The sequence below is a fragment of the Streptomyces misionensis genome (genome assembly GCF_007896895.1).
Taxonomy (GTDB): Bacteria; Actinomycetota; Actinomycetes; order Streptomycetales; family Streptomycetaceae; genus Streptomyces; species Streptomyces misionensis_A.
The window spans coordinates 36,262-76,874 of sequence record NZ_VOGW01000103.1 but is presented as its reverse complement, the minus strand read 5'-3'; the positions used below and the strand labels follow the sequence as shown (position 1 = coordinate 76,874).

Genomic DNA, 40,613 nt, shown 5'->3' with positions numbered 1-40,613 from the left:
GAGTCTGATGGTGGAGGGCGTGGGTTGACCCTTGTACCGTGTGGAAAGTGGCGTGCTGCGGGGGCGGAGGGGGGCGGGGGCTTTCGATGGTTAGCGTGGAACGGGGAGGCGGGTGGAGGGAGGCGCGGGGCGGGAGGGGCGGCGGCGGAGCGGCGGCGGAGGGGGCCCAGGGGGGGGCGCGTCAGTTCGCAGACGCCGACCACGGCCAGGGCGAGCGCGGCGCCGGCGACGAGGGCGACGGACAGGGCTCGGACGGTGCGGCGCATGACAAGGGCTCCTCGGCGGACGGGCGGGCTGACGGTGGTACGGGCGGGGCCGGTACGGACGTCGGCCGGGGGCCGTACACGGCGGCGCCCGCGGCTGCGGGGCCGTGCCCCTCGCAGCCATCACAGCCCGCCCCGGCGCCCGGCGCGCGCGGCCGGGCCCCATTCGCGGGACACGGACGCCCGGCCGGGTGACGGGGCGGGACCGGCGCGGGTCCCGGGGCCGAAGGAGGTTTTCCGGCCCCTTCACCGGTCACTCGACAGGAACTGACCGGATCGTCCGCTTCGTACCCCACCGGGGAGGTCCTTCATGAGCACGAAGGTGTCCGACCACGTCCTGGAACGTCTGCGCGTCTGGGGAGTGGATCAGGTCTTCGGCTACCCGGGCGACGGCATCAACGGACTGCTCGCAGCCTGGGGCCGCGCCGAGGACCAGCCACGGTTCATCCAGTCCCGGCACGAGGAGATGTCGGCGTTCGAGGCGGTCGGGTACGCGAAGTTCAGCGGCCGCATCGGAGTGTGCACGGCGACGTCCGGGCCGGGTGCGATCCACCTGCTGAACGGCCTGTACGACGCGAAGCTCGACCATGTGCCGGTGCTGGCGATCGTCGGGCAGACCGACCGCAGCGCGATGGGCGGCTCCTATCAGCAGGAGGTCGACCTGCACACGCTGTACAAGGACGTCGCCTCGGAGTTCGTGGAGACGGTGACGGTGCCCGAGCAGCTGCCGAACGTGCTGGACCGGGCGATCCGTACTGCCTACGCGCGGCGCTGCCCGACCGCGCTGATCATCCCCGGTGACGTGCAGGAGCTGGACTACTCACCGCCGACGCACGCGTTCAAGATGGTGCCCTCCAGCCTCGGCGCGAGCGAGTGGACGGCGACCCCCTCGGACGACGCGGTGCGCCGGGCCGCGGACGTGCTCAACGCGGGGGACAAGGTGGCGATCCTGGTCGGTCAGGGCGCCGCGGGCGCGATCACCGAGGTGCGGGAGATCGCCGAGCTGCTCGGCGCGGGCGTCGCCAAGGCACTGCTCGGCAAGGACGTGCTCAGCGACGAGCTGCCGTACGTCACCGGGCCGATCGGGCTGCTGGGCAGCAGGCCCTCGTACGAGATGATGCGGGACTGCGACACGCTGCTGACCATCGGGTCGTCGTTCCCCTACACGCAGTTCATGCCGGAGTTCGGCAAGGCGCGCGCCGTGCAGATCGATCTCGATCCGCACATGATCGGTATGCGATACCCCTACGAGGTGAACCTGGTCGGCGACGCCAAGGCGACGCTGCGGCGGCTGATCCCGCTGTTGAAGAGCGACCGGGGCGGCCGGGAGTGGCAGGAGACGATCCGCGCCAACGTGCGGCGCTGGCACGAGACGATGGAGCGGCGCGCCGGGCTCGCGGCGGATCCGATCAACCCCGAGTACGTGGCGCGGGCCCTCGATCCGCTGCTGCCGGACGACGTGATCCTCACCTCCGACTCGGGTTCGGTGGCCAACTGGTACGCGCGGCACATCACCATGCGGCCGGGCATGCGCGGTTCGCTGTCCGGGACGCTCGCGACGATGGGGCCGGGGGTGCCGTACGCGATCGGCGCGAAGTTCGCGCATCCGGACCGGCCGGTGGTCGCGCTGGTCGGCGACGGCGCGATGCAGATGAACGGGCTGGCGGAGATGATCACCGCGGCGAAGTACCGGGACCGCTGGACGGACCCCCGGCTGGTGGTCGCGGTCTGGAACAACCAGGACCTGAACCAGGTGACGTGGGAGATGCGGGCCATGGAGGGCGCGCCGTCGTTCCTGCCGTCGCAGGAGATCCCGGACGTGCAGTACGCGGCGTTCGCGCGCACGCTGGGCCTGGAGGGCATCCGGGTGGAGAAGCCGGAAGCCGTCGAGGCGGGCTGGCGGGCGGCGCTGGAGGCGGACCGGCCGTGCGTGATCGAGTTCCTGACCGATCCCGCCGTACCGCCGATCCCGCCACACGCCAGCTGGGAGCAGATGCAGTCCACGGCCACGGCGGTCCTCAAGGGCGACGCGGACCGGGGGTCGGTGGTCAAGCAGGGGCTGAAGGCGAAGGTGCAGGAGTTCCTGCCGGGCCGGAGCAAGCAGTAGACACCGGGCGCGGTCCGCACGGGGCGGGCCCGGTGTCGGCGGGGCCGCACCGGGTACGCGGGTGCGGACTTTCTACCCCGGGAGGGAGACATGCAGCGAGGCAGTGACCGGCTGAACGTCCACCGGGACGACGAGATGAAGCACGAGCTGAAGGGGCTGCTGAGGTCCGGGCACCCGACGCGGGTCGAGGAATGGAACGACCCGGAGCCCGCCGCCGACGACGACCCGGAGGTCACGGGCGGCCCGGTGGGCGGCCTGGGCTCCCCGGCCTCCCTGGAGCGGGTGCGGCTGGAGCTGGCCCGCAGCCTGGGGCGCTCGGCCTTCCCGGCACGGGCGGGCGAGCTTGTCTCGGCCCTGCGCCGGGACAACGCCCCGGACCCGTTGGTGGACGCGGTGGCGGGGCTGCCGCGCGGCGAGCGGTTCCGCAATGTGCAGCAGTTGGCCGAGGCCCTGGTCGGCGGCGAATGAGGCGGGGCCGGTCGGCGCGGACCGCACCGGGCGCCACGGTGGACGTCGGTGACGTCACCACCCGGTTCCCCCGGTACGGGCCGCCGCCCGGCCGGTTCGCGCCGGGGCTCGCCGACTGGCCGACGCCACGCCTGTGAGGCGGGGTGCCCCCTGTTGACGGCGGCGGAGGCCGGCGTGCCCGTCGCGCGCGCTCGGCGGGCTGCCTGGCGGGCGTCGGCCTCGCGGCCGGCGGGTGCGTACCGCTGCCGTACGGCGAGGAACTGCCGCGCTGCCGCCGTGCGGGCAGAGCAAGGATGCGGCATCCCGGGCCGTCGAGGACGCCCGGGGGTGCCGGGAAAGGAATACGAGGATCATGCGTATCGCATTTCTGGTGGCGCCCGAGGGCGTCGAGCAGGTCGAGCTGACCGAGCCGTGGAAGGCGGCGTCGGACGCGGGGCACGAGCCGGTGCTGGTGTCGACCGAGGCCGGGAAGGTTCAAGGCTTCAACCATCTCGACAAGGCGGACACCTTCGACGTGGACGAGGTGGTCGGCGAGACCTCCGCGAACTCGTTCGGGGGGCTGGTGCTGCCGGGCGGAGTGGCCAACCCGGACTTCCTGCGGCTGGACGAGAAGGCCGTGGCGTTCGTGAAGGACTTCTTCGACCAGGGACGCCCGGTCGCGGCGATCTGCCACGCGCCGTGGACCCTGGTGGAGGCGGACGTCGTACGGGGCCGGGTGCTGACCTCGTGGCCGAGCCTGAAGACGGACATCCGCAACGCGGGCGGCACCTGGGTCGACGAACAGGTCAAGATCTGCGACCACGGCTCCAACCAGCTGGTGACCAGCCGTAAGCCGGACGATCTGAAGGCGTTCTGCAACGCGTTCCTGCATGTGTTCGCCGGCGAGGCCGGCTGAGACCTGCCGAGACGTCGCAGGCGGGAAAGGGCCGGCCCGGCGGGACGGCCCTTTCCGTCGCGCGGACCGGGTCAGGTGCCGGACGGTCCCGGGGTCACCGACTCGCCGCAATGGCGGTCCCGGGCGCCCTCGCGGGTGCGCCCCGCGCTCACCAGGCGGCGTGGGTTGCGGCGCAGATACTCGCCCTCCAGCTGCGCCATGCGCTCGTTGTGGGCCCGCAGCGCGTCGTTGGAGCCGTACAGGAGGGCGTCGTGACGCGTGCGGTGGATCGTCTCCAGCTCCTTCATGAGCTGCTGGTCGTCCAGTCGGCTGGGGTCGACTCCGGTCATGGTGGTGCCCCGCTCGTCGTGTCCGTTCATGGGGTCCGGGTACCCGCCAGGCGTGCACTGCCCCCAAGCGGTTTCCGGGAGGAATCCATGGAGCTCGCGTTCCTGAATCCACTGTACGAACAACCGGGGTCCTGGGCCTCGGCGTACGTGGACCTGTCCCGGCAGGACGAGGACACGGCCCACCGCCGGCATCTGACGGCGGAGGCGGTGGCGCGGCGGCTGCGGGAGCAGGGCGCCGACGAGCCCACCTGCCGGGCGGTGTACGAGGCCGTGGAGGACCTGCGGCACTCCTCCGAGCGGTACGGACGGGCGCTGTTCGCCCGGGACGGCGAGGTGGTCCTGGAGGTGCCGCTGACCCAGGGCCCGCCGGACGGCCTGGTGCACTGGGGCACGCTGCCGCGGGTGACCCCGCTGCTGGACCTGGCCGGGGAGGACCCGCTGTCACTGGTGGCGTACGTCGACCGCACCGGAGCCGACTTCGAGCTGCGCAGCGCGCTGCGGCAGGAGGAGGCCGGGGAGGTGGCGGGCCGGCAGTGGCCGGTGCACCGGTCGAAGGCGGCCGACTGGTCCGAGCGGCACTTCCAGCTGAAGGTGGAGAACACCTGGGAGCACAACGCGCGCGAGGTCGCCGGGGCGCTGGCCGACTGCCAGGCCGAGACGGGCGCCGACCTGCTGATCCTGTGCGGTGAGGAGCGGGAGTGCCGCGCGGTGCGCGAGCAGTTGCCCCGGCAGCTCGCGGACCGGGTGGCGCAGGCCTCGCACGGGCGGGGCAGCAGGCTGCTGGACCGCGAGGTGGAGGAGATCCGCGCCGCGCACGTACGGGACCGGGTGCTGGCGGAGGTGGACCGGTTCCGGGCGGCGCGCACGCCCGACGAGGAGCGGCGGGCGGCGGCCGTCGAGGGCGTGCCGCGGCTGATCGAGGCGGCGCGCGAGCACCGGCTGGCCGAGCTGCTGATCCGGCCGGAGGCCCCCGACACGCACCGCGAGGTGTGGATCGGCGAGGACCCCGACCAACTCGCCGCCCGCCGCACCGAGTTGCGCGACCTGGGCGAACAGGACTCCTGGCCGGCCCGCGCCGACGACGCGCTGGTGCGCGCGGCCGTGGTGACGGACGCGCCGGTCCTGTCGCTGACCCCGGTGCTGGAGGAGACCGGCGACGAGATCGCGACGGGCGGCCTGGGCGGGCTGCTGCGCTGGAGGTGAGCGCGGCGCCCGGCCCGGCGGACCGGCCGTGAGGGGGCGGCCCCGCTCAGGGCCCCGCTCAGGGCCCCGCTCAGGGCCCCGGCCATGCGTCCCGGGTGTGCCCGGTCCTACCGCGCCCGCTCCACCCTCCGTTCGTCCCACACCGGTTCCCGGGTCTCGCGGACGCGACCGTCGCTGCCGAAGACGAGGAAGCGATCGAAGGAGCGGGCGAACCAGCGGTCGTGGGTGACGGCGAGGACCGTGCCGTCGAAGGCCTCCAGGCCCTCCTGGAGGGCCTCGGCGGACTCCAGGTCGAGGTTGTCGGTGGGCTCGTCCAGCAACAGGGCGGTGACGCCCGCCAGTTCGAGCAGAAGGATCTGGAAGCGGGCCTGCTGGCCGCCGGAGAGGCGGTCGAAGGTCTGCTCGGCCTGCTGGGTCAGTTCGTAGCGGCGCAGCCGGGACATGGCCCGCCCCTGGTCCTGGGCGTGCTCCTGCCACAGGATGTCCAGCAGGGTGCGGCCCTGGAGTTCGGGGTGGGCGTGGGTCTGCGCGAAGTGGCCGGGCACCACGCGGGCGCCGAGCTTCCACTCCCCCGTGTGCGCGACGTCCTGGCCGGCCAGCAGCCGCAGGAAGTGGGACTTGCCGGAGCCGTTGGAGCCGAGGACGGCGACCCGCTCGCCGTAGAACACCTCCAGGTCGAAGGGTTTCATCAGCCCGGTCAGTTCGAGTCCGGCGCAGGTGACCGCCCGCACTCCGGTACGGCCGCCCTTCAGCCGCATGGTGATGTCCTGCTCGCGCGGCGGCTCCGGGGGCGGCCCGGCCTCCTCGAACTTGCGCAGCCGGGTCTGCGCGGCGGCGTAGCGGGACGCCATCTCGTGGCTGACGGCGGCGGCCTGACGGAGGTTCAGGACCAGCTTCTTGAGCTGGGCGTGCTTCTCGTCCCAGCGGCGGCGCAACTCCTCGAAGCGGGCGAAGCGTTCGCGGCGGGCCTCGTGATAGGTGCCGAAACCGCCGCCGTGCACCCAGGCGTCGGCGCCGGCCGGTCCCGGCTCCACGGAGACGATCTTCTCGGCGGCGCGGGCGAGGAGTTCGCGGTCGTGGGAGACGAACAGCACCGTCTTGCGGGTCTCCTTGAGCTGCTGCTCCAGCCAGCGCTTGCCGGGCACGTCGAGGTAGTTGTCCGGCTCGTCCAGCAGCAGCACCTCGTCGGTGCCGCGCAGCAGCGCCTCCAGCACCAGGCGTTTCTGCTCGCCGCCGGAGAGGGTGCGCACCTGCCGCCACTGCGCGCGCTCGTACGGCACCCCGAGCGCGGCGGTGGTGCACATGTCCCACAGGGTCTCGGCCTCGTAGCCGCGCACCTCGGCCCAGTCGGCCAGCGCCTGCGCGTAGGCGAGCTGGGCGGCCTCGTCGTCCACGGTCATGACGGCGTGCTCGGCCTCGTCCACCGCCTTCGCCGCCTCGCGGATACGGGGCGGGGCGACGGAGACCAGCAGGTCGCGCACGGTCGTCTCGTCGCGGACGGAGCCGACGAACTGGCGCATCACGCCGAGCCCGCCGCTGACGGTGACCGTCCCGCCGTGCGGCTTCAGCTCGCCGGAGATCAGCCGCAGCAGGGTGGTCTTGCCGGCGCCGTTCGGGCCGACCAGCGCGACGGCCGCGCCCTCCCCGACCCGGAAGGAGACATCGCCGAGCAGCGTCCTCCCGTCGGGGAGGTGGTACTCGAGGTGCGCGGCTTCCAGATGTCCCATGAGGCGGCATTCTCCGGGCCCGGGGCCGGTGGCGGCAAACCGTTATCGGGCCGCACGCCCTACCCGGCGGGACCGAGCGGCTCGCCGGTGGGTCCGGGGGCGCCCGGCGGCCGGAGCGTGGTGGCCTCCCAGGCCAGGGCGTGCCAGCCGGTGGCCGGGCTGCCCTCCAGGGTGACCATGCCGGTGTTGGCCAGCGGGCGGGCGGCGGCGAAGGCGATGTCGACGTTGACGGCGCGGGCGGCGGTCCACACGCGGATGGCGGCGCCGTGGCTGATCATCGCCACGGTGCCGGCGCCGCTGCGGTACGCCTCCTCGATCACGGCGTCGTAGCGGGCCAGCGCCTCCGCGCCGCTCTCCCCGCCGGGGACGCGCAGCGCGGTGTGCCCGGCGGACCAGGCGAACACGGTGCGCAGGTAGGGCGCGGCCTCCGGCGCGTCGCCGGGCAGCATCTCCAGGTCGCCGGCGGACAGCTCGCGGATGCCGTCACGGACGGTCACCGGCAGGCCGCGGGCGGCGGCCAGCGGGGCGGCGGTCAGCCGGGTGCGGAGCAGCGGGGAGGCGTAGACGGCGCCGATGTCCTCGCCGGCCAGCGCCCGGGGCAGCGCGCCGGCCTGGGCCGCGCCGAGCGGGGTGAGCCCGGGCCCCGGTGCGGCGGTGTCCAGCAGGTGGCGCACGTTGGAGGGGGTCTGGCCGTGGCGGATCAGGAGCAGGCGCATCCGGGCGTTCTCCTTGCGGCGTCCCGGTGGTGTCCGCGCGGTGCGGGGCGCGCCGCCGGCGGACGGTGGTACGCACAGCACGGTGGTGTCGGAAACGGTGGTACGGAGAGCACGGTGTACCGGACACCCTGGAGCCCGAAGGCCCGGGGGTACAGAAAACCGGCACTTCAGGGTAACCGCAGCCGTATGAGCCCGGACATGGACCAGAAGATGACCCCAGATGTGGACCTGACGTCCGCGAAGGACACCCTGCGCCCGCTGCTGACCGCCGACGCCCGGCTGTTCGAACGGGCCGCCCGGTGGCGCTGGCCGGGGGCGGAGCGGGTGCTGCCCCGGCTGAGCCGCAGCGCCAACCACGGAGTGCTGTGGGGCGCGGTGGCCGTCGCCCTGGCCGCGAGCCGTACGCCCCGGGCCCGGCGGGCCGCGGTACGGGGCCTGGCCTCGCTGGCCGTGGCCTCCGCGACCGTGAACACGCTCGGCAAGCGCTCGGTGCGCCGGGCCCGGCCGGTGCTGGACCCGGTGCCGCTGGGACGCAGACTGAGGCGGCAGCCGGTCACCACCTCCTTCCCCTCGGGGCACGCGGCCTCGGCGGCCGCCTTCGCCACCGGGGTGGCCCTGGAGTCCCCGGCGTGGGGCGCGGCGGTGGCCCCGCTGGCGTTCTCGGTGGCCGCGTCCCGGGTGTACACCGGGGTGCACTTCCCGAGCGACGTGCTGGCCGGCGCGGCCCTCGGCGCGGGCGCCGCCTTCCTGGTACGACGCCTCGTGCCGGCCCGCGCGGCGACGGTGCCCACCGCCCGGCCGCGCGCGGAGGTGCCCGCGCTGCCGGAGGGCGAGGGTCTGGTGATGGTCGTCAACCAGGGCTCGGGCACCGCGGAGCGGGTGCGCGGACTGCGGGGCGCGCTGCCGCGGGCGGAGATCGTGGAGTGCGCGCCCGAGGAGACCCGGGACGCGCTCGCGAAGGCGGCGGTGCGGGCGCGGGTGCTCGGGGTGTGCGGTGGCGACGGCACGGTGAACGCGGCCGCCGGGGTCGCCCTGCGCCACGGTCTGCCGCTGGCGGTGCTGCCGGGCGGCACCCTGAACCACTTCGCCCACGACCTGGGCGTGGAGGACGAGCGCGACCTGGCCCACGCGGTGCGGCGGGGCGAGGCGGTCCGGGTGGACGCGGGCCGGTTCGTCACCGACGGCGCCGAGGGCCTGTTCCTGAACACGCTGAGCCTCGGCGCCTACCCGGAACTGGTGCGCGCCCGCGACGCCTGGTCGCACCGGATCGGCGGCTGGCCGGCCGGGCTGCTGGGCGCGCTGCGGGTGCTGCGCACCGGCCGGCACCCCCTGGAGGTGGAGGTCGGAGGTGCCCGGCGCCCCCTGTGGCTGCTGTTCGTCGGCAACGGCGTCTACCACCGCATGGGGCTCGCGCCGGGCCGTCGTACCGATCTGGCGGACGGGCTGCTGGACGTGCGGGTGGTGCACGGCAGCGGCCGGGCCGCGCTGCGGCTGCTCGCGGCGGCCGCCGCCGGCCCGCTCACCAGGTCGCCCGCGCATGCCGCCGTACAGGTGAACCGGCTGCGGCTGACCGGGCTCGCGCCGGGCACCCCGCTGGCCTACGACGGGGAGGTCACGGACGCCTCGGGAGAGGTGACGGTGGAGAAGCTGCCGGAGGCGCTCACGGTCTACCGCCCACTCGACTTCTGATTCCTGACGCCCAGTCAGTCCACATAGCAAAACGGGGGTCTCACCATTCGGCATGCGCGCGTACCGTGATCCGCACAGCCGAAGAAGGAGAGCAGTCATGCCGAAGGCGCAGGAGACCGCCGTCTACACGCATGGGCACCACGAGTCGGTGCTGCGTTCACACACCTGGCGCACCGCCGCCAACTCCGCGGGCTACCTGCTCGGTTCCCTCGAACCGCACATGCGCATCCTGGACATCGGCTGCGGCCCCGGCACCATCACCGCGGACCTGGCCGAGCTGGTGCCCGACGGCCGGGTCACGGGTGTCGACCAGGCGCCGGGCGTGCTGGAGGAGGCCCGGCGGACGGCCGCCGCGCGCGGCCTGGACAACGTCGACTTCGCGGTCGCCGACGTGCACGCCCTGGACTACCCGGACGACACCTTCTGCGTGGTCCACGCCCACCAGGTGCTCCAGCACGTGGGCGACCCGGTGCAGGCGCTGCGCGAGATGCGGCGGGTGACCCGGCCGGGCGGGTTCATCGCCGTCCGCGACGCGGACTACGCGGCGATGACCTGGTACCCGGCGGTGCCGGGCCTGGACGACTGGCTGGCGCTGTACGAGCGGGTGGCCCGCGCCAACGGCGGCGAGCCGGACGCCGGGCGCCGGCTGGTGTCCTGGGCGCGGGCCGCGGGGCTGCGGGACATCACCGCGACCTCCGGCACCTGGACCTTCGCCACCGAGGAGGAGCGGGCCTGGTGGAGCGGCCTGTGGGCGGACCGCACGCTCGCCTCCGCCTACGCCGAACGGGCGGTCGAGGGCGGACACGCCACCCCCGACGAGCTGCGCGCGGTGTCCGAGGCCTGGCGGGAGTGGGGGCGGCAGGAGGACGGCTGGTTCGCCGTCCTGCACGGCGAGATCCTGTGCCGCAAGGAACGGCCCGGGGAGCGCGAGCGGGACGGCGCCGACCGGAACTGAGACGGCTCAGTCGCGGGGCAGCAGCGGGCCCAGCGGCCCGAGGTCCAGGTTCAGGTCCTCGGGCCGCAGGCCGTAGCGGTCGCGCAGCTCGGCCATCCGGTCCTCCAGCAGCATCAGCGTCAGGCCGATCCGCTCCTCCTGCTCCTCGGTCAGGTCCCCGGTGTCGAAGCGCCGCACGGCCTGCCGTTCCATCAGCTGGCGCAGCAGCTCCACCACCGTGAGGACCAGTTTCACCAGGTCGCGCTCGACCGTGTCGGGTTCGAGGTCGAGCCGCTTGCGGGAGGTCATCGCGACCCCCCGAGGGGCAGTTCGAAGGGTGAGGGCACGGTCTCGTTGACCGAGCTGATCAGCGCGTTCAGGTCGATCCGGACCAGGTCCACGTCGGCGATGCGCAGCGTGACGTCACCGGTGATGACGACACCGCCCGCCAGCAGCCGGTCCAGCAGATCGACCAGCGCGATCTCCCGGCGTTCCACGACGGTCACCGCGCCTCCCCCGCCGTCACGCCGCCGCCGTCCTCGCGCGTGCCCTCCTCGCTGAACCCGCTGAACGAGTACGCGGCCCAGGGCCCGGTCAGCTCCACCCGCAGCCCGGCCGTCTCGTCCTTGGTGCGGTCCACCAGTTCCACGAACCCCTCGGAGCGGTCCCGCGGCACCAGATAGGCCGCGTTGAGCACGTTGCGGCCCCGCGCGCCGGACAGCGCCGCGTTCTGCGGGGGGTGCAGCCGGCAGTCCTCGGCGCGCGCGCACAGCCGCTCGTGCAGGGACTGGGCGAACGCCTCGGCGGCCTGGAGGTCCTCCTCGTGGGCGCGGGTGTCCGCGCGGCGGCGGCGCAGGTAGTCCCGGCCGCTCATGGGCCGGTCGGCCGGCGCGGAGGACTCCGTCTCGGCCGGGGGCGGTTCGGTGAACACCTTGACGCCCCACTCCACCCGGCCCTCCAGCCGGTCCAGGGCGCGCAGGAAGTCGGCCTCGCGGGCCTCGATCATGCTGCGCACCCCGCTGTCGTCCCGGAAGACGGTGGCCAGGCGCAGCGGCAGCGGCGTGGTGACGGTGGTGAGCGCGTCGATCACGCCCTGGTGGGCGCGGGCGGTCGCGGCCAGCCAGTCCAGGTCCTCCAGATGCGCCTTCAGCGCGTCCTCGGCGAAATCCGCCTCGGGGACCGTGCTGACGACGGCGATCAGCCCGTGGTGCCGCAACAGGGCCGGCGGCGCCCCGCCGATGCCCGTCAGCTGGGCCTGCAGGGGCGCCCCGAGGGGGCGGCAGACGGCATAGACGTAGCGCAGCCCGGTCGTCATGGCGCCTCCTTCCGTGTGCTGCCCGGCTCCAGCTCCTCCAGCCGGGCCAGCCGCTCTCTCAGCTCGGCGTTCTCCCGCGCCAGCTCGTCCCGGCGGGCCCGGGACGAGAGGGCCGGGTCCGTCTCCCACCAGTCGATCCCCATCTCCTTGGCCTTGTCCACCGAAGCGACGATGAGCCGCAGCTTCACCGTGAGCAGTTCGATGTCGAGCAGATTGATCCGGATGTCGCCGGCGATGACCACACCCTTGTCGAGGACGCGTTCGAGGATGTCGGCGAGGTTCGCCCCCGAGCTGTGCCCGTAGGGTTCGGCGAAGCCGCCGGACCTCGGTGCGGGCGTCGTCATCGACGGCCCCCGCGCTCCGCGTACTCGGGCTCCTCTTCCTCTTCGTCCTCCTCGTACTCGTCCTCGTACTCGCCGTCCTCGTCACCCTCGGCCGCTTCGGGTTCCTCCTCCTCGTCCTCGTCCTCGTACGGGCCCTCCTCCTCGTCCTCGTACTCCTCGGGCTCCTCGGCGTCCTCGGACTCGTCCGGTTCCTCCTCGCGCCCCTCCGGCTCGCCCGTCTCCTCCTCGGGCTCCTCGGACTCCTCGGACTCCTCGGATTCCTGGGCCTCCTCCTCCGCCACCGCGTCCTCGTGGCTGCGGACGACCTCGCCGTCGCGTATCTCACCGCGCCAGCCGTCCTCCGCCTCCGCCCTGAGGGTGATGAAGCGGGCGAAGTGCTTCAGGTCCAGCCTGGCCCGGCGGCCCTGGGCGCGCCACAGATTGCCCGTCTTCTCGAAGAGGCCGCTGGGGTAGTACTCCATGACCAGCAGGATCCGGGTCAGGTTGTCGCCGAGGGCGTGGAAGGTGATCACACCCTTGGTGCTGCCCTTGGCGCCCTCGGAGGTCCACTGGATGCGCTGGTCGGGGATCTGCTCGGTGGTGGTGGCCTTCCAGCTGCGGCTGGACAGGAAGATCTTCGCCTGCCAGTCGGTCTTGGTGTCGTCGGCGCGCGAGACGCTCTTGACGCCCTTGGCCCAATTGGAGAAGTCCTGGAACTGGGTCCACTGGTCGTAGGCGGTGCGCAGCGGCACGCCCACGTCGATGAACTCCATGATCACGGTGGGCTTGCTGCCACTGCCCCGCTTGCCGCCCTTCTTGCCACCGCCGCCGCCGAGACTCTTGAACGCATCGGTCACGCTGTCCTTGGCGCGCGAGGCGCCCAGTTCCAGCGCGGTGCGCAGCGGGCCCTTGCCCTCGGCGAGCTTGCGCCCGCCGTCCAGCGCGAGCTTGGCGAAGCCCGGGCTGTTGCCCTCGGCGATGTCGTTCAGCTTGCCCGTGGTCTCGCCCAGCTTGCGGCCGAGACCGGTGAGCAGCCGCTCGGCCTGCGCGGCCAGGTACTCCTGTGCCTCCGACTTCAGCCGGTCGGCGGCCTCGCTGTGGGCGAGGTCGGTGAGCGGGTTGTTCCCCGCCGCGTCCTTGGCCCGCCCCGCGGCCGAGGTCGCCGATCCCAGGGTCTCGGTCATCGTTCATCGCCGCCCTTCGCGGACCCCGCACCGCGGGAGCCGGCCGGCTTCTTCGCGGTCGGCTCGCGGCGCGCGGCGGTCTTCTTGCCCGCCGTCTTCTTCGCCGGGCCCGTGCGCTGCTGCGAGCCCGTCTTCCTGGCCGGTGCCTTCTTGGCGGCCGGCTTCTTGGCCTGGGACTCCCCGGCGCTCTTCCCGTCCCGCGGCTCGCGGTCCCCGCCGTCCTCGCGCTCCCCGCCGTCGCCGCGGTCCTCGCCGTCCTCGCGCTCCTCCTCGGAGCCGGTCGCCGACGGGGCCGCTCCGCCGCGCATCTGGGCGGTGCGGTCGTGCAGGCGGTCGGCGAGGCTGCTCATCTGGCGTTCGACCATCGCCCCGGAAGCCGCCTTGCCCACCCCGCGCAGATCCGCGCGGAGCTGGTCGCCGATCTCCTTGAACTGCGGGTTGTCGCTCAGCTGCCGGCGGGCCAGCTCGGCGAGCGCGCCCGGGCCGAGGTTGAGCTTCTTGCCCGCGACCAGCGAGCCGACCGCGAGCGCCATCTTCAGCTTCCTGGTGCGTCCCAGGAGATATCCGGCCCCTACGGCGAGGCCCAGTGTCGTCCGGTTCATCGTCCCGTTCCGTTGCCTGTGGTGTCGCCGGGGCCCTGCATGGCCTCCAGCCGGTCGAGCAGTTCGTCCTCGCGCCGGTCGAACTCCTCCTCGGTGATCTCGCCCGCCGTCAACTGCTGCTCCAGGCGGGCGAGTTCGGCCCGTACGGTGGCGGGGTCGTAATAGATCCGTTCCGCCTCTCGGAGCACCTGGTTGATCGCCCATCCGCTGCCGCGCACCGGCGCGAAGGGCAGCAGCAGCACTTCCTTGATCAGTCCCATGGAGTCCTCCTTCCGTCCGGGCCGTCCGCCGCCCGTCAGGGAGCCGCGGCGGTGACGTCCGCCGGCTGGGCGGGTCCCGGTTCGACGAAGCTGTACGGCGGCAACGGGCCGTTGAGCCGCAGTTCCAGGTGGGGATGGTCGGCGCGGACCCGGTCCACGGCCTCCAGGAAGTCCCCGGCGCCGTCGCGGGCCACCAGGAACGAGAGGTTGAGCAGCCAGCCGGTGGACTGCGGTCCGGCGCTGACCGCGGCGGCGGCCGGCTCCAGCAGGCTCCGCACCTCGGCCGCGTCCTCGGCCTCCCGGGCCTTGACGGCGCCCGCGACCATCTCGCCGAGGCGGATCTTGTCGTCGTAACTCCCGCCGCCCGCCTTGCGGTTGGCCTCGGCGAGGGCACGCAGCTCGGGCTGCTCGGCCATCACCAGGTGCAGCACGGCCTCCTCGACGTGGTTGGCCTTGACGTTGTACTCGACCTTGCCGTCCAGAGCCGCGAGGCGTTCGCGGTAGTGGTCGGCGCGTTCGTCGAGGACCTGGGTGACGGTGTCGTCGTCGGGAGCGACGTTGCCGAAGCGCATCGGCAGCACACAGCCGGCCGCGCCGGCCTCGGCGAGCACGTTCTGGTGCGCCAGCAGATCCCTGCGCTTGGGGCGCAGCCCCTCGGGGGCGTCGCTGACGAGGGCGGCCAGGTCGCCCTGGGTGAGGACCCGCACGAGCCGGGCCGGCTCGCCCACGCCGGTCGTCCCCTCGGGGAGCGCCGGGTGCGAACGGGCGGTGATCCCGTAGACGTACGTGCTCACTCCTGCTCCTCCTTGCGGCGGGCCGGGGCCTTGCGGCGGGGCCGGGCCTCACCCTCGTCTCGGGCCTGCTTGAAGGCGTCGGATATGGTCTCGGCGGCACCGGACAGCGCGCCCTTGGACTTGCCGCGCGCGCCGGATTCGGTGACCTGGCCGACCACATCGGGCAGGCCGGGGCTCTTGTTGGGGCCGGATTCGAGATCGAGGCGGTTGCACGCCTCGGCGAAGCGCAGATACGTGTCCACGCTCGCCACGACGACCCTGACGTCGATCTTCAGGATCTCGATGCCGACCAGGGAGACACGCACGAAGGCGTCGATCACCAGGCCGCGGTCGAGGACCAGCTCCAGGACGTCGTAAAGTCCGCTGCTGCCTCCGCCGCCGGTCTGCTGTGCCGGGACTACGGTCATGCCGGCCGTTCCTCCTCCTGAATAGCTGTGAGTGGGTCGGGGTGGGTCGGATGCCGGGGCCGGGCGGTCCTAGTGCCCGCCGGACCGGGGATCGGCCCTGCCGCGCTCGTAGCGGCGGACCCTGCGGTAGCCGGTGAGCTGTCCGTCCGGGTCGAGTTCGACCAGGTAGCCGCCCATCAGGCTCATGGTGTCCGGCACGCGGGACAGCTCCAGCACCTCCACCTCCAGCGACCAGCCGTCCTCGGTCTGCTCGAAGGAGGAGACCGACTCGGGCACCAGCCCGGTCAGCTCGGCGAGCTGCGCGCGGGCCTGGCGCAGAACCTCCATGGGGGTGGGGCTCCGGTCGCCGCCCTTACGGGACGCCCCGGAATCCTCCCGGGAATCCTTCTTCTTCTCTCGGTGCGTTTCCTGCTCGGTCTCCTCGGGTTCCTCTTCGGTTTCCTCGGGTTCCTCTTCGGTCTCCTCGGGCTCCTCTTCGGTCTCCTCGAGTTCCTGCTCGGGCTTTTCCCGGATTTCCTGTGAATTTCGTGTTCGCGATGTGCGATGTGTGTTCGACATGGCCACCTCTTCCTGCGGGTGGCCGCTCAATCCCAGGCCAAACCTTCACGCCCGGGCCGGCCCCGCGACCCTCGCCCGGTTCACTGCACCACGGCCTCCTCCACCAGCAGCTTCGCCGCCGCGGCGATGCCCAGCGCGTCGATGCCGGCGGCGTGCAGCTGCTCGTCAGGGGCGGCCGAGCCCGGCATCGTGCGCACCCCGAGCCGGACCAGCCGGGGCACCGGCCGGCCGTCGCCGAACGCCTCCGCGACCGCGTCCCCGAGACCGCCCTCGGGGTGGTGGTCCTCGACGGTGAGCAGGCAGCCGGTGTCCTCGGCGGCCCGGCGCAGCGTCTCGCCGTCGACCGGCTTGACCGAGTACAGGTCGATCACCCGGACCGCGATGCCGCTCTCGGCGAGCCGGTCGGCGGCCGCCAGCGCCTCGGGCACGGTGACCCCGGCGGCGACGATCGTCAGCCGGTCCTCCTCCGAGGAGCGCAGCGTCTTGCTGCCGCCCACCCGGAACTCCTCGTCGGGGCCGTAGAGCACCGGTGTCTTGCCGCGCGAGGTGCGCAGATAGCGGATGCCGTCGAGACCGGCCATGGCGGCGACCAGCCGGGCGGTCTGGTTGGCGTCGCACGGGTAGAGCACCGTGGAGCCGTACACGGAGCGGAACATCGCGAGGTCCTCCAGGCCCATCTGGGAGGGCCCGTCCTGCCCGATCGCCACCCCGGCGTGCGAGCCGACCAGGTTGATCCCGGAGCCGCTGATGGACGCCATCCGCACGAAGTCGTGGGCGCGGGTGAGGAACGCGGCGAAGGTCGCGGCGTACGGCACCCAGCCGCGGGCCGCCATCCCGACGGCGGTGGCGACCAGTTGCTGCTCGGCGATGTAGCACTCGAAGAAGCGCTCCGGGTGCTCCTTGGCGAACTGCTCGGTGCGGGTGGAGTCGCCCACCTCGCCGTCCAGGGCGACGATGTCGCCGCGGGCGGTGCCGAGCGCGGCGAGGGCGGCACCGAAGGCGTCCCGTGTGGCCACCTCGTCCCCCTCGTCGTAGCGCGGGAGCCGGATCGCCTCGGTGGTGCGGTCGCGCAGCACGGCGGCGGCCGGCGGCTCGTTGACGCGGATGTGCAGCTCCCGGCGGCCGCCGAGTTCGGTGATGGCCTCGTCGGCGTCGGGCAGCGGCTTGCCGTGCTGGCCCTCCCGGTCCTCCACGGCGGCCACGCCCTTGCCCTTGAGGGTGCGGGCGAGGATCACGGTCGGCTGTCCGTCGGTGGACAGCGCCTCCCCGTACGCCCGGTCGACGGCGTCGGGGTCATGGCCGTCGATCTCGATGGTGTGCCAGCCGAAGGCCTGGAACCGGCGGGCGTAGGCGTCCAGGTCGTGGCCGTGCCGGGTGGGGCCGCGCTGCCCGAGCCGGTTGACGTCCACGATCACCTTGAGGTTGTCCAGCTCCTCGTACCCGGCGTGCTCCGCGGCCTCCCACACCGAGCCCTCCGCCAGCTCGCTGTCCCCGCACAGCACCCACACCCGGTAACCGGTGCGGTCCAGGCGCTTGCCGGCCAGGGCGATGCCGACGCCGACCGGCAGGCCCTGGCCGAGGGAGCCGGTGGCGGTCTCCACCCAGGGCAGTCGGCGGGGCGTCGGATGGCCCTCGAGGCGGCTGCCGAGCTTGCGGAAGGTGACCAGCTCACCGTCCTCGATGGCACCGGCCGCCTTGTACGCGGCGTACAGCAGCGGCGAGGCGTGGCCCTTGGACAGCACGAAGCGGTCGTTGGCGGGGTTCTCGGGGCGCTCGAAGTCGTAGCGCAGATGGTGCGCGAGCAGGACGGCCACCAGGTCGGCGGCGGACATCGAGGACGTCGGATGCCCGGAGCCGGCCGCGGCGGCGGCCCGTACGCTGTCGACGCGCAACTGCTGGCCGAGTTCTGCGAGTTCGGCGGTCTTCATGGTTCTCCTTGCACGTAGTGGTGGGTATGTCATGGCGGGTGCGCGCGGGTTCACCGCGCCGGAGGGCCGGGCGGCTCGCGCGGCAGTCCGGCGAGGGCGGCTCCAGCGGGGCGGCCCAGGACCGTACGAGGTCCGACCGCACGCTTCGGCGCGGCAGTACGGCGGCCGGCGGCCGGTCGGCGGCCACCCGCAGGCGGCCTTGCGGCGGGGCGGGCAGGTGGCAGGCGCGGGTGTCCGCGCCTGCCGCCGGCCCGGACAGCGGGATGCCGAACGGGTCGGCGGCGGCCCGGGCGCCGCCGAGGTCGACGGCGAAGCCCGGTTCGCGGTGGCGGCACGGGCGCCGGCGCCGGCCGAGACCGCGCGAGGCGGCCGCGTTCGCCCCGGCGAGCCGGGCGGTCATGGAGGTGAGCGCGCCGGGCCTGTCCGGGTCGGGCACGGCCGCCGCGTCCCCGCACGCGGACACCTCGGGCCGGCCGGGCGGCCCCGCGTACGGGGCGACGATCACCCGGCCCCGCTCCAGCGGCTGCCCGACCGCTGCCACCAGCGGGCCGGGGCGTACCGACCCGGACGGGCGCACCGTCGGCCGCACCGGCCCGGACGGCGGTACCGGCACCCTCGGCCACGACCGCCTGGTCCGGTCCGCCCCGCCCGGCGCCAGGCACAGGCCGTGCCGGGTGCCGGGCAGCGACACGGTGACCCCGCGGGCCGCCGGGACACCGGCGGCGGCCTGGGGCGGCAGGGGCAGGTACGGGAAGTGGTCGGTGGGGTTCAGCAGGGTGATCCCGGCCCGGCCGCGGGCCGGGCGGGCCGGTGTGCGGGCGGCCCGGCAGCCGGCGGAACCGGCCCCGACGATCACCACGCGCGCTCGACTCACGGTTGCGCCTCCGGCGGTGTGGCTCGTCCGAGGTGTTCCGCGTATCCGGGGGCATGGCGACGAAACGCTCGCGCGGGTCACCCGTGTGCGGGCTCGCCGGCCCCGGCGGGGCGTTTCGCGGAGGGGCGCCCGGTTACCCGGGGGCGAGCCAGTCACACCCGGTTTCCGCACGCGGAGGTGCGCCCATGCCCGAGTACGGATATTTCCTGGCGAGCGAGGAGCACGGGCCCGCGGCTCTCGTCGAGCAGGCGAGGATGGCCGAGCAGGCCGGGTTCCGGGCGCTGTGGATCTCCGACCACTATCACCCGTGGAACGCCGCCCAGGGCCAGAGCCCCTTCGTGTGGTCGGTGATCGGGGCGCTGTCGGAGGCGGTGTCGCTGCCGATCGAGACGGCGGTGACCTGCCCGACCGTACGGATGCACCCGGCCGTGACCGCGCACGCCGCCGCGACCGGCGCGGTGATGACCGGTGGCCGCTTCCGGCTGGGCCTGGGCACCGGCGAGGCGCTGAACGAGCACATCCTCGGCGACCGCTGGCCCCCGGTGCACGTGCGCCTGGAGATGCTGGAGGAGGCGGTGCAGGTGATGCGCCGGCTGTTCACCGGTGAGGAGGTCAGCCACCACGGCACGCACTACACCGTGGAGAACGCCCGCCTCTACACCCTCCCGGACGAGCCCGTGCCGATCGACATCTCCGGGTTCGGCCCCAAGGCGATCTCCCTCGCCGCCCGGGTGGGCGACGGCTACATCACGATGATGCCGAAGGACGAGATGGTCACCTCCTACCGCAAGGGCGGCGGCGGGGCCGGGCTGGTCAGCGGCGGCACGAAGGTCTGCTACGGCGCCGACCGCGAGGAGTGCGTCCGTACCGTGCACCGGCTCTGGTACAACGAGCTGCTGCCCGGCGAGATGGGCCAAGTCCTGCCCTCCCCGCACCACTTCGAGCAGCTGCACGAGCTGGTCACCGAGGACATGGTGCGGGAGAACGTCGTCTGCGGCGACGACCCCGACGACCATGTCTCGGCGCTACGGGCCTTCGTCGACGCCGGTTTCGACCGGGTGTACGTCAACCAGATCGGCCCGGACCAGCGCGGCTTCTTCGACTTCTACCGGACGAAGGTGCTGCCGAGGCTCGCCGGGGGCTGACGCCGCGCGCGGTCAGTGGCCGCGCGGGGTGTCCTCCTCGGCGGCCATGTCGGCCGGGGTGCGGGGCGGGTCGTGCGGCATCGGCGGATACGGCAGGCCGAGGCCGCCCGGCGGGGCCACCGGCGGGTCGCCGCCGACCACGCGGTGCGGGGCGTGGGGGCCCCGGTGGGCGTGGGCGCTGGCGCGCAGCGCGTAGGCGACCGCGGCCAGCAGCGCCCCGGTGATCAGCGCAGCCGCCCAGCCGGGCAGCCCGATCGCCAGGGCCAGGCCGACGGCGAGGGCCACCGCGCCGCCCGCGTACAGGGCGGTGGCGCCCGAGGCGGCGTAGAGCGTCGCGGTGCGGCGCCGCTTGCGGGTCTGCTCGCGCAGTTCCTCGCGCACCGTCACGCGCGCCACCTGAGCCAGCTCCTCGACCAGCTCCTTGTCGAGATGTTCCAGATGATCCAAAGGCTGCGAACGGTTCATGTCGCGCGGGTACCCTGAGCGCACGGCGGGTAACTCCGGGGGCCTGCGCGTCGGCGGTCGTCCCAACTAGGCTCGGGCGCATGGAGATTATGGGCGCCTCGCTGCGCATCTGCGTGGCCGACATCGAGACCGCGATCCCCTTCTACGAGCGGCTGGCCGGCGGCACGGCCCAGCGTTTCGAACGCGGTGGGGTCCAGGTCGCCGCGATCGGCTCCTTCCTGTTGATGAGCGGGCCCGAGGCGGAGCTGGAGATCCTGCGCAAGGTGACGGCGACCATCGCCGTCAAGGACGTGGGCGAGGCGCACCAGGTGCTCACCGGCCTCGGCGCCCGCATCCTGGTGGAGCCGGTGCCGACCCCGGCGGGCCGCAATCTGCTGGCGATGCACCCCGACGGTTCGATCTTCGAGTACGTGGACCAGCGCGGCTGACGCTCCGGCCAGGGGCGGCCCGGGCGGTGGGCACGGCCTCGCCGGCCGTGGCCGAGCCGCGGGTCAGGATCGCGGCGCGGGCGTGGTCGGCGCGGGGCGGCCGGTGGTGGGCATCTCGGCGGTGAGCGCCCAGCGCTCGTGGTCCCGCCAGTCCCCGTCGATGTAGATCATCTTCGGGGAGAAGCCCTCCAGGCGGAACCCGGCGCCACGGGCCAGCGCCACGGACGCGGCGTTCTCCGGCTGGACGTTGATCTCCAGTCGGTGCAGCCCGAGCGGGCCGAACGCGTGGCCGATCACCAGGGCCAGGCCCTCGCGCATCAGACCGCGCCCGGCGGCGTGCGCGAACGCGCCGTAGCCGAGGGCGCCGCACTGGAAGCCGCCCCGGACGATGTTGTTGATGTTGATGAACCCGGCGATGTCCCCGCCGTCCCTTTCGCACACCAGGAACCCGGCCTTCGCCGGGTCCTCGATCAGCCGGCCGGCGTACTCGGCGTACGCCTCCTCGCCGTCCGGCGGGAACAGCCACGGGCGGTGCAGGTCCTTGCTCTCGCGGGCGCGGGCGGTGAACTCGGCGCCGTCTTCGAGGGTGAAGTGACGGATGCCCACCCGGGGGCCTTCGGCGAGGTAGCGGGACGCGATGTGCGGCATTCGGCCAGCCTACGCGTCCGCGCCGCCTCGCGCGCACGGTCCCCGGCGGGCGTCCGGTCAGCTCAGCGCGGGTTCGTCCAGGGTCAAGGTCGCGGTGTCCGCGTCCAGTTCGGCCGGGACGCCGAGGGGCACCGTGAGCGCGCCCTCGCAGTGCCCGAAACCCATCTCCTCGACGACCGGCACCCCGAGTCCGCCGAGCCGGTCGGCGAGGACCGCGCGCACCTCCTCGTACGGGCCGCAGCGCTCCCAGGACCCGAGCCCGATCCCGGCGACCCCGTCGAGCCAGCCAGAGCGCAGCAACTGGGTGAGCAACCGGTCGATGCGGTACGGCGCCTCGGTCACGTCCTCGATCATGAGCAGTCCGCCGCGCGCGCCGCCGTGGGCGAAGGGGGTGCCGAGGTCGGCGGCGAGCCCGCCGAGATAGCCGCCGAGGGTCACCCCGCGGGCCCGGCCGGGCACCAGCGCCGCTCCGGCCGTGGCGATCGTCCGCACCGTCTCCGGTGCGAACAGCGTGGCCTTCAGGTGCTCCTGCGTCCGGGCGTTCTTGACGAAGTCGATCCCGGCGGCGACCGGCCCGTACAGGGTGACCAGGCCCAGCCGGGTGGCGAACGCCTGGTGCAGATGGGTGACGTCGCTGAAGCCGACGAAGACCTTCGGTCCGGCCGCGGCCATCGCGTCCCAGTCGACCAGGTCGGCCATGCGCTGGGCGCCGTAGCCGCCCCGGGCGCACAGCACCGCCGCGACGGACGGGTCGCACCAGGCGCGTTGCAGGTCCGCGGCCCGGTCGGCGTCGCTGCCCGCGAGGTAGCCGAGCGTGCCGTGGCGGTCCAGGACATGCGGCATGACGACGGGGTCGAGGTCCCAGCCGCGCAGCACGTCCAGGCCGGCCTGGAGGCGTTCCTCGGGCACGGGCCCGCTGGACGCGACGACGGCCACCTTCGCGCCGGGGGCGAGTCGCGGTGGACGGACGAGCGGTCTCACGTGTGCAGCTCCAGTCGGGGGACATCGGGTACGTCCAGCTTGAACACCTGGGCGTACAGGGACAGTTCGGCCTCCAGGGCGCGGATCATGGTGTCCGCCCGGCGGAATCCGTGGCCCTCCCCCTCGAAGGTGAGGTAGGCGTGCGGGACTTTCTGGCCCTGGACGCGGGCGAGCAGTTCCTCGCACTGGGCGGGCGGGCAGATCACGTCGTCCAGCCCCTGGAGCAGCAGGAAGGGCGTGGTGAGCCGCTCGGCGTGGGTGACCGGGGACCGCTCGGTGTAGCGGGTCGGCACCTCGGTGAACGAGCCGATCAGGTACTCCAGGTAGCGCGACTCGAAGTCGTGGGTGCCGCCGGAGGCCCAGGCGGTCAGGTCCAGGATCGGGTAGATGATGGTGCCGCAGGCGTAGACATCGGTGGTGGCCAGCGAGGCCGCGGTGGTCCAGCCGCCGGCGCTGCCGCCGCGGATGGCGAGCCGGGCGGGATCGGCGGTGCCCTCCTCGGCGAGGGCGCGGGCGACGGCCGCGCAGTCCTCGACGTCGACCACGCCCCACTGCTCGCGCAACCGCTCGCGGTAGGCGCGCCCGTATCCGGTGGAGCCGCCGTAGTTGACCTCGGCGACGCCGATGCCGCGGGAGGTGAAGTAGGCGATCTCCAGGTCGAGGACGAGCGGCACCCTGCTGGTGGGGCCGCCGTGCGCCCAGATGACGTAGGGCGGCAGCTCGCCGTCGGGCGCGGCGTGCCCGGGGTGGTGCGGCGGGTAGACCTGCGCGTGCACCTCGCGGCCGTCGGGGCCGGTGAAGACGCGGATCTGCGGCTCGGGGTAGTAGGCGGGGTCCACGGGGTCGCGGTGCCGGGCGCCGAGGGCGCGGGCCCGGCCGGTGGCGGCGTCCAGCTCGACCACCTCGTACGCGGTGCGCGGGCTGGCGCCGACGGCGACGATCCGGCTGCCGTGCGTGTCGAGACTGGCGGCGAACTCGGTCCAGGGCCCGGCGGCGTCGACGATCTCACCGGTCTCGGGGTCCAGGATGCCGAGCCGGGTCGAGCCCTTGCCGTGGACGACCGCGATCAGCCCGTTGTCGAGCGGCGCGAACCAGCGCAGGCCCAGCTGCCACAGGGGGCCGCCGAACTCCTCCTCGCGGGGGCACAGCGGGGTGCCGTCGCGGTAGAGGTTCCACCAGCCGCCGCGGTCGCTCGTGTACAGGAGTCGGCCGTCCGTGGACCAATCCACCTGCGCGACGGCCTCGTCCGGGCCGCCGGCGACGGTACGCACGTCCCGCAGCGCGCCGTCCTCGCCGACCTGCGCCACCAGCACCTCGGTCCCCTCCCACGGCATCCGCGGGTGGTCCCAGGCGAGCCAGGCGGCACGCCGGCCGTCCGGCGACAGCCGGGGTCCGGTGACGAACCGGTGCCGGCCGTCGGTGAGTTCGCGTACGGCGCCGCGGTCCTCGGCGGCCGAGCCGTCCAGTGGTACGGCCGCCAGGACGCGCCGCACGTCGCCGGGCTCCTCGCCGGTGAACTCCTCCAGCACGCACCACACCTCGCCGCGCGCGAGGTCGATGTGCGGCTCCGCCCAGCGCAGTCCCCCGCCGACCGGCGAGAGGGGGGTGAGCGGGCGGGGGGTGCCGCCGGGCTCGTACCGGTAGAGCCGCTGGTCGGCGAAGTGGGCGAACACCACCAGCGGCGTGCCCTCCCGCGCCACGGCGGTCCAGGGCCGGCCGCCGTACTCGATGACGCGGCTGCGCACGTTCCACGGTGGCGGCAGCAGCGACTCCTCGTGGCCGTCCGCGCGGCGCCGTATCAGGGCGCGCCGGCCGCCCTCACCGGGGCGGGGCTCGGTCCACCAGGTCTCCTCGCCGACGATCCCCACCCAGTCGGGCCGGCCGTCGTGGGCGGCGGCGAGCGCGGCGTCGATGGGCGACGGCCAGGTGCCGTACGGCGTCTTCATCATGTCCTCCCCCATTTCGTCTAGGCCGTGCGCAGGAAGCGGTCCAGGACACGGACGCCGAAGTGCAGGGCCTCGACGGGCACGCGTTCGTCCACGCCGTGGAACAGCGCCTGGTAGTCGAGGCCTTCGGGCAGTTTCAGCGGTGCGAAGCCGTAGCCGGTGATGCCGAGCCGGGAGAACTGCTTGGCGTCGGTGCCGCCGGACATGCAGTAGGGCACGACATGTCCCTCGGGCGCGAACTCCCGTACCGCGTCCCGCATCAGCGCGAACAGCGGTGCGTCCACCGGGGCTTCGAGGGCGACCTCGTGGTGGGCGAACTCCCAGGCGACGTCGGGGCCGGTGAGCCGGTCGAGGGTGCTGGTGAACTCCTCCTCGCCGCCCGGCAGATAGCGTCCGTCCACATGGGCGACGGCCTCGCCGGGGATGACGTTCAGCTTGTAACCGGCGTCGAGCATCGTCGGGTTGGCGCTGTTGCGGACGGTCGCCTCGACCAGCTTGGCCGCCGGGCCCAGCTTCTCCAGCAGCCGGTCGATGTCGCGGAAGTCGGGCTCGATGCCGTAGAGGGCGGCCAGTTCGGTGAGGGCGGCGCGCACGGTCGGGGTGAGCCGCAGCGGCCACTCGTGCTCGCCGATGCGGGTGACGGCGGCGGTCAGCCGGGTCACCGCGTTCTCCTTGTTCACCTTGGAGCCGTGCCCGGCGCGCCCGCGCGCGGTCAGCTTGAGCCAGCCGGTGCCGCGCTCCCCCGCCGCGATCGGGTAGATCTGCCGCCCGGCGCCGTCGTGGAAGGTGAAGGCGCCGGACTCGCTGATGCCCTCGGTGCAGCCCTCGAACAGCTCCGGGTGGGCGTCGGCGAGGAACCCGGAGCCGTCCTCCGCGCTGGCCTCCTCGTCGGCGGTGAACGCGATGACGAGGTCCCGGCGGGGTCGTACGCCCTCGCGGGCCCAGGAGCGGACGACGGCGAGGATCATCGCGTCCATGTTCTTCATGTCGACGGCGCCCCGCCCCCACACGACCCCGTCCCGGACCTCCCCGGAGAACGGGTGCACGCTCCAGTCGGCGGCCTCGGCGGGCACCACGTCGAGGTGGCCGTGGACCAGCAGGGCGTCGGCGGCCGGGTCGGTGCCCGCGATCCGGGCGACCACGTTGGTGCGGCCCGGGGTGCGCTCCAGCAGCCGCGGTTCCAGGCCGGCGCCGGCCAGCCGCTCGGCCGCGTACTCGGCGGCGGGCCGCTCCCGGCAGTCCCCGCCGCCCCGGTTGGTGGTGTCGATCCGGATCAGCCCGGAGGTGAACTCCACGACCTCGTCGAGGGCCTGCGGGTCAGCCATACTGCTCCTCCACGGCGGCGGAGGCGATCGTGGTGACCGCCTTGAACGTGCGGATGCCCTCGTACATGGTGGCGCTGGTGTAGGCCACCTTGCGTTCGCCGACGCGGGCGACGCCCGGGACGACGGTCGCGGCCATCGCCAGGTGCTCGGCGTCGAACTCCACGGCGATGGTGAACGGCCCGGCCTCGACGGGCTCGTGGCGCACGGCGAGCCGCGCGGCCTCCTTGGCGGCGGCGCGGATGTCGGCGGCGGTGCGGGCCGGGGTGCGGCAGACGGCCGCGTACCGGGACACATGGTCCTTGACGGCGACCTTCAGCGCCTCGGGCGCGTAGCCGAGCGCGTCCTCGCAGGCCACGTCGTCGCCGGTGACGAGGACGACGGGGACGCCGTACTCGGCGACGACATGCGCGTTGAGCAGGCCCTCGCTGGCGCGGACGTCGTTGATCCAGACGCCGGTGATCTGGTTGGCGAGGAAGGTGTGGGCGAGGACGCCCTCCATGCCCGCGCCGGCGTGGTAGCCGACGAAGGCGATGCCGTCGACATCGCCGTGCTGGACGCCCTCCACCATGGACAGCGCCTTGTGCCGTCCGGTGAGCATCTCGACCCGCTCGTCGAGCCGTTCGAGCAGCAGATTGCGCATGGTCCAGTGGGCCTCGTTGACGAGCACCTGGTCGGCGCCGCCGTCGAAGAAGCCCTCGACGGCGGCGTTCACGTCCGAGGTGAACATCGTCCGGCACCGCTCCCACTGCGGCGTCCCCGGCAGCACATCGGCCGGCCAGGTCACGCCCGTGGCCCCCTCCATGTCGGCACTGATGAGGATCTTCATGCTGCGCCACGTTACGCGCCGGAGGGGAAACTTCCTACGATGCGGGAGGAGGTCGGGGCCGATCGCCTCCCGCGCGCCGGGGCCGGGGCGCCGTGCGCCCCGGCCCTCCTACGGGCGCCGCCTCACACGGCCACGTCCAGCCAGGGGGCGCGGGCCCGTTCGTACGCCGCGATCCGGTCGGCGGCGCGCAGGGTCACCTCCAGCTGGGTCAGCCCGGCGACGAGCCGGTCGCGGGCGTCGTCGTCGAGCCGGAACGGCGCCGCCCGGACCCCCGCGGCCGCGCAGTCGACCGTGCGCCGGGCCACGTCGACGTCGATCTCGGCGGCCGGGTCGGCGGTGGTGGCGGCCATCAGGGCGGCGGCCACCGCCGGCTCGCACCACACGGGGACCAGTCCGGCGTTGGGCATGTTGTTGCGGAAGATGTCCGCGAACCCCGGCGCGATCACCGCCCTGAAGCCCCACTCGTGCAGCGCCCACGGCGCGTGCTCGCGGGAGGAGCCGCAGCCGAAGTTCGGGCCGCTGACCAGGATCTTCGCCCCGGCGCGCTCGGGCCGGTTCAGGACGAACCCCGGGTCGCGCCGCCACTGTTCGAACAGGCCGTCGGCGTATCCGGTGCGGGTGGTGTTCTTCAGCCACGCGGCCGGGATGATCTGGTCCGTGTCGACGTTGGGCCGGTCCAGGGGCACCCCGCGGCCGGTGACGCGGATGAGCGGTTCCATACGGCTTCTCCCTACAGGTCGGCCGGTGTGGCGAAGCGCCCGGCGACGGCGGTGGCGGCGGCCGTGGCGGGGGACACCAGATGGGTCCGGGCCCCGGCGCCCTGCCGGCCTTCGAAGTTGCGGTTGGAGGTCGACGCGCAGCGCCGGCCGGGCGCGACGGTGTCGCCGTTGATGCCCACGCACATCGAGCAGCCCGGCATCCGCCATTCGAAGCCGGCCGAGGTGAACACCCGGTCCAGCCCTTCCTGTTCGGCCTGCCGGCGCACCAGCATCGAGCCGGGGACGACCAGGCCGCGCACGCCGTCGGCCACCCGCCGCCCGCGCAGCACGTCGGCCGCGGCCCGCAGGTCCTCGATCCGGCTGTTGGTGCAGGAGCCGATGAAGACCACGTCGACGCCGATGTCGCGCATCCTGGTGCCGGGGCGCAGGTCCATGTAGGTGAGGGCGCGTTCGGCGGCGGCCCTCTCGCCGGGCTCGGCGAGGGCGGCGGGGTCGGGCACCACTCCGTCGACCGGCACGCTCTGCCCGGGGTTCGTGCCCCAGGTCACCCGTGGCGCCAACGCCCCCGCGTCGAAGACCAGTTCGCGGTCGAAGACCGCGTCCGGGTCGCTGTCCAGCGTCCGCCAGTGCGCGACGGCCCGGTCCCACAGCTCACCGCGCGGCGCGCGCGGGCGGTCCTTCAGATAGGCGAAGGTGGTCTCGTCGGGGGCGACCAGGCCGCTGCGCGCCCCCATCTCGACGGCCATGTTGCACAGCGTCATCCGGCCTTCCATGGACAGCGCGCGGACGGCGGGGCCCCGGAACTCGATGAGCGTTCCGGTGCCCGCGTCGGTGCCGCCGGCGGCGAGGATGCCGAGCGCGAGGTCCTTGGCGGTGGCGCCGGGCGGGAGTTCGCCGGTGACGGTGACGGCCATGGACTGCGGTCGCCGGGCCCGCAGGGTCTGCGTGGCCAGCACGTGCTCGATCTCGCTGGTGCCGATGCCGAACGCGATGGCGCCGAACGCGCCGTGGGTGGCGGTGTGGCTGTCTCCGCACACGATGGTCGTGCCGGGCCGGGTGAGCCCCATCTGGGGTCCGATCACATGCACGATGCCCTGCCCCGGGCTGCCCACCGGGTGGAGCTCGATGTCGTGGTCGCGGCAGTTCTCGGCGAGCACCCGCAACTGCTCGGCGGCGCCCGCGTCCGGCGGCAGCTCGCGCCCGTCGGTCGGCACGTCGTGGTCGGAGGTGGCGACCGCGAGGGCGGGCCGGCGCACCGCGCGGCCGGCCTCGCGCAGGCCGGCGAACGCCTGGGGCGAGCTGACCTCGTGCAGCAGATGCAGGTCGATGTAGATGAGGTCGGACGCCCCGGGCTCCACGACGTGCAGGTCCCAGATCTTGTCCACCAGGGTTTTGCTGGTCATGACTCGCCCTTTCGGAGCAGGTCGCCGACGGCGGATGCGTCAGGAGGAACTCGGGGCCGGCAGATGGCGGCGGCGCAGCAGCGCCCGGTCGGCCTTGCCGACGACGGTGCGCGGTATCCGGTCGAACGCCAGGACGACGCCGGTCAGCCCGTGCTCGTCGAGGAGCTTGTCGACGGCGCCGACGGCGTCGGCGTCGGAGGTCCCCGGCGCCGCGCGCAGCGCCACGAGCACCCGGTTGCCCAGGGTGTCCGGGTCGGCGGCGAGCGTGACGGACTCGGCGACCGGGCAGTGCCGCGCGACGAGTTCGTCGACATGGGGCGCGGCCAGCGGACCGTCCGTGGTGAGCACCAGGTCGGTGACCCGCCCGAGCAGGCGCAGGCTGCCGTCGTCCAGGCGCCGGGCGACGTCGCCGGTCCAGAAGTCGGGGCCGCGGAAGGTGGCCGCGTTGGCCTCGTCGTCGTCCAGGTAGCCGTCGCTGGTGCAGTCGGAGGTGAGCACCAGGTGGCCGAGGTCGTCGCCGTCGTACCCGGCGAGCGGCTCGAGACGGGCGCGGACGCCCGCGACCTCGTGCACACCGCCGACGGTCTGCACCTCGTCCGCCATGTTGCCGAGGGCGAGGCCGAACTCGGTCGAGCCGTAGATGTGGCGGATGTGGATGCCGAGCACATCGGCGGCCCCGGCGATGAGGGCCGGGCTCGCGTAGGCGCCGCCGCACATCGGGCGGCGCAGCCGGGAGAGGTCGGTGCCGGGCCGCCGCCGTGCGGCCGCGATCAGGTCCTCGTAGTGGTTGGGCAGCATGCTGGTGTACGTGGCGCCGGTCGCGGCCAGTTGGGCCAGCAGTGTCGCGGGGTCCGCGGCCGGGTCGGCGAGGATCAGCCGGGCGCCGGCCAGCAGCGCCGCGAAGGCGTGCAGGTCGGTCGCGTGCGCCACGTCCAGGGTGTGCCGGCAGAAGAACGCGTCGCGCTCGGTCGCCTCGATGTGCGCGATCCAGCGGCGGCGCTCGCGCACGAAGGGCTCCTGGCGCCAGGTGACGAGCTTGGGCGCCTTCGTCGAGCCCGAGGTCCACAGCATCCGGAAGGTGCCCGGCGCGAGCGCCCGTCCCCCCGCCGCCCAAGCGGTCGCGGGGCCGGGGGCCTCCAGGTCGGCGAGTTCCACCCGGGGCAGGGTGACGCCCGCGCGGTGGTGGTTGTCGGGGCCGACCCAGAGCACCGGCTGCGTCATCCGCAGGGCGCGGTCCACGGCGGCGGCGTCGAAGTCGGCGAGCAGCGGGACGTAGGCGGCGCCGTTCGCGCAGAGCCCGAGCAGGAAGGCCAGATAGGAGGCGTCGTTGGCCAGGCCCGAGCAGACGACCACGCGGCCCTCGGTGACGCCGCGGGCGCGCAGGCCGGCCGCGATCCGGTCGGCCCGCGCGAGCAGTTCGGCGTACGTGGTGCGCTCGCCGGCCGTGGTCTCGACCGCGATCGCGTCCGGCCGGCGTCGCGCGACCTCGCGGATCGCCGCATGGAGTGCGGTCATCAGGAGACCCAGCCCGCGTAGGTGGCGAAGCGGAAGTCCTTGGCCAGGCAGTCGACGCTGCGGAAACCGGCGTCGCGCAGCCACTGCAATTGGGTTTCCAGGTCGATGCAGACGTCGAATTTCATCCGCTCGCGGCCCGCCGCCCATTCCCGCGCGGGCGCCTGCTCCCGGATCACGTGCAGTTCGTGCTGGCTGTCGTAGAGGGATTCCAGGTGCGGCAGCGGCCCCTGGACCTGCTCCACGTTGACGAAGACGCCGCCGGGGCGCAGCGCCTCGCGAATGCGCCGGAACAGGTCGCGCTTGTCGGTGTGGCTGAGGTGGTGGATCGCGAGGCCGGAGACGACCGCGTCGAACCCGCCCTCCGGCAGCGGGTCGGTCAGGTCGCCGGTCTGCACCGTGACCCCGTCCTGGCTGGCGAACCGGCTGCGGGCCTGGGTCAGCATGATTTCCGAGCGGTCCACGAGAACCACCTCGGATTCGGGGAGTTCACGCAGGATCGCCGCGCTCAGCAGACCGGTGCCGGCGCCGAGGTCGAGGACCCGCGGGGCGGTCGGCACCGTCGCCGCGACGGTGCGCACCGCGGCCTCGTAGATCAGGTCGAACGACGGAATCAGCTGACGACGCAGCGCGTCGAACGTCGTCGGGTCCCAGAGGTCGTTTCCCTTGATCTCAAACGTTTGTGCCACGTCTTCTCTCCGTTCGTCACCATGCCGCCGATGCGGAACGGTGGTGAGTATTGCGACGCCAAAGAAGAGGTGTCAACGCCGTTGCGGTAATGCGCAATGGCACTTCCTTTTCCCCGACTTCGCTTCTGCGCAGTTTCCTGGATGGCCGCTGTTTCGCTGGCTAGCATGCGTTGCAATTTATGCGCGAGGAGTGTCCATGACGAACGAATTCGCGGCCCGTCCGGTGTGGAATGAGCAGCGCCCGAGCCCCATGCCGGCTCACCGCTACCGCTCGTACGCCGAGGAGGTCGAACCGGTTTCGCTGGCGGACCGGACCTGGCCGGACCGGACGATCACCCGGGCCCCGCTGTGGTGCTCGGTCGATCTGCGCGACGGCAACCAGGCCCTCGCCGTGCCGATGGACCCGGCCCGTAAGCACCGCTTCTTCCAGCTGCTCGTACGGATGGGCTACAAGGAGATCGAGGTCGGCTTCCCGGCGGCCAGCGCGGCGGATCTCTCGTTCATCCGGGAGATCATCGACGACGACGCCGTCCCGGAGGACGTCCGCATCCAGGTCCTCTCGCCGTGCCGGCCCGAGCTCATCGACCGCACGGTCGAGGCCGTCGCCGGGGCGCGCAAGGTCACCCTGCACATCTACAACCCGACCTCCGAGTTGCAGCGCCGGGTGGTCTTCCGGCAGGAGCGGGCGCAGATCCGCGAGCTGGCCGTCGCGTCGGCCCGCCGACTCGCCGCCGCCGCCGAGTCGCTGACCGGCGCCGACGTGCGCCTCCAGTACTCGCCGGAGTCCTTCACCGGCACCGAGCCGGGCTTCGCGGCCGAGGTCTGCAACGCGGTCCTCGACGTCTGGGAGCCCACCCCGCAGCGCCCGGCCACCATCTGCCTGCCCGCCACGGTGGAGATGACCACCCCGAACACCTACGCCGACTCGATCGAGTGGATGAGCCGCAACCTGGAGCGACGCGACTCGGTCATCCTCTCGCTGCACCCGCACAACGACCGCGGCACCGCCGTCGCCGCCGCCGAACTCGGCCTCGCCGCCGGCGCGGACCGCATCGAGGGCTGCCTGTTCGGCAACGGCGAGCGCACCGGCAACGTCTGCCTCGTCACGCTGGGGATGAACCTGTTCAGCCGCGGCGTCGACCCCGAGATCGACTTCTCCGACCTCGGCGAGGTCCGCCGGGTGGTGGAGGAATGCACGGCACTGCCGGTGCACGAACGCCACCCGTGGGGCGGCGAACTGGTCTTCACCGCCTTCTCCGGCGGCCACCAGGACGCCATCGGCAAGGGCATCTCGGCGCTCGCCGACGAGGCCGGCCCGTCCGACGACGGCCACCCGTCCGGCGGCACCCACTGGCAGGTGCCCTATCTGCCGATCGACCCCGGTGACGTCGGCCGCGAGTACGAACCGGTCGTCCGGGTCAACTCGCAGTCCGGCAAGGGCGGCGTGGCGTTCGTACTCAACGACTCCTACGGTCTGCGCCTGCCCCAGCAGCTGCGCGCGGACTTCGCCGTCCGGGTCCAGCGGGTCACGGACCACGAGGGCGGCGAACTGAGCCCCGAGCGGCTGCGCGAGCTGTTCGACAGCGCGTACACGCCCGCGCCCGGCCGGCTGCGGCTCCTCGCCCACACCCCGTCCTCCGTGACGGTCGGCCTGGACGGCATCGACAAGGAGATACCGCTGACCGGGGCCGCGCCGCTGCCCGCGTTCGCCGACGCGCTCTCCTCGCTCGGCCTGGATCTCGACCTCACCGCGGCCACGTCGCACGAACTGCCCGACGGGCGGGCGATCGCCTATCTGAACGGCGGCGGGAACTGGGCCATCGGCAAGGGCGCGGACACCACCGCGGCGGAACTCGCCGCGGCCGTCGGCATCATCAACCAGACGCATCCCTGACAAGAACGGGCGCCGGTGCAATCTCTTTTTCCAAACATCCTGGCCGCACGATCTCACGGTGAAAAAATCTATTGATGAGCGCGATAAACAACTGGACTTGGACCGTGCCTGCCGCCTCTGGGTAAGCTGACGCCAATCGAAGCTGAAAACATATTCGGCGTTTCATCGGAGAGGAAATGCCGAATCCCTGTCGGCGGACCGAGGAAATGACGACCGAGAGGAATCTCGACATGCCTGATCCGCAGCGGAACGACTTCCCGCTCCTCGCCGATTTCACGGCGGCACTCACCTCGGTGACCTTCGGGAAGTGGCAGGAGCTGGTCGACGACTACGCCCACCGCGCCGAGCTGGCCGGGGAGTGCCGACGCCTCGCGGACCTGGCCTTCCGCGACCGCGACGCCGCGGCGCGCGAGCACCTGCACGACATCCTCACGGTCGTCTACGCCTACGAGTTCAGCCAGTCCGCGGCGCGCAACCCCGACCAGGACCCCCAGCCGATCCTGCGGGACGTCACCAGCGTCCTGGAGAACGCCATGCTGGACAACGAGTTCCGGCAGGTGCCGCAGGAGCTGCTGACCGGCTACCCCAGCGGCGAGAAGGAGTACGTGCGCTGGCTCAAGGCCCTCATCCAGGACCACCCGGCGAGCGCGCACCCGATGTACGCCGAGCACCTGACGAACGCGGCGACCGTGGAGGACGTACGCTTCCTGCTGGCCCAGGAGACCTCCCTTGACCCGCGTTTCGACGACATCCTCGCCGTCATGCAGTTCGGCGCGACCGGCGCCGAGAAGATGGAGATCGCGGCCAACTACTGGGACGAGATGGGCAACGGCGAGTTCGCCGACGTCCATACGACACTCTTCTCCCAGTGCCTCACCTCCATCGGCGTCGACCGGGGCTACATCGAGTCGAACCTGCTGCTCGCCGCCAAGGAGTGCGGCAACATCTCGGCCGGCCTCGCGCTCAGCCGCCGGCACTACCTGCGCGCCATCGGCTACTACGGCGTCACCGAGTTCCTGGCCCCCCGGCGGTTCCGCCAGCTGGTCACCGCCTGGGACCGGCTCGGGCTGCCGCCGGAGGGCAAGGTCTACCACGACATCCACATCAACGTGGACGCCCACCACGCGGCCGGCTGGTACAAGAACGTGATCGGTCCGGTCGTCGAGCGGGACCCCGCCGCCGGCCGCGAGATCGCGCTCGGCACGTTCGTGCGGCTCAACACCTCGGCGTACTACCTCGACCGCGTCCTCGAGGTGTGCCTGAAGCAGCCCCTGCCCGCCTGAACACCGTTGCCCCGCCTCCCCGAAAGGGACCGACCGTGACTCTCAACGCGCAGCGCTTCCAGATCTTCGACCTCCCTCGGACGGACGACGACATCCTGAAGAGCTTCGACGATCTCGCCTTCGACGAGTACATCGGCAACGGCAACCGCTGGCGCCGCTTCTCCCAGTACCGGCTCGAACACAAGGACGGCGCCTGGGACTTCGAGCGGCTCCCGCACCGCCCGTACGTCACCTACTCCAAGTTCAACCCGGTCGCGGGCGGCATCCGGCGGCACTACCAGCCGATCGAGATCGATCTGACCGACCACATCCGGGAGGCCTGCGCGCAGATCCCGCTGCCCGAGGACGACATCTGGCAGATCAACGTCCACCAGTACCGGGTCATCGCCACCAAGGAGTTGCAGGGCGTCGTCGTCCCGGAGGGCGTGCACCAGGACGGCCACGAGTTCGTGGTGATCTCCGTGTACAACCGCGTCGGCATCACCGGCGCCGAACTGACCCTGCGCGCCGCGGAGGACAAGGAGACGCCCATCTTCACCGCGACCCTGCCGGCGGGGCAGGCCATCGCGTTCGACGACCGCGCGCTGTGGCACTACGTGACCGACATCGTGCCGGTCGAGGAGGACGGCCACCGCGACATCACGGTGGTGTCCTTCTCGCGCTGGAACGAGCGCTGGTACGGCGACGCCTTCGAGGAGGGCGCCATCGCCGAGGGCCGCGGATGACCACCGTCGTGAAGTACCACACGCTGGGCAACGACTACCTCGTCGCCGACCCGGAACTCGGCGCCCCCGCGCCGGGCACCGCGGCCACCCGGGCGCTGTGCGACCGGCGCACCGGCGTCGGCGCGGACGGGGTGCTCTACGGCCCCCTCCCGGGGCAGGAGACCGACCCGCAGGGCACGTTCCGGGTACGGGTGTTCAACGCCGACGGCACGGAGTGCGCGCGCAACGCCAACGGCCTGCGCATCTTCGCCCGGTACCTGCGCGAGCACGGCCGCACCGACCAGGACGAGCTCACGCTGCGGACCCCCGGCGGCGACGTGCGGGTGCGGCTCGGCGACTCGGCCACCGCCGCCTGCACCATCGACCTGGGCCCCTGGACCCACCGCATCGCCGCCGCGGCCGACGGCACGGAGCTGGTCGGCGTGCCGGTCGAGATCGAGCCGGGCACCACGGTGCACGCGACGGCGGTCCACAACGGCGTACCGCACCTGGTCGCGCTGGTCGACGACGCGACCGACGAACTCGCCGCGCGGATCGGCCCGTTGATCGTCGGGTACGCCGGCTTCACGGAGCGGCCCAACGCCGAACTGCTCACCGTCGAGGACCGGCGCACCCTGCGGGTCCGGATCTGGGAGCGGGGCGTCGGCGCCACCCCGGCTTCCGGCAGCGGTGCCTGCGCCGCCGCCTGCGCCGCCTACCGGCTGGGGCTCACCGACCCGGCGGTGACCGTGGTCATGCCCGGCGGCACCGTGGCCGTGGAGATCACGGAGGACGAGCGGGTGCTGCTCTCGGGGCCCACCTCGCTCGTCGGCCGGGTGGCCCTGGCCGACGAGTTCGTGCCGCGGCTGCGCGCGCGGGCGCCGCGGTGAACGGGGACACCCGCGGCCCGGCGGGACGGGCCCTGAAGATCCTCCCCGGGGGCTGCCCGCTGGACTGCCCGGACGCGTGCTCCTGGCAGGTCGAGGTGGCGGACGGCGTCGCGGTCGGGCTGCGCGGCACCCCGGACCACCCCTACACCCGCGGGACCCTGTGCGTGAAGGTGAACCAGTACCTGGAGCACACGCGGGCACCCGACCGGCTGCTCCATCCCCTGCGCCGGACCGGGCGCAAGGGCGAGGGGCGGTTCGAGCGCATCGGCTGGGACGAGGCGCTGGACGAGATCGCCGGCCGTCTCACCGAGGTGATCGACCGGTACGGCGGACAGGCCGTCTGGCCCTACCAGGGGACCGGGAACCTGGGCTACCTCCAGGGCCTCCAGGGCCGCGCGGGCAGCCGGCTGTGGAACACCCTGGGCGCGTCGCGCCACGACATGACGATCTGCTCGGTCGCGGGCCTGGTGGGCACCGGCTACACGCTCGGCACCAGCCGCGGCATCGACCCCGAGGACCTGCGCCACTCCCGGCTGATCCTGCTGTGGGGCTGCAACACGCTCACCACGAGCCACCACCTGTGGAAGGTGCTGTCGCAGGCGCAGCGGTCCGGGGCGTACGTCGTGGCCATCGATCCGGTGCTGACCAGGACGGCCCGGCTCGCCGACGAGCATGTGCCGCTCAACCCCGGCACGGACGCCGCGCTCGCCCTCGGGCTGCTCAACGTGGTGCTGTCGCTCGGTGCCGAGGACCGCGCGTACCTCGCGGAACGCACGGTGGGCTGGCCGGAGTTCCGCGCGCGCATCGAGCGGTTCACACCGCGGCGCACGGCGGAGATCTGCGGGCTGCCGGTGGAGACGGTCGAACGGCTCGGGCGGCGCCTGGCCGTCACCCGGCCCACCGGCATGAAGGCGGCACAGGGCATCCAGCGGCACGCCGGGGGCGGCATGGCGCTGCGTACGCTGGCGGCGCTGCCCGGAGTGACGGGCGACTGGAAGCTCCCGGGCGGTGGCCTCGCCTACTCCACGGACGGCTACTTCGGCGGCGACCGCGACGCCCTCTTCCGTGACGACCTGCTGCCCGCACCGGTGCGCAGCCTGTCGATGACCCGCATCGGCGAGGCGCTCACCACGGTGGACGACCCGCCGGTCAAGGCGCTGTTCGTCTACGGGGCCAACCCGGCCACGGCGGTGGGCGGGCAGAGCCAGGTGCGCGCGGGCCTGCTGCGCGAGGACCTGTTCACCGTGGTGATGGAGCACTTCCGCACCGACACGGTGGACTACGCCGACATCGTGCTGCCCGCCACCATGCAGACCGAGCACACCGATCTGCTCGACGGCTACGGGCACATGTACCTCACGTGGAACGAGCCCGCGGTCGCCCCGCCCGGCGAGTGCCTGTCGACCACGGAGACTTTCCGCCGGCTCGCGGCGCGGCTCGGGCTGACCGATCCCGCGCTCTTCGACTCCGACGAGGACCTCGCCCGGGCGCTGCTGGCCGGCGGCCACCCGTCGCTGGACGGCATCGACCTGGAGCGGCTGCGCCGCGAGGGTTACGCCCGGCTCAACTACCCGAGTCCCTTCGTGCCGTTCGCGGACGGTTTCCCCACGCCGTCGGGGAAACTGGAGTTCGTGTCGGCGACGGCGGCCGCCGACGGGTACGACCCGCTCGCCGGTTACACGCCTCCCCGGGAGGCCGCGGACCCCGAGCTGGCCCGCCGGCTGCCGCTGGTGCTGATCTCCTCGGCCCCGCACTTCTTCCTCAACACGACGTTCGCGAACAAGGAGTCGCTGGTGCGCCGGGCCGGCACCCCCTTCGTGGAACTGCATCCCGACGACGCGGCGGCCCGGGGCCTGGCCGAGGGAGCGCTGGTGCGGATCTTCAACGACCGGGGCGACTTCACCGCGCGGCTCCAGGTGAGCGACGCGGTGCGGCCGGGGGTGGCGCGCACCACCAAGGGCTGGTGGTCGAAGCTGACCGGGGACCGGGCCGGGGTCAACGCCACCGTGGCCGAGCGGGACGCGGACATGGGCGGCGGCGCGGTCTTCCACGACAACCGCGTCGAGGTGTCCGCGGCCGAGTAGCGCGCACGCGCTCGATGCCGGCCGCCGCGAGGGCCGCGGCGGCCGGTGCCGCGAGGGCCGCGGCGGGCCGGTGTCCGGCCGCGCCTCAGAGGACCGGTTCCGGCTCCTCGACCAGCGGGAACCGGTGGAGTGCCGCCCGGGCCACGGAGAACGCGGCCTCGACCACGTCGGCCGGGGTGCCCGGCGCGTGGACGAAGGAGACCGGCACGGCCCCTGGATGGAGCGGCAGCACACCGTCGGCGACGGGCGTCAGATTCCACTTCTCGCCGTTGTTGGCGAGCAGGCCGATGACACCGAGCCCGGCCCTGGTGGCCGCGCGCAGCCCGGCCAGGTCGGGGCCCTCGTAGGCGACGTGCCACGGCACCCCCTGGCCGTCGAGGGTGCCGACGACGTGGGTGCGGGTGTTGCACGGCTCGGCGGGCAGCACCATCGGGAGGGAGGGGCCGGCGGCGAGGCGCGTGGCGTCGCGTGCGTACCAGGCCAGCCGCAGCGAGCCGAGCGCGCGGCTCCTCTCGTCGCGGGACCTGCCGATGACGACGGCGACGTCGGTCTCCTGCTCGGCCGTGCGCGCGGCGATGTGCTCGCTCGGCCCGATCCGCGCGCTCAGCGTGATCCGGGGCAGTGCGCGGGTGAGGCCGGCGAGCAGGTCCTGGAGGACGTCCTCCAGTTGCTCCGAGACGCCGATGGTGAGCCGGAGGCCGTTCCTCGGGGCGGTCAGCCGGGCCATCGCCTCGTCGTTGACGGTGAGGATTTTGCGCGCATAGAAAAGCAGTTCCTCACCCGCGTCGCTGAGTTCCAGCCGGCCCCTGGTCCTGACGAATACCGGGCCGTGCAGGACCGCCTCCAGCCTGCGAATGTGATAACTTACTGCGGGCTGGGTCAGGGCGAGTACATCCGCCGCCCGCCGGAAACTCCCCGTTTCCACTATCGTGCTCAGAGTGCGCAGCTGGTTCACGTCGAGATTACGAGACGTGATGGTTCGTTCTGAACTCATAGGTCTTCACTTTCGCATTGGGCAAGCCGCCTCGAACATCCCCCGAAAACAACCGAACAGAATGACTCAGTAGCGCCCGTGGTCGTGGGCGATGTCCGTCGCGCCGGACCGGCCCGGCTCCGGACACGCCTCACAGGAACGGCTGCGGGCGCCGACGGCGATACCCAGCTGGAAACGGTTGTTGATGCCCAGCTCGTCCATCATCGAACGGAGCATGTAGGTCACGGTGCGACGGCTGACCCCGAGCTGCCGGGCGGCACTGGCGTCCGTGTGGCCGGTGGCCAGCAGGGCGATCAGCTTCTGGTGACGGTTCTCGATCGTCTCGCTCGGACGGTACGGAGACGCGGTGATGGCGCGTGGATGCACTTGCTCACAGTTATCGCGCATTACTCGAACCAATCTGAGATTGTCATACTGGTCGAATGATGAAGAACACCCGGTCCTGCCCCCTGGGGCAGACATCGGGAAGATCGCGCATGCTTTTCTCAACGCGGGAGAAAACCGGGGATGCTGGTCCCGCCCGCCTCTATGGCGACCACTTTTTCCGTCGACCCGAAACCGGACAACGATGTCAAGTGGGACCTCTGTATACGGCGGAGAACGAACCAGGGCGCTGTGGGCGATCTCTTCTGAGTGAGCCGGCCGGCCATGTGGGGGTTTATCGTGCCATCCTTCCAGTTCTGCGACACCAACTGCCGTGGCTGGACGACTGGTCCAGGTGCCACGCGAAACGCTACGTTCGATCGCCGGACTCAGCCACGCACTATCGATACGTGGATGCGAACTCGGCCCGCACGTTTAAAAGCCTGGTCAGCCGCTGTTGGGTGGGGGTGCCGGGGACCGCGTGCAGCGAGAACAGCCGCTGCCGCGACCGCGAACCGGTCATCATCACGTAGTCGAAGTCCAGGCGGCCGACGCGGTCGTCCAGCACGCTCAGGGCAAAGGAGGAGGACCTGGAGACCTGGTGCTCGTCCCACATGCGCGAGAACTCCGGGCTCCCCGTGCGCAGATCGGCCACCAGCGCCGCCGCGTCCGCGTCGTAGCCGCGCTCGGCCACCATGACCCGCAGACAGGCGACGGAATCGCGGCCGATGGCCTCCTGGTGCTCCGCCGAATTCAGCACCGCACCCCGCCGACGGCTCGAACAGAACCAGCGCCAGAGCATGTTCCCCTCCCGCCCGGGCAGGCCGGCGACGAGGCCGAACACGGCGGTGTACGCGTCGTTCTGTGCCGCGACGGTGGCGAGGTCGTCCACGACGAACGCCGGGGACGTCGTCGCCATCGCGCGCATGACGGACAGCAGTTCGGCGTCGACGGTGCCGTCCGGCTGCGCCGCCGCGGGCTCGATGCGCCCGGCCAGCAGATACAGGTAGGCGCGCTCGTCGGGGCCCAGCCGCAGCGCGGCGGCCAGCCCGGAGAGGATGGCGGCGGACGGCTGCGGGCCCCGGCCCTGTTCCAGCCGCTCGTAGTAGGTCGTGGACATGTTCGCCAGGCGCGCCACCTCGTCCCGGCGCAGTCCCGGTGTCCTGCGCCGCCGGCCGTCCTGGAGCCCGACCGCCTCGGGCGGCAGCGTGTCACGTCGCCGGCGCAGGAAATCGGCCAGCGCGTCCCGCGTGGTCGACTCGGTATTCTCCCGCATCGGCTACACCGCCCCGCCCGGGCCACAGGACACCCGGCCGGATAATGCGTCGTCGATCACCGCCTCGAAGGCGGGTCCCGGTTTTCGGGTAGTCGCTATGGCTGCGTGGGGGGTTGCGGCCACATTCACTCCTTTGCGCGAGAGGAGACCGGGCCTCGGGCCGGTACGGGCGAGGCTTTCCCGTGATCTTGGGTCTTCGGTCCCCGTGCTGCAAGGGTGCGCCGGTACCGCTGTCCGGTCTCGGCTGGTGTGCCGCGGTCCTGGGCGCGGCGCCGTCGCCGAGCCGTGCCGAGGCGCGGCCACGGTCCCGGTCGAGCACTCAACTCGCATGTCCCATAAAGGAGTTCGATGGCTTTCGGGCCATCCCACGACACTGGTCCACAGCAGGTACGCAGAGGGCGGAGCCGTCGCGACGGCCACGGCGGTCGATGGCTTGAATCCGCACACGCACGGCGGCCCTGT

The 40,613-nt window shown here is 73.0% G+C and carries 40 protein-coding genes and 1 pseudogene; 14 read left to right on the top strand and 27 right to left on the bottom strand.

Features of this window, described 5'->3' with window-relative positions; translation table 11 throughout:
• Positions 1–573 precede the first annotated feature (573 nt).
• The 3 genes from FRZ03_RS18450 to FRZ03_RS18435 all read left to right on the top strand — a co-directional run bounded on the left by FRZ03_RS18450 (position 574) and on the right by FRZ03_RS18435 (position 3,733).
• A complete protein-coding gene (locus FRZ03_RS18450; protein WP_146466263.1) occupies positions 574–2,370 on the top strand; it encodes a thiamine pyrophosphate-requiring protein in 1,797 nt (598 codons plus the stop codon).
• 90 nt (positions 2,371–2,460) lie between these two features.
• The gene (locus FRZ03_RS18445) at positions 2,461–2,838 is read left to right on the top strand and encodes a DUF2795 domain-containing protein (protein ID WP_146466262.1); all 378 of its coding nucleotides are present in this window, start codon (positions 2,461–2,463) and stop codon (positions 2,836–2,838) included.
• 352 nt (positions 2,839–3,190) lie between these two features.
• Positions 3,191–3,733, top strand: a complete 543-nt coding sequence (locus FRZ03_RS18435; RefSeq protein ID WP_146466261.1) for a type 1 glutamine amidotransferase domain-containing protein — start codon at positions 3,191–3,193, stop codon at positions 3,731–3,733.
• 71 nt (positions 3,734–3,804) lie between these two features.
• Here FRZ03_RS18435 and FRZ03_RS18430 read toward each other — a convergent pair whose 3' ends face one another.
• Positions 3,805–4,092, bottom strand: a complete 288-nt coding sequence (locus FRZ03_RS18430) for a DUF6158 family protein (RefSeq protein ID WP_146466260.1) — start codon at positions 4,090–4,092, stop codon at positions 3,805–3,807.
• A gap of 57 nt (positions 4,093–4,149) precedes the next feature.
• Here FRZ03_RS18430 and FRZ03_RS18425 point away from each other — a divergent pair, with 57 nt between their 5' ends.
• Positions 4,150–5,265 carry a baeRF2 domain-containing protein gene (locus FRZ03_RS18425; RefSeq protein ID WP_146466259.1) on the top strand — a complete coding sequence of 372 codons (1,116 nt, stop codon included), beginning with the start codon at positions 4,150–4,152 and terminating at the stop codon, positions 5,263–5,265.
• A gap of 107 nt (positions 5,266–5,372) precedes the next feature.
• On the opposite strand, the gene FRZ03_RS18420 is transcribed toward FRZ03_RS18425, so the two are convergent.
• Both FRZ03_RS18420 and FRZ03_RS18415 read right to left on the bottom strand, forming a co-directional pair.
• The gene (locus FRZ03_RS18420) at positions 5,373–6,992 is read right to left on the bottom strand and encodes an ABC-F family ATP-binding cassette domain-containing protein (protein WP_146466258.1); all 1,620 of its coding nucleotides are present in this window, start codon (positions 6,990–6,992) and stop codon (positions 5,373–5,375) included.
• Positions 6,993–7,051: 59 nt separating this feature from the next.
• Complete coding sequence (locus FRZ03_RS18415; protein WP_146466257.1) at positions 7,052–7,708, bottom strand: histidine phosphatase family protein; 657 nt, start codon at positions 7,706–7,708, stop codon at positions 7,052–7,054.
• Positions 7,709–7,918: 210 nt separating this feature from the next.
• On the opposite strand from FRZ03_RS18415, the gene FRZ03_RS18410 reads away from it, so the two are divergent.
• Both FRZ03_RS18410 and FRZ03_RS18405 read left to right on the top strand, forming a co-directional pair.
• Positions 7,919–9,397, top strand: a complete 1,479-nt coding sequence (locus tag FRZ03_RS18410) for a bifunctional phosphatase PAP2/diacylglycerol kinase family protein (RefSeq protein WP_146466271.1) — start codon at positions 7,919–7,921, stop codon at positions 9,395–9,397.
• 97 nt (positions 9,398–9,494) lie between these two features.
• The gene (locus FRZ03_RS18405) at positions 9,495–10,352 is read left to right on the top strand and encodes a class I SAM-dependent methyltransferase (RefSeq protein ID WP_146466256.1); all 858 of its coding nucleotides are present in this window, start codon (positions 9,495–9,497) and stop codon (positions 10,350–10,352) included.
• A 6-nt stretch (positions 10,353–10,358) separates the two neighbouring features.
• On the opposite strand, the gene FRZ03_RS18400 is transcribed toward FRZ03_RS18405, so the two are convergent.
• The 10 genes and pseudogenes from FRZ03_RS18400 to FRZ03_RS40385 form a co-directional block, all read right to left on the bottom strand.
• On the bottom strand, positions 10,359–10,640 hold the full coding sequence (locus FRZ03_RS18400) for a gas vesicle protein K (protein ID WP_146466255.1): 282 nt from the start codon (positions 10,638–10,640) through the stop codon (positions 10,359–10,361).
• The gene (locus FRZ03_RS18395) at positions 10,637–10,837 is read right to left on the bottom strand and encodes a gas vesicle protein (protein ID WP_146466254.1); all 201 of its coding nucleotides are present in this window, start codon (positions 10,835–10,837) and stop codon (positions 10,637–10,639) included. Before FRZ03_RS18395 ends, FRZ03_RS18400 begins: the two co-directional genes overlap by 4 nt.
• Entirely contained in the window at positions 10,834–11,646 is an 813-nt protein-coding gene (locus tag FRZ03_RS18390; RefSeq protein WP_146466253.1) for a GvpL/GvpF family gas vesicle protein, read from the bottom strand. The genes FRZ03_RS18395 and FRZ03_RS18390 overlap by 4 nt, the downstream gene beginning before the upstream one ends.
• On the bottom strand, positions 11,643–11,990 hold the full coding sequence (locus FRZ03_RS18385) for a gas vesicle protein (RefSeq protein ID WP_146466252.1): 348 nt from the start codon (positions 11,988–11,990) through the stop codon (positions 11,643–11,645). The genes FRZ03_RS18390 and FRZ03_RS18385 overlap by 4 nt, the downstream gene beginning before the upstream one ends.
• Positions 11,987–13,153 (bottom strand): SRPBCC family protein, encoded by a 1,167-nt coding sequence (locus tag FRZ03_RS18380; protein ID WP_146466251.1) that lies wholly within the window; start codon positions 13,151–13,153, stop codon positions 11,987–11,989. The genes FRZ03_RS18385 and FRZ03_RS18380 overlap by 4 nt, the downstream gene beginning before the upstream one ends.
• Positions 13,150–13,755 carry a DNA primase gene (locus FRZ03_RS18375; protein ID WP_146466250.1) on the bottom strand — a complete coding sequence of 202 codons (606 nt, stop codon included), beginning with the start codon at positions 13,753–13,755 and terminating at the stop codon, positions 13,150–13,152. The genes FRZ03_RS18380 and FRZ03_RS18375 overlap by 4 nt, the downstream gene beginning before the upstream one ends.
• Positions 13,752–14,015 carry a gas vesicle protein GvpG gene (locus tag FRZ03_RS18370; protein WP_146466249.1) on the bottom strand — a complete coding sequence of 88 codons (264 nt, stop codon included), beginning with the start codon at positions 14,013–14,015 and terminating at the stop codon, positions 13,752–13,754. The genes FRZ03_RS18375 and FRZ03_RS18370 overlap by 4 nt, the downstream gene beginning before the upstream one ends.
• A 35-nt stretch (positions 14,016–14,050) precedes the next feature.
• Positions 14,051–14,809 carry a GvpL/GvpF family gas vesicle protein gene (locus FRZ03_RS18365; protein WP_146466248.1) on the bottom strand — a complete coding sequence of 253 codons (759 nt, stop codon included), beginning with the start codon at positions 14,807–14,809 and terminating at the stop codon, positions 14,051–14,053.
• Complete coding sequence (locus FRZ03_RS18360) at positions 14,806–15,216, bottom strand: gas vesicle structural protein GvpA (RefSeq protein ID WP_070023517.1); 411 nt, start codon at positions 15,214–15,216, stop codon at positions 14,806–14,808. The genes FRZ03_RS18365 and FRZ03_RS18360 overlap by 4 nt, the downstream gene beginning before the upstream one ends.
• Before the next feature lie 69 nt (positions 15,217–15,285).
• A pseudogene (locus tag FRZ03_RS40385) lies at positions 15,286–15,558 on the bottom strand (gas vesicle protein GvpO); the annotation flags it as partial.
• Between the two features lie 57 nt (positions 15,559–15,615).
• Here FRZ03_RS40385 and FRZ03_RS40380 point away from each other — a divergent pair.
• Positions 15,616–15,738, top strand: a complete 123-nt coding sequence (locus tag FRZ03_RS40380) for a hypothetical protein (RefSeq protein ID WP_261399245.1) — start codon at positions 15,616–15,618, stop codon at positions 15,736–15,738.
• Between the two features lie 116 nt (positions 15,739–15,854).
• Here the strand turns inward: FRZ03_RS40380 and FRZ03_RS18350 are convergent, their stop codons facing one another.
• Entirely contained in the window at positions 15,855–17,702 is a 1,848-nt protein-coding gene (locus tag FRZ03_RS18350; RefSeq protein WP_146466246.1) for a transketolase, read from the bottom strand.
• A gap of 1,059 nt (positions 17,703–18,761) precedes the next feature.
• Here FRZ03_RS18350 and FRZ03_RS18340 point away from each other — a divergent pair.
• Positions 18,762–19,721 carry an LLM class F420-dependent oxidoreductase gene (locus tag FRZ03_RS18340; protein ID WP_146466245.1) on the top strand — a complete coding sequence of 320 codons (960 nt, stop codon included), beginning with the start codon at positions 18,762–18,764 and terminating at the stop codon, positions 19,719–19,721.
• Positions 19,722–19,733: 12 nt separating this feature from the next.
• Here the strand turns inward: FRZ03_RS18340 and FRZ03_RS18335 are convergent, their stop codons facing one another.
• A complete protein-coding gene (locus FRZ03_RS18335; RefSeq protein ID WP_146466244.1) occupies positions 19,734–20,186 on the bottom strand; it encodes a phage holin family protein in 453 nt (150 codons plus the stop codon).
• A gap of 80 nt (positions 20,187–20,266) precedes the next feature.
• On the opposite strand from FRZ03_RS18335, the gene FRZ03_RS18330 reads away from it, so the two are divergent.
• The gene (locus FRZ03_RS18330; RefSeq protein ID WP_146466243.1) at positions 20,267–20,614 is read left to right on the top strand and encodes a VOC family protein; all 348 of its coding nucleotides are present in this window, start codon (positions 20,267–20,269) and stop codon (positions 20,612–20,614) included.
• A gap of 63 nt (positions 20,615–20,677) precedes the next feature.
• On the opposite strand, the gene FRZ03_RS18325 is transcribed toward FRZ03_RS18330, so the two are convergent.
• The 9 genes from FRZ03_RS18325 to FRZ03_RS18285 form a co-directional block, all read right to left on the bottom strand.
• Positions 20,678–21,262, bottom strand: a complete 585-nt coding sequence (locus FRZ03_RS18325) for a GNAT family N-acetyltransferase (RefSeq protein WP_146466242.1) — start codon at positions 21,260–21,262, stop codon at positions 20,678–20,680.
• A gap of 57 nt (positions 21,263–21,319) precedes the next feature.
• Positions 21,320–22,243 carry a S66 peptidase family protein gene (locus tag FRZ03_RS18320; RefSeq protein WP_146466241.1) on the bottom strand — a complete coding sequence of 308 codons (924 nt, stop codon included), beginning with the start codon at positions 22,241–22,243 and terminating at the stop codon, positions 21,320–21,322.
• Positions 22,240–24,192 carry a S9 family peptidase gene (locus tag FRZ03_RS18315; RefSeq protein ID WP_398660615.1) on the bottom strand — a complete coding sequence of 651 codons (1,953 nt, stop codon included), beginning with the start codon at positions 24,190–24,192 and terminating at the stop codon, positions 22,240–22,242. Before FRZ03_RS18315 ends, FRZ03_RS18320 begins: the two co-directional genes overlap by 4 nt.
• A gap of 17 nt (positions 24,193–24,209) precedes the next feature.
• Positions 24,210–25,514 (bottom strand): M20/M25/M40 family metallo-hydrolase, encoded by a 1,305-nt coding sequence (locus FRZ03_RS18310; protein WP_146466239.1) that lies wholly within the window; start codon positions 25,512–25,514, stop codon positions 24,210–24,212.
• Positions 25,507–26,340 carry a M55 family metallopeptidase gene (locus FRZ03_RS18305; protein ID WP_146466238.1) on the bottom strand — a complete coding sequence of 278 codons (834 nt, stop codon included), beginning with the start codon at positions 26,338–26,340 and terminating at the stop codon, positions 25,507–25,509. Before FRZ03_RS18305 ends, FRZ03_RS18310 begins: the two co-directional genes overlap by 8 nt.
• 122 nt (positions 26,341–26,462) lie before the next feature.
• A complete protein-coding gene (gene leuD, locus FRZ03_RS18300) occupies positions 26,463–27,059 on the bottom strand; it encodes a 3-isopropylmalate dehydratase small subunit (RefSeq protein ID WP_146466237.1) in 597 nt (198 codons plus the stop codon).
• An 11-nt stretch (positions 27,060–27,070) separates the two neighbouring features.
• Positions 27,071–28,462: a 3-isopropylmalate dehydratase large subunit gene (gene leuC / locus FRZ03_RS18295; RefSeq protein WP_146466236.1), complete on the bottom strand. Its 1,392-nt coding sequence runs from the start codon at positions 28,460–28,462 to the stop codon at positions 27,071–27,073.
• 39 nt (positions 28,463–28,501) lie between these two features.
• A complete protein-coding gene (locus tag FRZ03_RS18290; protein WP_146466235.1) occupies positions 28,502–29,977 on the bottom strand; it encodes a class I adenylate-forming enzyme family protein in 1,476 nt (491 codons plus the stop codon).
• Complete coding sequence (locus FRZ03_RS18285) at positions 29,977–30,663, bottom strand: class I SAM-dependent methyltransferase (protein ID WP_146466234.1); 687 nt, start codon at positions 30,661–30,663, stop codon at positions 29,977–29,979. Before FRZ03_RS18285 ends, FRZ03_RS18290 begins: the two co-directional genes overlap by 1 nt.
• Positions 30,664–30,859: 196 nt before the next feature.
• On the opposite strand from FRZ03_RS18285, the gene FRZ03_RS18280 reads away from it, so the two are divergent.
• The 5 genes from FRZ03_RS18280 (at position 30,860) to FRZ03_RS18260 (ending at position 37,518) form a co-directional block, all read left to right on the top strand.
• On the top strand, positions 30,860–32,557 hold the full coding sequence (locus FRZ03_RS18280; RefSeq protein WP_186785483.1) for a 2-isopropylmalate synthase: 1,698 nt from the start codon (positions 30,860–30,862) through the stop codon (positions 32,555–32,557).
• 230 nt (positions 32,558–32,787) lie between these two features.
• Positions 32,788–33,840, top strand: coding sequence for an iron-containing redox enzyme family protein (locus FRZ03_RS18275; RefSeq protein WP_146466233.1), 1,053 nt, complete (start codon positions 32,788–32,790; stop codon positions 33,838–33,840).
• A gap of 35 nt (positions 33,841–33,875) precedes the next feature.
• The gene (locus FRZ03_RS18270) at positions 33,876–34,565 is read left to right on the top strand and encodes a 2OG-Fe dioxygenase family protein (RefSeq protein ID WP_146466232.1); all 690 of its coding nucleotides are present in this window, start codon (positions 33,876–33,878) and stop codon (positions 34,563–34,565) included.
• Positions 34,562–35,434, top strand: coding sequence for a diaminopimelate epimerase (gene dapF / locus FRZ03_RS18265; RefSeq protein WP_146466231.1), 873 nt, complete (start codon positions 34,562–34,564; stop codon positions 35,432–35,434). The genes FRZ03_RS18270 and dapF overlap by 4 nt, the downstream gene beginning before the upstream one ends.
• Complete coding sequence (locus FRZ03_RS18260) at positions 35,431–37,518, top strand: molybdopterin-containing oxidoreductase family protein (protein ID WP_222443389.1); 2,088 nt, start codon at positions 35,431–35,433, stop codon at positions 37,516–37,518. The genes dapF and FRZ03_RS18260 overlap by 4 nt, the downstream gene beginning before the upstream one ends.
• An 85-nt stretch (positions 37,519–37,603) precedes the next feature.
• Here the strand turns inward: FRZ03_RS18260 and FRZ03_RS18255 are convergent, their stop codons facing one another.
• From FRZ03_RS18255 to FRZ03_RS18245, 3 genes are all read right to left on the bottom strand, one after another.
• The gene (locus FRZ03_RS18255; RefSeq protein WP_146466230.1) at positions 37,604–38,512 is read right to left on the bottom strand and encodes a LysR family transcriptional regulator; all 909 of its coding nucleotides are present in this window, start codon (positions 38,510–38,512) and stop codon (positions 37,604–37,606) included.
• A 66-nt stretch (positions 38,513–38,578) separates the two neighbouring features.
• Positions 38,579–38,878 carry a helix-turn-helix transcriptional regulator gene (locus tag FRZ03_RS18250; protein WP_222443388.1) on the bottom strand — a complete coding sequence of 100 codons (300 nt, stop codon included), beginning with the start codon at positions 38,876–38,878 and terminating at the stop codon, positions 38,579–38,581.
• Positions 38,879–39,275: 397 nt separating this feature from the next.
• Positions 39,276–40,151 carry a helix-turn-helix transcriptional regulator gene (locus FRZ03_RS18245; protein WP_146466228.1) on the bottom strand — a complete coding sequence of 292 codons (876 nt, stop codon included), beginning with the start codon at positions 40,149–40,151 and terminating at the stop codon, positions 39,276–39,278.
• Positions 40,152–40,613 lie beyond the last annotated feature (462 nt).

Excerpts from the sequence above, each read along its gene's own strand:
- FRZ03_RS18450 (WP_146466263.1), top strand. The coding sequence starts at position 574 with ATGAGCACGAAGGTGTCCGACCACGTCCTGGAACGTCTGCGCGTCTGG.
- FRZ03_RS18445 (WP_146466262.1), top strand. The coding sequence starts at position 2,461 with ATGCAGCGAGGCAGTGACCGGCTGAACGTCCACCGGGACGACGAGATG.
- FRZ03_RS18435 (WP_146466261.1), top strand. The coding sequence starts at position 3,191 with ATGCGTATCGCATTTCTGGTGGCGCCCGAGGGCGTCGAGCAGGTCGAG.
- FRZ03_RS18430 (WP_146466260.1), bottom strand. The coding sequence starts at position 4,092 with ATGAACGGACACGACGAGCGGGGCACCACCATGACCGGAGTCGACCCC.
- FRZ03_RS18425 (WP_146466259.1), top strand. The coding sequence starts at position 4,150 with ATGGAGCTCGCGTTCCTGAATCCACTGTACGAACAACCGGGGTCCTGG.
- FRZ03_RS18420 (WP_146466258.1), bottom strand. The coding sequence starts at position 6,992 with ATGGGACATCTGGAAGCCGCGCACCTCGAGTACCACCTCCCCGACGGG.
- FRZ03_RS18415 (WP_146466257.1), bottom strand. The coding sequence starts at position 7,708 with ATGCGCCTGCTCCTGATCCGCCACGGCCAGACCCCCTCCAACGTGCGC.
- FRZ03_RS18410 (WP_146466271.1), top strand. The coding sequence starts at position 7,919 with ATGACCCCAGATGTGGACCTGACGTCCGCGAAGGACACCCTGCGCCCG.
- FRZ03_RS18405 (WP_146466256.1), top strand. The coding sequence starts at position 9,495 with ATGCCGAAGGCGCAGGAGACCGCCGTCTACACGCATGGGCACCACGAG.
- FRZ03_RS18400 (WP_146466255.1), bottom strand. The coding sequence starts at position 10,640 with ATGACCTCCCGCAAGCGGCTCGACCTCGAACCCGACACGGTCGAGCGC.
- FRZ03_RS18390 (WP_146466253.1), bottom strand. The coding sequence starts at position 11,646 with ATGACGACCGGGCTGCGCTACGTCTATGCCGTCTGCCGCCCCCTCGGG.
- FRZ03_RS18385 (WP_146466252.1), bottom strand. The coding sequence starts at position 11,990 with ATGACGACGCCCGCACCGAGGTCCGGCGGCTTCGCCGAACCCTACGGG.
- FRZ03_RS18380 (WP_146466251.1), bottom strand. The coding sequence starts at position 13,153 with ATGACCGAGACCCTGGGATCGGCGACCTCGGCCGCGGGGCGGGCCAAG.
- FRZ03_RS18375 (WP_146466250.1), bottom strand. The coding sequence starts at position 13,755 with ATGAACCGGACGACACTGGGCCTCGCCGTAGGGGCCGGATATCTCCTG.
- FRZ03_RS18370 (WP_146466249.1), bottom strand. The coding sequence starts at position 14,015 with ATGGGACTGATCAAGGAAGTGCTGCTGCTGCCCTTCGCGCCGGTGCGC.
- FRZ03_RS18360 (WP_070023517.1), bottom strand. The coding sequence starts at position 15,216 with ATGACCGTAGTCCCGGCACAGCAGACCGGCGGCGGAGGCAGCAGCGGA.
- FRZ03_RS18350 (WP_146466246.1), bottom strand. The coding sequence starts at position 17,702 with ATGAAGACCGCCGAACTCGCAGAACTCGGCCAGCAGTTGCGCGTCGAC.
- FRZ03_RS18340 (WP_146466245.1), top strand. The coding sequence starts at position 18,762 with ATGCCCGAGTACGGATATTTCCTGGCGAGCGAGGAGCACGGGCCCGCG.
- FRZ03_RS18335 (WP_146466244.1), bottom strand. The coding sequence starts at position 20,186 with ATGAACCGTTCGCAGCCTTTGGATCATCTGGAACATCTCGACAAGGAG.
- FRZ03_RS18330 (WP_146466243.1), top strand. The coding sequence starts at position 20,267 with ATGGAGATTATGGGCGCCTCGCTGCGCATCTGCGTGGCCGACATCGAG.
- FRZ03_RS18325 (WP_146466242.1), bottom strand. The coding sequence starts at position 21,262 with ATGCCGCACATCGCGTCCCGCTACCTCGCCGAAGGCCCCCGGGTGGGC.
- FRZ03_RS18315 (WP_398660615.1), bottom strand. The coding sequence starts at position 24,192 with ATGATGAAGACGCCGTACGGCACCTGGCCGTCGCCCATCGACGCCGCG.
- FRZ03_RS18310 (WP_146466239.1), bottom strand. The coding sequence starts at position 25,514 with ATGGCTGACCCGCAGGCCCTCGACGAGGTCGTGGAGTTCACCTCCGGG.
- FRZ03_RS18305 (WP_146466238.1), bottom strand. The coding sequence starts at position 26,340 with ATGAAGATCCTCATCAGTGCCGACATGGAGGGGGCCACGGGCGTGACC.
- leuD (WP_146466237.1), bottom strand. The coding sequence starts at position 27,059 with ATGGAACCGCTCATCCGCGTCACCGGCCGCGGGGTGCCCCTGGACCGG.
- leuC (WP_146466236.1), bottom strand. The coding sequence starts at position 28,462 with ATGACCAGCAAAACCCTGGTGGACAAGATCTGGGACCTGCACGTCGTG.
- FRZ03_RS18290 (WP_146466235.1), bottom strand. The coding sequence starts at position 29,977 with ATGACCGCACTCCATGCGGCGATCCGCGAGGTCGCGCGACGCCGGCCG.
- FRZ03_RS18280 (WP_186785483.1), top strand. The coding sequence starts at position 30,860 with ATGACGAACGAATTCGCGGCCCGTCCGGTGTGGAATGAGCAGCGCCCG.
- FRZ03_RS18275 (WP_146466233.1), top strand. The coding sequence starts at position 32,788 with ATGCCTGATCCGCAGCGGAACGACTTCCCGCTCCTCGCCGATTTCACG.
- dapF (WP_146466231.1), top strand. The coding sequence starts at position 34,562 with ATGACCACCGTCGTGAAGTACCACACGCTGGGCAACGACTACCTCGTC.
- FRZ03_RS18255 (WP_146466230.1), bottom strand. The coding sequence starts at position 38,512 with ATGAGTTCAGAACGAACCATCACGTCTCGTAATCTCGACGTGAACCAG.
- FRZ03_RS18245 (WP_146466228.1), bottom strand. The coding sequence starts at position 40,151 with ATGCGGGAGAATACCGAGTCGACCACGCGGGACGCGCTGGCCGATTTC.